General features: G+C 60.8%; 57 protein-coding genes (2 of these 57 cut by a window edge). 26 read left to right on the forward strand and 31 right to left on the reverse strand.

The window, feature by feature from the left end; genetic code table 11:
* The 6 genes from AB6803_RS23150 to AB6803_RS23175 form a co-directional block, all read right to left on the reverse strand.
* Window positions 1-585, reverse strand: partial view of a gamma-glutamyltransferase family protein gene (locus AB6803_RS23150; protein ID WP_371111091.1) — the start only. Its footprint begins 1203 nt before the window's first position; the window shows 585 of its 1788 coding nt (coding positions 1-585); it begins with the start codon at window positions 583-585; the stop codon falls past the left edge of the window.
* A gap of 22 nt (window positions 586-607) precedes the next feature.
* Complete coding sequence (locus AB6803_RS23155) at window positions 608-1486, reverse strand: ABC transporter permease (RefSeq protein ID WP_371111092.1); 879 nt, start codon at window positions 1484-1486, stop codon at window positions 608-610.
* Window positions 1483-2430 (reverse strand): ABC transporter permease, encoded by a 948-nt coding sequence (locus tag AB6803_RS23160; RefSeq protein WP_371111093.1) that lies wholly within the window; start codon window positions 2428-2430, stop codon window positions 1483-1485. Before AB6803_RS23160 ends, AB6803_RS23155 begins: the two co-directional genes overlap by 4 nt.
* 62 nt (window positions 2431-2492) lie before the next feature.
* Window positions 2493-4001 (reverse strand): ABC transporter substrate-binding protein, encoded by a 1509-nt coding sequence (locus tag AB6803_RS23165; RefSeq protein WP_371111094.1) that lies wholly within the window; start codon window positions 3999-4001, stop codon window positions 2493-2495.
* A gap of 89 nt (window positions 4002-4090) precedes the next feature.
* Window positions 4091-4828 (reverse strand): FadR/GntR family transcriptional regulator, encoded by a 738-nt coding sequence (locus tag AB6803_RS23170; RefSeq protein ID WP_371111095.1) that lies wholly within the window; start codon window positions 4826-4828, stop codon window positions 4091-4093.
* A 129-nt stretch (window positions 4829-4957) separates the two neighbouring features.
* A complete protein-coding gene (locus AB6803_RS23175; RefSeq protein ID WP_371111096.1) occupies window positions 4958-6400 on the reverse strand; it encodes a M81 family metallopeptidase in 1443 nt (480 codons plus the stop codon).
* A gap of 383 nt (window positions 6401-6783) precedes the next feature.
* On the opposite strand from AB6803_RS23175, the gene AB6803_RS23180 reads away from it, so the two are divergent.
* From AB6803_RS23180 to AB6803_RS23195, 4 genes are all read left to right on the forward strand, one after another.
* Window positions 6784-7119, forward strand: a complete 336-nt coding sequence (locus tag AB6803_RS23180; RefSeq protein WP_007694346.1) for a helix-turn-helix transcriptional regulator — start codon at window positions 6784-6786, stop codon at window positions 7117-7119.
* The gene (locus AB6803_RS23185) at window positions 7112-7537 is read left to right on the forward strand and encodes an SRPBCC domain-containing protein (protein WP_371111097.1); all 426 of its coding nucleotides are present in this window, start codon (window positions 7112-7114) and stop codon (window positions 7535-7537) included. The genes AB6803_RS23180 and AB6803_RS23185 overlap by 8 nt, the downstream gene beginning before the upstream one ends.
* Window positions 7538-7666: 129 nt before the next feature.
* The gene (locus AB6803_RS23190) at window positions 7667-8143 is read left to right on the forward strand and encodes a nucleoside deaminase (RefSeq protein ID WP_371111098.1); all 477 of its coding nucleotides are present in this window, start codon (window positions 7667-7669) and stop codon (window positions 8141-8143) included.
* Between the two features lie 192 nt (window positions 8144-8335).
* Window positions 8336-9832: an MDR family MFS transporter gene (locus tag AB6803_RS23195; protein ID WP_371111099.1), complete on the forward strand. Its 1497-nt coding sequence runs from the start codon at window positions 8336-8338 to the stop codon at window positions 9830-9832.
* A gap of 42 nt (window positions 9833-9874) precedes the next feature.
* Here AB6803_RS23195 and AB6803_RS23200 read toward each other — a convergent pair whose 3' ends face one another.
* Window positions 9875-10669 carry a FadR/GntR family transcriptional regulator gene (locus AB6803_RS23200; protein WP_371111100.1) on the reverse strand — a complete coding sequence of 265 codons (795 nt, stop codon included), beginning with the start codon at window positions 10667-10669 and terminating at the stop codon, window positions 9875-9877.
* Between the two features lie 384 nt (window positions 10670-11053).
* On the opposite strand from AB6803_RS23200, the gene AB6803_RS23205 reads away from it, so the two are divergent.
* Complete coding sequence (locus tag AB6803_RS23205) at window positions 11054-12517, forward strand: DHA2 family efflux MFS transporter permease subunit (RefSeq protein ID WP_371111101.1); 1464 nt, start codon at window positions 11054-11056, stop codon at window positions 12515-12517.
* A 40-nt stretch (window positions 12518-12557) separates the two neighbouring features.
* Here the strand turns inward: AB6803_RS23205 and AB6803_RS23210 are convergent, their stop codons facing one another.
* A complete protein-coding gene (locus AB6803_RS23210; RefSeq protein WP_371111102.1) occupies window positions 12558-12881 on the reverse strand; it encodes a hypothetical protein in 324 nt (107 codons plus the stop codon).
* Window positions 12882-12972: 91 nt separating this feature from the next.
* On the opposite strand from AB6803_RS23210, the gene AB6803_RS23215 reads away from it, so the two are divergent.
* A complete protein-coding gene (locus tag AB6803_RS23215) occupies window positions 12973-14019 on the forward strand; it encodes an NAD(P)-dependent alcohol dehydrogenase (protein WP_371111103.1) in 1047 nt (348 codons plus the stop codon).
* A gap of 151 nt (window positions 14020-14170) precedes the next feature.
* Window positions 14171-15916, forward strand: a complete 1746-nt coding sequence (locus AB6803_RS23220; RefSeq protein WP_371111104.1) for a cation:proton antiporter — start codon at window positions 14171-14173, stop codon at window positions 15914-15916.
* A gap of 22 nt (window positions 15917-15938) precedes the next feature.
* Here the strand turns inward: AB6803_RS23220 and AB6803_RS23225 are convergent, their stop codons facing one another.
* Complete coding sequence (locus AB6803_RS23225) at window positions 15939-16850, reverse strand: acetamidase/formamidase family protein (RefSeq protein ID WP_371111105.1); 912 nt, start codon at window positions 16848-16850, stop codon at window positions 15939-15941.
* An 83-nt stretch (window positions 16851-16933) separates the two neighbouring features.
* Complete coding sequence (locus AB6803_RS23230) at window positions 16934-18631, reverse strand: phospholipase D-like domain-containing protein (RefSeq protein ID WP_371111106.1); 1698 nt, start codon at window positions 18629-18631, stop codon at window positions 16934-16936.
* Between the two features lie 440 nt (window positions 18632-19071).
* On the opposite strand from AB6803_RS23230, the gene AB6803_RS23235 reads away from it, so the two are divergent.
* From AB6803_RS23235 to AB6803_RS23260, 6 genes are read left to right on the forward strand one after another with little or no spacing between them, the layout of a single operon-like run.
* Complete coding sequence (locus tag AB6803_RS23235; protein WP_371111107.1) at window positions 19072-19875, forward strand: MetQ/NlpA family ABC transporter substrate-binding protein; 804 nt, start codon at window positions 19072-19074, stop codon at window positions 19873-19875.
* A complete protein-coding gene (locus tag AB6803_RS23240; protein ID WP_371111108.1) occupies window positions 19863-21017 on the forward strand; it encodes a methionine ABC transporter ATP-binding protein in 1155 nt (384 codons plus the stop codon). The genes AB6803_RS23235 and AB6803_RS23240 overlap by 13 nt, the downstream gene beginning before the upstream one ends.
* The gene (locus AB6803_RS23245) at window positions 20998-21651 is read left to right on the forward strand and encodes a methionine ABC transporter permease (protein WP_371111109.1); all 654 of its coding nucleotides are present in this window, start codon (window positions 20998-21000) and stop codon (window positions 21649-21651) included. The genes AB6803_RS23240 and AB6803_RS23245 overlap by 20 nt, the downstream gene beginning before the upstream one ends.
* A 20-nt stretch (window positions 21652-21671) precedes the next feature.
* Complete coding sequence (locus tag AB6803_RS23250) at window positions 21672-22931, forward strand: SfnB family sulfur acquisition oxidoreductase (protein ID WP_371111110.1); 1260 nt, start codon at window positions 21672-21674, stop codon at window positions 22929-22931.
* 10 nt (window positions 22932-22941) lie between these two features.
* Window positions 22942-24180 (forward strand): SfnB family sulfur acquisition oxidoreductase, encoded by a 1239-nt coding sequence (locus AB6803_RS23255; RefSeq protein ID WP_371111111.1) that lies wholly within the window; start codon window positions 22942-22944, stop codon window positions 24178-24180.
* A gap of 12 nt (window positions 24181-24192) precedes the next feature.
* A complete protein-coding gene (locus AB6803_RS23260) occupies window positions 24193-25542 on the forward strand; it encodes an LLM class flavin-dependent oxidoreductase (protein WP_371111112.1) in 1350 nt (449 codons plus the stop codon).
* A 9-nt stretch (window positions 25543-25551) separates the two neighbouring features.
* Here the strand turns inward: AB6803_RS23260 and AB6803_RS23265 are convergent, their stop codons facing one another.
* The 3 genes from AB6803_RS23265 to AB6803_RS23275 form a co-directional block, all read right to left on the reverse strand.
* Window positions 25552-26484, reverse strand: coding sequence for a glycoside hydrolase family 6 protein (locus tag AB6803_RS23265; RefSeq protein WP_371111113.1), 933 nt, complete (start codon window positions 26482-26484; stop codon window positions 25552-25554).
* A gap of 9 nt (window positions 26485-26493) precedes the next feature.
* On the reverse strand, window positions 26494-27039 hold the full coding sequence (locus AB6803_RS23270; protein ID WP_371111114.1) for a GNAT family N-acetyltransferase: 546 nt from the start codon (window positions 27037-27039) through the stop codon (window positions 26494-26496).
* Window positions 27040-27107: 68 nt separating this feature from the next.
* On the reverse strand, window positions 27108-28058 hold the full coding sequence (locus tag AB6803_RS23275) for a GlxA family transcriptional regulator (protein WP_371111115.1): 951 nt from the start codon (window positions 28056-28058) through the stop codon (window positions 27108-27110).
* An 85-nt stretch (window positions 28059-28143) separates the two neighbouring features.
* Between AB6803_RS23275 and AB6803_RS23280 the strand changes: the two genes are divergently transcribed.
* The 4 genes from AB6803_RS23280 (at window position 28144) to AB6803_RS23295 (ending at window position 32594) form a co-directional block, all read left to right on the forward strand.
* On the forward strand, window positions 28144-28818 hold the full coding sequence (locus AB6803_RS23280; protein ID WP_371111116.1) for a DJ-1/PfpI family protein: 675 nt from the start codon (window positions 28144-28146) through the stop codon (window positions 28816-28818).
* Window positions 28819-29058: 240 nt separating this feature from the next.
* Window positions 29059-30069, forward strand: coding sequence for a cell division protein FtsZ (gene ftsZ / locus AB6803_RS23285; protein ID WP_042476311.1), 1011 nt, complete (start codon window positions 29059-29061; stop codon window positions 30067-30069).
* A gap of 307 nt (window positions 30070-30376) precedes the next feature.
* The gene (locus AB6803_RS23290; protein ID WP_371111117.1) at window positions 30377-31369 is read left to right on the forward strand and encodes an alpha/beta hydrolase; all 993 of its coding nucleotides are present in this window, start codon (window positions 30377-30379) and stop codon (window positions 31367-31369) included.
* A gap of 391 nt (window positions 31370-31760) precedes the next feature.
* Complete coding sequence (locus tag AB6803_RS23295) at window positions 31761-32594, forward strand: alpha/beta fold hydrolase (protein ID WP_113136651.1); 834 nt, start codon at window positions 31761-31763, stop codon at window positions 32592-32594.
* A 58-nt stretch (window positions 32595-32652) separates the two neighbouring features.
* On the opposite strand, the gene AB6803_RS23300 is transcribed toward AB6803_RS23295, so the two are convergent.
* The 10 genes from AB6803_RS23300 to AB6803_RS23345 form a co-directional block, all read right to left on the reverse strand.
* Window positions 32653-32916, reverse strand: a complete 264-nt coding sequence (locus AB6803_RS23300; RefSeq protein ID WP_371111118.1) for an Sf3a2-prov protein — start codon at window positions 32914-32916, stop codon at window positions 32653-32655.
* 93 nt (window positions 32917-33009) lie between these two features.
* Window positions 33010-33183 carry a hypothetical protein gene (locus AB6803_RS23305; RefSeq protein WP_007692823.1) on the reverse strand — a complete coding sequence of 58 codons (174 nt, stop codon included), beginning with the start codon at window positions 33181-33183 and terminating at the stop codon, window positions 33010-33012.
* Window positions 33184-33312: 129 nt separating this feature from the next.
* Window positions 33313-35970 carry a molybdopterin-dependent oxidoreductase gene (locus AB6803_RS23310; RefSeq protein WP_371111119.1) on the reverse strand — a complete coding sequence of 886 codons (2658 nt, stop codon included), beginning with the start codon at window positions 35968-35970 and terminating at the stop codon, window positions 33313-33315.
* An 11-nt stretch (window positions 35971-35981) separates the two neighbouring features.
* A complete protein-coding gene (gene nirD / locus AB6803_RS23315; protein ID WP_371111120.1) occupies window positions 35982-36317 on the reverse strand; it encodes a nitrite reductase small subunit NirD in 336 nt (111 codons plus the stop codon).
* A gap of 4 nt (window positions 36318-36321) precedes the next feature.
* A complete protein-coding gene (gene nirB, locus AB6803_RS23320; RefSeq protein WP_371111121.1) occupies window positions 36322-38772 on the reverse strand; it encodes a nitrite reductase large subunit NirB in 2451 nt (816 codons plus the stop codon).
* Between the two features lie 4 nt (window positions 38773-38776).
* Window positions 38777-39577, reverse strand: coding sequence for an ABC transporter ATP-binding protein (locus tag AB6803_RS23325; protein ID WP_371111146.1), 801 nt, complete (start codon window positions 39575-39577; stop codon window positions 38777-38779).
* A 10-nt stretch (window positions 39578-39587) separates the two neighbouring features.
* Entirely contained in the window at window positions 39588-40481 is an 894-nt protein-coding gene (gene ntrB, locus AB6803_RS23330) for a nitrate ABC transporter permease (RefSeq protein WP_371111122.1), read from the reverse strand.
* 65 nt (window positions 40482-40546) lie between these two features.
* Entirely contained in the window at window positions 40547-41845 is a 1299-nt protein-coding gene (locus tag AB6803_RS23335) for a CmpA/NrtA family ABC transporter substrate-binding protein (protein WP_371111123.1), read from the reverse strand.
* A gap of 365 nt (window positions 41846-42210) precedes the next feature.
* On the reverse strand, window positions 42211-43482 hold the full coding sequence (locus AB6803_RS23340; protein WP_371111147.1) for a CmpA/NrtA family ABC transporter substrate-binding protein: 1272 nt from the start codon (window positions 43480-43482) through the stop codon (window positions 42211-42213).
* 49 nt (window positions 43483-43531) lie between these two features.
* A complete protein-coding gene (locus tag AB6803_RS23345) occupies window positions 43532-44119 on the reverse strand; it encodes an ANTAR domain-containing response regulator (protein WP_007692813.1) in 588 nt (195 codons plus the stop codon).
* Window positions 44120-44386: 267 nt separating this feature from the next.
* Here AB6803_RS23345 and htpG point away from each other — a divergent pair, with 267 nt between their 5' ends.
* Window positions 44387-46276, forward strand: a complete 1890-nt coding sequence (gene htpG / locus AB6803_RS23350) for a molecular chaperone HtpG (protein ID WP_371111124.1) — start codon at window positions 44387-44389, stop codon at window positions 46274-46276.
* Between the two features lie 25 nt (window positions 46277-46301).
* On the opposite strand, the gene AB6803_RS23355 is transcribed toward htpG, so the two are convergent.
* Window positions 46302-46832 (reverse strand): tannase/feruloyl esterase family alpha/beta hydrolase, encoded by a 531-nt coding sequence (locus tag AB6803_RS23355; RefSeq protein ID WP_371111125.1) that lies wholly within the window; start codon window positions 46830-46832, stop codon window positions 46302-46304.
* 56 nt (window positions 46833-46888) lie between these two features.
* Window positions 46889-47848, reverse strand: coding sequence for a zinc-binding alcohol dehydrogenase family protein (locus AB6803_RS23360; protein WP_371111126.1), 960 nt, complete (start codon window positions 47846-47848; stop codon window positions 46889-46891).
* Between the two features lie 62 nt (window positions 47849-47910).
* On the opposite strand from AB6803_RS23360, the gene AB6803_RS23365 reads away from it, so the two are divergent.
* The 8 genes from AB6803_RS23365 to AB6803_RS23400 all read left to right on the forward strand — a co-directional run bounded on the left by AB6803_RS23365 (window position 47911) and on the right by AB6803_RS23400 (window position 53078).
* Window positions 47911-48402 (forward strand): MarR family winged helix-turn-helix transcriptional regulator, encoded by a 492-nt coding sequence (locus AB6803_RS23365; RefSeq protein ID WP_371111127.1) that lies wholly within the window; start codon window positions 47911-47913, stop codon window positions 48400-48402.
* A gap of 132 nt (window positions 48403-48534) precedes the next feature.
* Window positions 48535-48756, forward strand: coding sequence for a hypothetical protein (locus tag AB6803_RS23370; RefSeq protein ID WP_371111128.1), 222 nt, complete (start codon window positions 48535-48537; stop codon window positions 48754-48756).
* A gap of 193 nt (window positions 48757-48949) precedes the next feature.
* Entirely contained in the window at window positions 48950-49045 is a 96-nt protein-coding gene (pqqA, locus tag AB6803_RS23375; protein ID WP_007692844.1) for a pyrroloquinoline quinone precursor peptide PqqA, read from the forward strand.
* Window positions 49046-49070: 25 nt separating this feature from the next.
* Complete coding sequence (gene pqqB, locus AB6803_RS23380) at window positions 49071-49979, forward strand: pyrroloquinoline quinone biosynthesis protein PqqB (protein WP_371111129.1); 909 nt, start codon at window positions 49071-49073, stop codon at window positions 49977-49979.
* On the forward strand, window positions 49939-50703 hold the full coding sequence (gene pqqC / locus AB6803_RS23385) for a pyrroloquinoline-quinone synthase PqqC (RefSeq protein WP_371111130.1): 765 nt from the start codon (window positions 49939-49941) through the stop codon (window positions 50701-50703). Before pqqB ends, pqqC begins: the two co-directional genes overlap by 41 nt.
* A complete protein-coding gene (gene pqqD, locus AB6803_RS23390; RefSeq protein ID WP_371111131.1) occupies window positions 50700-50999 on the forward strand; it encodes a pyrroloquinoline quinone biosynthesis peptide chaperone PqqD in 300 nt (99 codons plus the stop codon). Before pqqC ends, pqqD begins: the two co-directional genes overlap by 4 nt.
* The gene (gene pqqE, locus AB6803_RS23395; protein ID WP_371111132.1) at window positions 50996-52120 is read left to right on the forward strand and encodes a pyrroloquinoline quinone biosynthesis protein PqqE; all 1125 of its coding nucleotides are present in this window, start codon (window positions 50996-50998) and stop codon (window positions 52118-52120) included. Before pqqD ends, pqqE begins: the two co-directional genes overlap by 4 nt.
* Before the next feature lie 301 nt (window positions 52121-52421).
* Window positions 52422-53078 (forward strand): hypothetical protein, encoded by a 657-nt coding sequence (locus AB6803_RS23400; protein WP_371111133.1) that lies wholly within the window; start codon window positions 52422-52424, stop codon window positions 53076-53078.
* A 7-nt stretch (window positions 53079-53085) separates the two neighbouring features.
* Here the strand turns inward: AB6803_RS23400 and rpsU are convergent, their stop codons facing one another.
* The 6 genes from rpsU to AB6803_RS23430 all read right to left on the reverse strand — a co-directional run.
* A complete protein-coding gene (gene rpsU / locus AB6803_RS23405; protein ID WP_007692858.1) occupies window positions 53086-53325 on the reverse strand; it encodes a 30S ribosomal protein S21 in 240 nt (79 codons plus the stop codon).
* A 41-nt stretch (window positions 53326-53366) separates the two neighbouring features.
* Entirely contained in the window at window positions 53367-53519 is a 153-nt protein-coding gene (locus AB6803_RS23410; protein WP_371111134.1) for a hypothetical protein, read from the reverse strand.
* A gap of 274 nt (window positions 53520-53793) precedes the next feature.
* Window positions 53794-54531: a molybdate ABC transporter substrate-binding protein gene (locus AB6803_RS23415; protein WP_371111135.1), complete on the reverse strand. Its 738-nt coding sequence runs from the start codon at window positions 54529-54531 to the stop codon at window positions 53794-53796.
* Window positions 54528-55316, reverse strand: coding sequence for an ABC transporter ATP-binding protein (locus AB6803_RS23420; RefSeq protein ID WP_371111136.1), 789 nt, complete (start codon window positions 55314-55316; stop codon window positions 54528-54530). The genes AB6803_RS23415 and AB6803_RS23420 overlap by 4 nt, the downstream gene beginning before the upstream one ends.
* The gene (locus tag AB6803_RS23425) at window positions 55306-56340 is read right to left on the reverse strand and encodes a FecCD family ABC transporter permease (RefSeq protein ID WP_371111137.1); all 1035 of its coding nucleotides are present in this window, start codon (window positions 56338-56340) and stop codon (window positions 55306-55308) included. Before AB6803_RS23425 ends, AB6803_RS23420 begins: the two co-directional genes overlap by 11 nt.
* Window positions 56337-56550, reverse strand: partial view of an ABC transporter substrate-binding protein gene (locus AB6803_RS23430; protein WP_371111138.1) — the final stretch only. The gene runs 884 nt beyond the window's last position; only the last 214 of its 1098 coding nucleotides appear in the window; its start codon lies beyond the right edge, outside the window; it ends in the stop codon at window positions 56337-56339. Before AB6803_RS23430 ends, AB6803_RS23425 begins: the two co-directional genes overlap by 4 nt.

Raw genomic sequence — 56550 nt, forward strand, 5'->3', positions numbered from 1 at the left:
CCATGTCTGAGCAAGAACCGGGTTTTTGAAGTTCGACCAGGGTTCTGGGGCGGAGCCGCCGGGCAACCAGGTCTCGTATGAGGTCGGCCATTCCTTGCGATAGAAGTCGGCAAGGCCGGCAATGGTCGCGGCGACGCGCGGCAGGACGGGATGGCCGTGCTCGGCATAATGGATCGCCGGTTCGAGAACGTCGCGGACTGTGAGCTTGCCGTAGTCGCGCAGCATCAGCATCCAGCCGTCGAAAGCGCCGGGAATGACGGTGGCGAGCAGGCCGTCGCCGGGGATTAGCGACAGGCCCTCCTTCGTATAGTGCTCGATCGTTGCGCCTGCCGGGGCGGGGGCTTGGGCGCAGATGACCTCGACCTTGTCCTTCTTCTTTGAATAGATGATCGCCGGCATGTCGCCGCCGGGGCCGCAAAGATGCGGTTCGACGATCTGCAGAACAAAGCCCGTCGCCACTGCCGCGTCGAAGGCGTTGCCGCCCTTTTCGAGAATGCTCATGCCGACCGCGGAAGCGATCCAGTGGGTGGAGGTGACGACGCCGAAGGTGCCGAGGATTTCCGGGCGTGTCGTGAATGCGGTCATTGCGGATGTCCTTTCAGATGATTCATGCTTCGCGCGGATCGAGCGCATCGCGCAGGCCGTCGCCGAGGAGATTGAAACCGATGACGACGAGGAAGATCGCAGCGCCCGGCCACATGGCCATCCAGGGTGCCTGCTCCAGATAATTCTTCGCGACATTGAGCATCGAGCCCCAGCTCGGTGCGGGTGGCTGCTGGCCGAGCCCGAGGAAAGAGAGGCTGGCCTCCGCGATGATTGCCGTGGCGATGGTGAGCGTTCCCTGCACCAGGATCGGGGCGAAGACGTTTGGCAGGATGTAGCGAATGATGATGCTGGAATGGCGAAGCCCGATCGAGCGGGCGCCTTCGACATAGTCTTCCGTCTTCACTGCCAGTACCTGTCCACGCGTCAGGCGTACGAAAACCGGCGTCGCCGAAAGCCCGATGGCGATCATCGCATTGGTGAGGCTCGGCCCGAGAAAGGCGGCAAGCGCAATGGCGGTGATCAGGAAGGGCATCGCGAGGAAGGCCTCGGTGACACGCGAGATGATCTGGTCGATCCAGCCTCCGTAGTAGCCGGAGATAAGCCCGAGAGGGACGCCGATAGCGACGGCGATGGCGACGGAAAAGATGCCGGCCATCAATGAAGCGCGTGCGCCCCAGATCATACGCGAGAGAACGTCGCGGCCAATATCGTCGGTGCCGAACCAATGGGCCGCCGAGGGGGCCTTGCGGATCGCCGACCAGCTGGTAGCGACCGGATCGGGTATCGGCAGGATTGGGGCGAGGATGGCAGCCAAGGTAAAGAACAGGATGATGGAGATGCCGACCAGCGCGCCCTTGTTGGCCTTGAATTTGCGCCAGGCGCGGTTCGGCGCGCGCTTGGCTGGGGCGGTGGTAACAGCCGTCTGCACGATCGCGTTCATAGGGCTGCCCTCAGACGTGGATTGAGGAGGACGTAGAGAATATCGGCGATGAGGTTCATCCCGATAAAACCGACGGCGGTGCAAAGCACGACGCCCTGGACGACGGCGTAATCGCGGTTGAAAACCGCATCGACGATGAGCTTGCCGAAGCCGGGAATGGTGAAGATCTGCTCGGTGAGCACGGCGCCGGCCAGCAGTTCGCCGAAGAGCAGGGCGCTGACGGTGACGATGGGCAGGATGGCATTGCGGAAGGTGTGCTGCAAGACGACGACGGCTTCCGACAGGCCCTTGGCGCGGGCCGTACGGATGTAATCGGCGCTGAGCACGCTCAGCATGGAAGAGCGGGTGTGACGCATCAATGTGGCGGCGAGTGCATTGCCCAACACGAAGGACGGCATCAGCATGGTCTGGATCGAGCGCCAGGGATCCTCGAAGAACGGCTGGTAGCCGGAGGCCGGCAGCCAGTGCAGCTTCACCGAGACCAGCAGGATCAGCATGATGCCGAGCCAGAAATTCGGCACCGACAAGCCGCACAGGGCAACGATATTGGCGAGATAGTCGATGATGGTGTTCTTCTTCACCGCCGCCAATATGCCCATGGGAATGCCGATGACAAAAGCGAAGATCATCGACATCACGGCGAGCTGGATCGTCACCGGCAGTTTCTCGGCGACCAGCGTCAACACCGGCTGGTTTGTGCGCAGCGATGTGCCGAGATCGCCCTTCACGACACCCTGCAGCCAATAGCCGTATTGATAGATGACAGGATCGTTGAGGCGATATTTCTCGCGCAGAAACTCGAGGACCTGCGGATCGCGCTCTTCGCCGGCCATGGCAAGGATCGGGTCGCCCGGCAAGAGCTTCTGCAGGGAAAAGACGAAGACGGAAATGATCAGCAGCGTCGGTATGGCGACCAGCAGTCTTTTTCCGATGTAGGTGTACATGAGCGCATCCTGATCTCGGTAAGGGCCTGCGGAAGATGTCTCTCCCGCAGGCCGCTGTCGAACTAGCTGCCCTTCTTCACGCCGGCGAGGCGGATCATGCCGTCCGGCGAGGCTACGAAGCCGGTGATCTTCTTGTTGTAGGCCCAGATCCAGGCCTGATGGCCGAGATAGATGATCGGCAGGTCGTCGTTGAGGATCGCCTCGGCGGCATCGTACTTCTGCTTGCGCACCGCATCGTCCTGCGACTGGCGAGCTTCCAGCAGGAGCTTGTCGACCTCAGGATTGCTGTATTTGGAATCGTTGAGGCCGGCGCCGGTCGTCACAAACTGCTGGATATTGCCATCCGGATCGGCGCGGCCGGACCAGTCGGAACGGCTGAGCTGATAGTTGCCGGCCGTCTGCGCGTCGAGCAGCGTGGCGAATTCGGTCGATTTCAACGACACGTCGAAGCCGGCTTCGGCCACCATCGACTGGATGATCTGCATCATCTGCATCGAGACGGGATTGTTGGCGACCGCAAGTTCCACCGGCACACGATCGTAGCCCGCTTCCTTAATCAGCGCCTTTGCCTTGTCGACGTCGCGGGTTGGAACTGGGATGTTCTTGTCGTACCACGGGCTGTTCGGGGCGAACGGCTGGTTGCCGGCAAGTCCGGTGCCGTCATAGACGATCTGCATGGCGGCATCACGGTCGATTGCCAGCGAAAAGGCCTGGCGCAGGCGTTTATCCTTGCCGAGCGGATTGTCGGCGCGCGCGCCGTTGCCGACATTGGCATAAACCCCCAGCCAGCCGGTGCCGATCGCATCCGCATAGACGAGATTGCTATCGCTCTTGACGGTGCCGGCGTCGGAGGCGGCGACGCGCTCGATCATGTCGAGATCGCCCGAGCGCAGGTTGGCGAGGCGCACCGTGGTGTCGGGGATCGGCAGGTAGGTCACCTTGTCGATGAAGATATTGTCCTTGTTCCAGTAGTCCTGGAACTTCTCCAGCACGATACGGTCCTGCTGCACGCGCTCGACGAACTTGAAGGGGCCGGAGCAGACGGGATGATCGCCAAACTTGGAGCCAGCGGCTTTTGCCGCCGTCGGCGAGACCATCATGCCGGAGCGGTCGGAAAGCTGGGCTAGCAGCGTGACATCGGGCGCCTTCAGCGTGAAGGTCACTTCATATTCACTGGATGCCTCAACCTTAGCGACGGAGGAGAGCTCGCTCTTGCGGCGCGATTCCGGCATGGTCTGGTAGCGTTGGATATTGTCGACCACGGCCTGCGCATTGAACGGCGTTTCGTCCTGGAACTTCACGCCCTGACGCAGCTCCATCGTCAGCTGCTTGCCGTCTGCGGACCATTTCCAGGAGGTCGCAAGCTGCGGTACGAATTTGAGATCCGGCGTCAGGTCGACGAGCTTGTCGCACAGTGCGGTATAGACGATGCGGCCGACGAAGGTGCGCGATTGTGCCGGATCCAGCACGTCGGCATCGTCCTGAAGGCCGATCTTGAGTTCGACGGCAAAGGCCGGCAGCGCGATCAACACGCCGGCGGCCAGTGATGTCAGAAATTTGGCGATCTTCATCCTGTTCTCCTATTTGTATTTTTGTTTTCAACGCAGTTCCGGCCGGTTTCCCCTCCGGCCGGGCAGTCTTGGCGCAATCGCGCTCATGGTCAGTCAAGCGCCTTGGCCAGCTCCCTTTGCAGCGGCTGGGCGTCGAGCGAGGTGACGCGGATCAGGCTTTCCTGCAGCATCAGCAGATGCTGACGCATGGCTTCGGCGGCCTTCATCGGATCGCGTGCTGCGATCGCGTCGATGATCGTCATGTGCTGGGCGTAGGAAGCCGGGCGCGTGTTGTTGGTACTGCGGGCCAATTCGCGAATGGTTTGCCATGCCTCGTCCTGACGGACGTGGTTGATGACGTCGAAGATCGTCAGGAAGAACTGGTTGCCGGCGCTCTGCGCGATCAGGCGATGCAGCGCGCCATCCCAAAGCTCGCGGCTATCGGCGTCGTCGCTGGCGACGATCTTCTTCGTCAGTTCATACATACGCTCGATATCGTCGGGCTTGGCGCGCATGGCGGCAAGCTGGGCGAGTTGCGGCTCGACGCGCAGGCGCACCTCCATGATCTCCATGAGATTGGTGCCGGCAATCATCGATCCGACGTGCTGGCTCCAGTCATCCGGGCGCTGGCCGGCATAGGTACCCGATCCCTGGCGCCGCCAGATGCGACCTTCGGTCTCCAGCACTTCCAGAGCTCTGCGGATGGCACGGCGGCTGACGCCGAACATCTCTGAAAGAGCCCGCTCGGTCGGCAATTTGCCATCCGGCAGCAGATTGTCCGAGCCCAAAAGCCCCCGGAGCTTCTCCAGGGCATGGGTCGAATTTTCAGGAAGGCCGGTGGCTGCCATGAGGTTAAATGGTCCGAACCAATTTTTGATTGGTCCGATACAAGTTCAACTCGAGCGCAGCGTCAAGCTCTTTTTTGTGCAAGTCTGCTCAATGCATAATGTTTGCGCAGCGGCCCCCAGCCGGGACTGCTACCGGCCGCTCGAACGTGCCGAGAGCGCCACCTCGGGCGTGAAGGCAAAATCCTTGTCGAAGGGATAGGTCGGTTTCTGCTTGCGCAGTCGCGGCAGGCGTTCGACGAACTGGTCGACCACGCCGGGCGAGAGCGCCATCAGGTTCGGATTGGCGATCGGGGCGAGTTCCGGCGAGAGATAGCCGGATTTCACGACGATAATCTTGGCTTGATGCGGATCGAGGTCGAGGCGGGTGAAATCGGCGATGTTGTGATAGGGGCGGCGTTTTGCCGACAGGACCAGATCGATACCGCCGACGGAGACGACGGCCTGCCGGTCGGCGGCATCGTCGGTTTGCAGCAGGAACTTGACGGTGAATTCGGCCCTTACCGGCTTGCTGCCCTTGGTGTCCAGCGAAGCGCCGACGGTGAGATCGAGCTTGGCGCCGGCGCCGGCGGCATAGCAGACCTCCGTCGCCGCCTTGTCGGCGATCCCAGCGAACACGACGCCGTCAGCATCCTTGGCGATCAGTTCCGCCAGCACATCGGCCCGGTCGCCAACGCCCCCGCCGGTCGGATTGTCGCCGGATTCGGCCAGCACCACCGGGGCGGTCTGGCTGGCGATCGCCTTGGCGACGCATTCCTCGATCGAGCCGGTCTCGCAGCCGAAGACGAAATCCCGGCGGACGTCCCAATAGGCCTGCGCCAGTCGTTTCGCCTCGCGCTCCAGGACGGCGTGGTCCGTGCCGGTCATGATGGCGGCGGCGGTGGCGCGCGGCTCGTCGGCCCAGACATAACCCACCATTAGAGAGGCATCCCAGACGCCGTCGATGGCATCGATGTCGGGCAGCAGATCGTAGAGGCTCTTGGCCGGTTCATCGACCGTGCTGGTGCGCTCGCCGGGCAGGACGACCGGGATCGGCGCCCAGAGCAGGATCGGCTTCACGCCGGTTTTGAGACTCTCGGTCAGCATTTTCACCGCGCGGCGCATGGTTTCCTCGACATCGATATGCGGCGCGGTGCGATAGGTGGAATACATGTCGAGCGCGTCGATGATGCGCTGGGTGACGTTGCCGTGCAGGTCGTAGCTGGCGGATAGCAGGCAATCGTCACCGACGATGGCGCGGGCAGCAGTAATCCAGTCGCCTTCGGCATCCTCCATGCCCTCGACATACATGGCTCCATGCATGGCGAGATAAAGCCCATCGAGCGGCAAGAGCGGCTTCAGCCGTTCGAGGAACTCCGCCTTGAAAGCCTCGTAGGTATGGCGGGCGACCGGGCCGCCGGCGATGGCGCGGGCGTGGATCGTCGGCAGGAACTCGGCGTCGTAGTCCCTAAGGAAGGCGAAATAGGGGGCTTCGCTCAGCGCCTCGCCGCGCACGATGCGGAAATCTTTTTCTTCGGCCAGGACGGGGTTGTACGTGCTGCATTCAGTATGAATGCCACCGACGGCGATACGCATGGGAAACCTCTATTTCGGGTTGGGACCAATCAGGAAATTGTGGGCGGCGATGTGGCGAGAACCGTCCGGCTGAGCGGGCCGGATTCACTGATGACGCGCAGTAGCTGCCGCTGCAAAGAGGTGAGCAATTCGATGTTCCGCCGGGGTATTTATCCTGACAGTAAGTTCAGGAAATGAACAAATCAATCGCAATAACGACACAGGAGTTTAAGCGCATTGGGTGGTCGACGGTTGGGGAGCCGTAAATCGGGTTTGATTTTCAACAAGAAATTCTCGGTCAAACTCATCACCATCAGTCTCGATTCCGGTGAGGATACAAAATATTCACCCATATGGTTGACTATCGCGCTCGATTTTGTATATTCAACCACATGGATGAATAAATGGACGAAGATGCTCTGTCACGAATTCTGAAGGCCGCCGGCGACACCACCCGGCGACAAATCTTGACGCTGCTTGTTCAGGAGGGGGCGTTGAGAGTGACAGCGCTCGCCGCGCATTTCGAGATGTCCCTGAACTCCGTCTCCAAGCATATCAAGGTGCTGGAAGAGGCCGGTCTCGTCACCCGCAGGACCTTGGGCCGCGAGCATTTCATTGCCGCGGAGCTCGAACCGCTGAAGCTGACGGAGGGCTGGTTCGTGCAACTGAAGTCGATTTGGGAACTGCGCCTTGCGGCGCTGGAGAATCTACTCGTTTCGAAGGATGAAAGAGATGACTGAGCTTGAATTGACAGTGAACCGCAAAATTGCGGCCTCGCGCGAGAAAGTGTTCAATGCCTGGCTTTCGCCTGAAATGCTGGCGAAATTCATGCGAACGCCGACAGGCGGCGAGGCGTCCAAGGTCAAAACCGATCCGGTCAAGGGCGGACGGTTTTCGATCGTCATGATAACCGCCGAGCGGGAGATCCCGCATGCCGGTACCTATCTTGAAATCGATCCCCATTCTCGTCTGTCCTTTACCTGGGAATCGCCATACTCGCTCGACGACAGCGTGGTGACCATCGATCTTGCCGAACTGGGTCCCGATACGACGGAAATCACCTTGAGGCAGGTGAAATTCCGCAGCGAGGAGGCAAGGCAGGGCCATACGAAGGGCTGGAACGCGATCCTGGACAATCTCGAACAAAGCATCGCCTGAGATCAATCCACGGCCGGGCAGTCGTTCTGCCCGGCCGTGGATTTCCGCGCGCTGCCCTGAATTAGCGGTTGTCAGCTGAATGAGCATCGCGCAAGTTGCGATATCGCGTTTCATCGCAGGGCAGGGACCATGACCGCATCTCTCAACGACGAAGTCTTTTTGCGCCGTTCCTTCGAGGTGGCGGCGCGGGCGCGGTTGAACGGCAATCATCCTTTCGGGGCCATTCTGGTCGGACCTGATGGTACCGTGTTGATGGAGCAGGAAAACGCCTATAATCCGACGCAGGACATGACCGGCCATGCCGAGCGCGTGCTGATGACCAGAGCGTCGCAGCAATACTCTCCGGGCTTTCTCGTGCAATGCGCGATGTACACCTCCGCCGAGCCCTGCGCCATGTGTGCCGGCGCCGCCTATTGGGCCGGTGTCGGCCGCGTCGTTTATGGTCTCAGCGAAAGCCAACTCAAGGCGATTACCGGCAACCATCCGGAAAATCCGACGCTCGATCTGCCCTGCCGGGTGGTTTTCGAGGCGGGCCAGCGCAAGGTCGAGGTGGTGGGGCCGATGCTGTGCGAAGAAGCGACGGCGCTGCATGACGGCGTGTGGTGATCTGCCAGCCTTGTTAAGAGGTTGACATCCGCCCCTGCTAGTATGCAATGCTTATCATAACGAACCAGCAGGCCAACGCCCCTGTAGTTGCTTAACCCTCCGACGTTGATCTCAGCAATTTATCGTTCGCCCATGGCCGTGTTGACGGCCTATACGCGTTTGCGGTCGGGTGGGCTGTCAGAAAGGAATGTCATGTCCAGCACGGCCGATCGATCAAGACGTCCGTTGGTCATTGTCTCGATCATGCTGGCGACCTTCATGGTCGCAATCGAGGCGACGATTGTCGCCACCGCCATGCCGCACATCGTCGGCCAACTCGGCGGCTTTACCTATTATAGCTGGGTCTTCTCCGCGTTTCTGCTGGCGCAGTCCACGACGACGGTGATCTATGGCAAGCTGTCTGATATTTTCGGCCGAAAACCGATGCTGATCGGTGGTGTTCTGATCTTTCTCGTCGGTTCGGCTTTGGCGGGCTTTGCCTGGTCGATGGCATCACTGATCGCCTTCCGGCTGCTTCAGGGGCTTGGCGCCGGCGCGATCCAGCCGGTAACGATGACTGTGGTCGGCGATCTCTACAAGCTGGAGGAGCGTGCCAAGGTGCAGGGCGCACTTGCCAGCGTCTGGGCGGTGTCGGCCGTCATCGGGCCGCTTGTCGGCGGTATCATCGTTGACAATGTTTCCTGGGCCTGGATTTTCTGGATCAACCTGCCGATCGGCGTGCTGACCATCATCGGCTTCACGCTCTTCCTGCATGAGCAGATCACGCCGCGCGAGGCGAAGATCGATTATCTCGGCACGATCCTGTTTTCGCTCGCGATTATCTCGCTGCTGGTGATTCTCACCGAGACCGACTCCGGTATCGGCGTCCTCGGCCCGCTGGCGATCGTTTTCGTCGTCGCCGGGGCGCTGTTCATCTGGCAGGAGCGGCGCGCGCCGGAGCCGATCATCTCGATCGAGCTTTGGAGCCGGCGATTGATAGCCACCAGCAATGCAGTCACGCTTCTGGCCGGCATGGCGTTGATCGGATTGACGACCATCCTGCCGATCTATGTGCAGGGCGTGCTCGGCCGATCACCACTGGTGGCGGGCTTCACGCTGACCATGCTGATTGTCGGCTGGCCGCTGGCCGTGATGTTGTCGAGCCGCTTCTTCCGCACCTTCGGCATTCGCAGGACGCTACGTGCCGGCAGCTTCATGTTCCCTTTCGGCGCGATCTTTCTTGTGTTTCTGACGCCGGAGAGCAGCCCGATCCTGGCTGGTGTCGGCTCCTTCCTGATGGGCTTCGGCATGGGTCTCATCAGCCTGACCAGTATCGTGCTAGTACAGGAAAGCGTCGAATGGTCGATGCGCGGCAGCGCTACGGCCTCGATCATCTTTTCGCGTAGCCTTGGCAACACGCTCGGCGCGACCGCCCTGGGTGCCGTGCTCAATATCGGCATCGTCCATTTCGGCAGCGGCGATCTGGCCGCCAGGCTGCATGAGGTGCTGAACCAGCCGACCGGTCTTTCCGATCTCGCAGCCGATCCGGCGATACGCGGCGTCTTCGACGCGGCGCTGCACTGGAGCTTCTGGGGCGTCGTCGCGCTTGCCATCCTCGCGTTTGCGACCACCTGGCTCATTCCGGTGGCGCGTGACGCCGGCCGCCGGCAGATACCGAAGGCGGACGCGCAGGAGGCGATGACGCATTAACGAGGTAAAGATGAATGCTGCGGCTCTTGCGGCGGTGGCGCCTCAGAAGTCGTAGTCGTTGATGCGCCAGGAATCGAGCAGATGGTGCGAGGCCTTGAGTGCGGCGTCAGGGTCGCGGGCGACGATCGCGTCGAGAATGGCCTTATGGTACGGCAAAGCGCGTTTTTGGCCCTCGGCGACTTCGTTGGGACTCGAAAGTGTGCGGTTGGCGTAGATCGCGACGGCGATCAGGTCGATAAGTTGCGCGTAGACCATGTTGTGCGTGGCGGCGAAGATCGCGGTATGGAAACGCAGATCGGCATCGGCATTGACGTTGATATCACCGAGCGTGGAAACCATGTCTTCATAGGCGGCGGTGATGGCGGCGAGATCTTCGTCAGTGCCACGTGTGGCTGCGCGCGCCGTTGCTTCCGGCTCCAGCACCCGTCGGAGATCCTTGATCGAGCGCATGATCTCGATCGACGGCCCGGTCTCATAGTACCAGACCATGACGTCGGTATCGAGATGATGCCAGTTGGCGCGTTCCTTGACGCGCGTGCCGACGCGGGTCTTGATTTCCACCAGTCCCTTGCCCGCCAGGCATTTCATCGCCTCACGGATGACGGTGCGACTGATACCGAACTGCTCTACCAGATCGGGCTCGTTCGGGAGCGTCGCGCCGACCGGGTAAGCGCCGCCGACGATGCGGCGGCCGAGTTCATGGACAAAATAACCGAAGACGCCGCGACGGGGGATGGTGCCGTATTTGCGGACATAGGCATCGAATGGCGATTGCGTGACGATCAGTTTCGAAATCGGGCTCGCCGGAGCAATCGTTGCATCAATGCCATGTTTCATTAGTGGGGGACTCTCATGTCTGATTGAAAAGTAATGCGAGTGAAATGGTCAGCTTCTAGTGACCCTAGCTGGCTTCACGCTGACGTCCAGACTCGCTGCGGTGGTTCCATAGTTGATCGGCGTTGGCTCGGCCGTTCTCGTTGCGCCATCTATTGGCCAAGACTCTACCATGTCTTGCGTCCACATGCCTACTGTGGCGCCATGTCGGCTGGACCGTTCGCCAGGGCTAACGGAAGGGGTCTAACGTCGTAATCAAATTCTGACCCGGCGATGGAGCGAAATGTGATCGATTCATGGAATGGTGGGACGATTTCAACCTTTCGGACGTGGGGCGAAACCGTTTAGATAATCGCGGATGCGAGGCGGATTCGGAGCAGTCTTGGAATGAATGATATGTCCACGCGCAAGCGCGAAGCGGCAATGCAGGCGTCCGGCTCCCGGCCGTTGCAGATTGCGTTGCTCGTGGCTGGTGCCTTCTTCATGGAAAACCTGGATGGCACGGTTATCGCCACCGCGTTGCCGCAGATGGCCGCATCCTTCGGCGCCCGGCCGGTCGATCTCAATATCGGCATGAGCGCCTATCTTCTGACACTCGGCGTCTTCATTCCGATCAGCGGCTGGATCAGTGATCGGTTCGGCGCGCGCCTGGTTTTCACTACGGCTGTCGTCATCTTCACGCTGGCGTCCGTTCTCTGCGGCTTTGCCAACGGTGTGGGCTCTTTTGTCGCCATGCGCATTCTCCAAGGCATTGGCGGCGCGATGATGGTGCCGGTTGGCCGCCTCGTGGTCCTCAACAATACGCCGAAGGATAAGCTCATTTCGGCGATTGCGACGATCACCTGGCCGGCGCTGGTTGCACCCGTTCTGGGGCCGCCGCTCGGGGGCTTCATCACCGATCATGCCAGCTGGCGCTGGATCTTCTTTCTCAACCTGCCGCTCGGCATCGTAGCATTCATCTTTGCCCTGATGCTGATCCCGAAAACCAAGAACCCAGCTAGACCGCCCTTTGACTGGATAGGCTTCGTCATCAGCGGCTTTGGCTTGGCGAGCCTGATGTACGGGCTGGAGCTTATCGGCCGTCCCGATCCGGTCTGGCTGGAAGCCTGGGCCTATGTCATCGCCGGCTTCATGTTGCTTGCCGCCGCCCTGTTCCACTTCCGCAGAAGCGAACATCCGCTGATCGACCTCTCGGGAATGAAGCTGCCGACCTTTGCCGTAACCATCTGGGGCGGCTCGCTGTTTCGCACTGCTATCGGCGCGGTGCCCTTCCTGCTGCCGCTGATGTTCCAGGTCGGCTTCGGGCTGAGCGCCTTTCATGCCGGCATGCTGACGCTTGCGGTCTTTGCCGGCAATCTAGCGATGAAGCCGGGTACGACGCCGATCCTGCGGCGCTTCGGTTTCAAGCCGGTGCTGATCGTCAACGGCATCCTCAACGCGATCTTCATTGCTGCCTGTGCGCTGTTTTCCCCGGATACGCCGATCTGGTTCATCATCCCCGTGCTGTTCATCGGCGGCATGCTTCGCTCGATGCATTTCACGGCGCTGAACACCATCGCCTTCGCCGACATCCCGCCGCAGCAGATGACGGGCGCGAATACGCTGTTCAGCACGGCCTTTCAGCTGACCATGGGAATGGGGATTGCCGTCGGTGCCATCGGCATCCGCATCGGCCAGGTCATCAGCGCGCCGCTTGGCTTGAGCGGGATCACCGCCATCGAATTCCGCCTGGCTTTCGTCATGCTCGGGGTCGTCGCGCTGCTTGCGGTTCTCGATTGCCTGCCACTCGATCCGAAAGCTGGGGATAATGTCTCACGCAAGCCGAAACCGGGCGCGAAAAAGGCAACTTGATCAACCAGCGGCCAGACGAAACCAATCGTCGTCTGGCGACTCAATAGGGATATTGGATAAAATTGTAATGCAGCAGTAAAACGGGAACTGCGATCAAAAAGAGAAGAAGTATCGCGATACTCGCCGCGCGCAGCACTTTCGTCCGGCGGGTGCGCTGGCCGGTCCAGTCATATACCATTTGAGCGTCCTCCTGTTCCGTACCTGCTAAAAGGGCAAGAAATGGAACGCTAGTCAATATTGCCAATATGAATAGTCGACGGGTATCTCTTGGAAAGAGTATTTTAATATTAATATACTGGTGGGCGGTCCCGGCTATTTCCTCTCGCATTGAGCCAAATTGATCTGGTTTTTGCGGAAAGGTCATTTTGTGATGCCAGTCGTGGCTATATAACGAACGAGGATGTCCTTGCGGCCGTGCGGGGGCGGAAGTTGACTTCTGAAAGAGGAAAGACGTGATGAGCAAGGTGCGTGCCCTGGTACTGGAGCGTCAGCATGAATTGGCGCTGCGCGATATCGATTTGCCACAGGAAGTCGGGCCAGGCGAGGTGAAGATCAAGATCCACACGGTCGGCGTCTGCGGATCGGATGTGCATTATTACACCCATGGCCGCATCGGCCCGTTCATCGTCAATGCGCCGATGGTGCTCGGCCATGAGGCGGCCGGCACGGTGGTCGAGGTCGGTGCCGGTGTTTCGCATCTGAAGGTCGGCGATCGCGTCTGCATGGAGCCGGGTATTCCCGACGCCAATTCCAAGGCCAGCCGTCTCGGCATGTACAATGTCGATCCCGCCGTCACCTTTTGGGCGACGCCGCCGATCCATGGTGTGCTGACGCCCTTCGTCGTGCACCCCGCCAATTATACCTTCAAGCTGCCCGATAATGTCAGCTTTGCCGAGGGCGCGATGGTCGAGCCTTTCGCGGTCGGCATGCAGGCGGCGGCCAAGGCGAAGATTACGCCCGGCGACACCGCCGTCGTGCTCGGCGCCGGCCCGATCGGCACTATGGTGGCCATCGCGGCCCTTGCCGGCGGCTGCGCCCGCGCCATCGTTGCCGACCTTGCGCAGCCGAAGCTCGATATCGCCGCGCAGTATCAGGGTGTGATTCCCGTCAATATTCGCGAGAAGAACCTGATCGAAGAGGTCAAGCGCCTGACCGACGGTTGGGGTGCGGACGTCGTCTTCGAATGCTCCGGTTCGCCGAAGGCATGGGAAACCGTCATGGAGCTGCCGCGTCCGGGTGGCGTCATCGTCGCCGTCGGCCTGCCGGTGGCCCCGGTCGGCTTCGATGTCTCAACGGCTTCGACGAAGGAGATCCGCATCGAGACCGTCTTCCGCTATGCGCACCAGTATGAGCGTTCGATCGCGTTGATAGCATCCGGCCGTGTCGACCTGAAGCCGCTGATCTCGGAGACATTCAAGTTCGAGCAATCGATCGAAGCCTTCGATCGCGCCGTGGAAGCACGCCCGAGCGACGTCAAGCTGCAGATCGTTCTCGATCAGTAAGAACCTGCTGTCGCCGCTGCCTCGTTTCTGCGAGGCGGCGGTTTGTCTTTTGTTTCGCATGATCCCATAGACGTCCCCGCGAAAGCGATGCTAGCGTGGCGCGAAACAAGCAGGGGTAGGGCGGTAACGCCGAAAAACGGGAAGGGCCGTGGTGCCGCACGACGTCGCATTGATAGCATTGATTGCCGCTGGTTTTGGTTTTGCCGCCATTTTCGGCTATCTCGCCGACCGGCTGCATTTGCCGCCGCTGGTTGGATACCTTGTCGCTGGTGTGATGATCGGTTCGGCGACGCCGGGCTTTGTCGCCGACATGGCGCTTGCCTCGCAATTGGCCGAGATCGGCGTCATCCTCCTGATGTTCGGGGTCGGCCTGCATTTTTCGGCGGCCGATCTGCTTGCCGTGCGCGGGGTCGCTATTCCCGGCGCCATCGCTCAGATCGCCATTGCCACACTGTTGGGTATCGGCCTTGCGTCGCTGTGGGGTTGGGGGATCGGCGCTGGCCTGGTTCTCGGTCTGAGCCTTGCCGTCGCCAGTACCGTCGTGCTTCTGAAGGCGCTGGAGGAGCGCAATCTGGTGAGTTCGACCAATGGTCGTGTCGCCGTCGGCTGGCTGATCGTTGAGGATCTGGCGATGGTGCTGGCGCTCGTGCTGCTGCCCGCCTTTGCCGGGGCGCTTGGGGGACATGCCGATGCAGGTGGCCATGCCGCCACAGGGTCGATCTGGCTGACCATCGGCATCACGCTCCTCAAGGTGGCCGCTTTTGCCGCCGTGGCGATCTTCATCGGTCCGAAGGTCGTTCCCTGGCTGCTGATCTCCGTGGCGCGCACCGGTTCGCGCGAGCTCTTCACCCTGTCCGTTCTTGCCATTGCCCTTGGCATTGCTTTCGGGGCAGCGGAGATATTCGGCGTTTCCTTCGCGCTCGGCGCGTTTTTCGCCGGCCTGATCATGAGCGAGTCTCATCTCAGTCACAGGGCGGCGGCAGATTCCCTGCCGTTGCAGAATGCCTTTTCGGTGCTGTTCTTCGTCTCCGTCGGCATGCTTTTCGATCCCTCGGTGCTGGTGCGCGAACCGCTGATGATCCTCGGCGTGCTCGCCCTCATCATTCTTGGAAAGGGATTGATCGCGTTCTTGATAGTGGTGCTGCTGCGCTTTCCCGCAAGCATGGGGTTTGCCGTCGCCGCGGGGCTTGCCCAGATCGGCGAATTTTCCTTCATCCTGGCGGGGCTTGGCGTTTCGCTAGGGCTGCTTCCCCGCGAGGGGCAGGATCTGATCCTTGCCGGCGCGATTTTGTCGATCACGCTCAATCAGCTGGTTTTTGCCGGCAGTGAGAGGCTGGAGGCATGGGTCTTTTCCCGATGGCCGGCCTTCGCGTCCAATTACGGCATGGCGAAGCATGATAGCCTTTATCGTGAACTGGCCGTTATCAGCGAGCAGCGCGAAGAGCGGGATCGGCAGCATCATCTCGAAATCGAGCAGCTGATCGAGACTTTTCCCATGTTTGCCGAGCTCGACGATGGTGCGCAGGAAGAGCTCCTGCTGCTCTTCCGGCCACGGTCAGCATTGCCGGGCGATCGCGTCATCCGCTCCGGCGACCGCGGCGACAGCATGTTCTTCGTTGCCTCTGGCGCGGTCGAAGTGCAGCTCGAGGACGAGGAGATTCCGCTTGCCGCCGGCTCCTTCTTCGGCGAAATGGCCGTATTGACGGGCGCGCGGCGCACAGCCGATGTGGTCGCCGTCGACTTCTGCCAGTTCCTTGTCCTGGAACGTCGCGATTTCAACCTGTTCATGTCCCGCCATCCGCAACTGCGCGCCGCCGTCAGCAACTTGGCGCAGGAACGGCAGGAGATGAACGTTTCCCGCAACCAGAGGCGGGACCAATCGCGCGACGCTGGCTAATCCTCAATCGAATTGAGAAGGCCTATCGCCGGGTCAGCCAGCTCTTGGAAACGCGGCAGGTCATCGTGTAGGCGGGATCGAAGACATTGCCGACATCGTAGCGCACGACCTGGCCGAGCAGGTGGCTGGCTGCGGTGTTGTCGAGGCCGTAGTCGGAGCCAAGCCAGCGTAGCATTTCGCTGGTCGCATGCTGTAGCGCCTGGTCAAGCGGCCGGGCATTGCCGATGGTGAAAATATCGTCCGCAGTCTCGCCGCGCGGCCAGACGATCGTCTTCTTCTTTTCGACGCTAAGGCGCACCGTCACCTCGAAGGTGGTCTCGATGCCGGTGCCGACGATTTCGCCATCGCCTTGTACCGCATGGCAATCCCCAAGGAAGAAAAGCGCGCCGGGCGCGGAAACCGGAAACCAGATCGTCGTGCCAGGGCCGAGCAGGCGATAATCCATGTTGCCGCCGTACTCGCCACTGGTGGCGGTCGAAATGGCCTGGCCGAGGGATGGAGCAACGCCGAAACAGCCGATCATCGGCGACAGTGGCAGCACGAAAGCCTCCAGACCGGCAACCGACTCGGAAAGCCGGACCGTCAGAGCTTCGCGATCGATCTGCCAGATTGCCTTGTTGCCTGCCGGCAATGTCCTGATATCCGAGGGGTCGACAACGTTGCCGGCGACGACGCTGCGGGTAAAACCGGTATCGCGCGTCGGAACCATGCCAAGAATTTCGACCTTGAGAGAATCGCCCGGCTCCGCACCTTCGACGAAGATTGGGCCGTTCATCGGATTGGGGCCCGGGGCCTGCCGAACCTCGTCTTTGTCATAGCCGGCGGCATCGATCGTCTCAGTGATGACGGTGTCACCATCGGCAATGCGCAATGCCGGGGAAAGGGAGCCGATGACATTGTGATAGGCGGTCGGAACGAAGCGATGCGTTGTCATGGGCGTCAGCCTTGTCTGGAGTACGGTCTCCCTAACCTAGGCTGGGTTTGGCCTTTGTGAAAAGAGCACAATGGTCGCAGTTTTCACGGTCCGACGAAATATCTCCGGCGCTTGGCTTTGTAGCTCCGTTCGTCGAACTGACCGCGCAGCCAGTCCTCCGGGTTCGCCTTCAGATATCCGGCATCCGGATCCTGCTTGTTGGCATCGGTGAGCTTCTTGACGACGTAGCGCGCGTAGTGATGGTCGAAAATACGCATGAACTCGCCGAAATATATATCGGCGACACGCGTATCACCCCGAATGACGATCATGTTCTCGTCATTGATGCGCTGCGAGGGCTGGCTGAAATTCGCCGACCCGCTGACGATCAGCGGGTCGGCGCTCAACGGATCGACCAGCATGAATTTGTCATGGATGTAGTCGTTGGTGTTGAGCGGGTTGTCGCGCTCGGCCAGAAAATTTGCCAGAGCACCGGCCTCCAGCCGTCCGCCGGCGGCGAACAGGACGTCGCGGTCGCGGCCGATGATCTCGCCGTCGCCGAGATCGTCGTCCTTGACGATATAGCGCAGCACGTCATTGTCCTGGGCGATCACCTTGCTGAAGACCTTGTCCAGGTTGAAGGCGAGCGTGATGCAGGAAATCTCCTGCGCCTCGCCCATGCGGTCGGCATACCATTGCAGCGATTCGCTGTTGTCCTTCGCGTCGCGGGCACTGAAGACCGGTGTGACGCTGTTTGGCTGGGTACGGCCAGGGGGCAGGGGCGTCAGCGCGCGATTTTTCGGCCGCAACTTGGTCGGCGTCAGGTTCTGCGACAGCAGCGTCCAGTATTCGAGATAGGTCTCCGCGATTGCCGAGCTCCAGACGATGTGGCCGACATTCGAGTGGCCGAAGATGCCGCCGTCGGAAATATTCGTTGACCCCGTCCAGACCGCGATCGGCTTTTCATCCTCAAGCAGGATGATGAACTTGTTGTGGCGGATGCCCTCGGTCACGGTGCGCGGGATGACTACCTTCATCTCGTCGAGCCGGGCATTGTGGATGACCGCTTCGTTTGCGGCCTTGTAGGTCTTTTCGTCGTCGAAGACGATCTTCACGTCGGCGCCGGCTTCCACTGCCTTGGCAAAGGTATTCGCGACCGGCTGATAGTGGAACTCATAGAGTGCGGCGCGAAGCCCGAAGCGATGATCCTCGGCAAGGCCGATGAACTTGATGAGCGCCTCGAAGAGCCCGCGCGACAGCCAGACCATCTCCTCGGCCATGGGATTATCGGCATTGGGCATACGGTTGCCGAAACGGCGGGCATAGGCCTGTGAGCCGATCACGCCGCGATTGAAATAGACGTCGTGGCGCGCCTGGTCGTTTCTCTTGTCGGGATGGAGCAGATATTCCAGCTCGGTCGCGATTTCGAGAGTGACGGCCGAGGCGGTGTCGAGCTGCAGCATCTTCACCGTGCCGTAGACCGGGACGATCTGGTAGCGGTAGGTGTGATCGGTTTCCGCCGTATAGTCGGCCCATTGGAAGCTCTGCACCGGATGCTCCGCCGTGCTGACGGGCGTCCCCGGCGGCAGGCCTTTATCCTTGTCCTTGAAACGCTTGATGCCGGTCATCCAGTAGCGCTCGACAACCGCGCCGTCCTTCAGCTCCTCGCGTTGAATGGCGAAACCCATCAGCCCGGTTTTCTTGGCGTCCTGCCCGGCGACGAAGTCCCAGGCCAGGATGACCACATAGGTTCCTGCAATTGCCCGGGCGCGCAGAACCGCACTTGCCGCTGTAACCCGCATGTCTCATCCCCCCAAATAGTCCGTTTGCCGGAGGGTTGATGCGCCTTTGAGGATCGAGCGTCCCTTAAGGACGCCGAGGCTGCGGGGCGGAAGCCGGACGCAAACCGGGTTCGGACTGCACATCAACTCTCATGCGAAGCACGACGAAAGAGCAGTACATCTTTTCAGCGAAGATAGTCTTATACCATAACAACCGGATGAATGCGTGCATCGAAATAGCGGGATCTGTTTTGCCCGCATCTCGCCTTCGCCACGCCGCTGCGGAGGCACCGTTCAAACCATGCGCGGCAAACTTTTCGCCGATATGCCGCAGCGCGGAATAAATTTGCCTACTGCTTCCGGATTCTGGCACGGCACGTTTTGTGCATAAAAACTATCGTCTTTATGATCATCCCCATCGAGGGAGCGCTGACTCGCCTATTTCGACTGAGGGGACATAAATGAAACTTACCATCGCAAATCTGTTTGCGGCCGCTGCTCTGCTGCTTTCCACTCAGGCCTTCGCCGAGACACTGAAGGTTGGCGTTGTGCCCGGCGTTTACGCCGATTCCATCGAGGCGCTGGTTCCGGAGGCCAAGGCAAAAGGGCTGGATATCGAGATCGTCGAGTTCAGCGACTGGACGACGCCGAATGTCGCGCTGCAGTCGGGCGACATCGACGTCAATTATTTCCAGCACAAGCCTTTCCTCGATAATGCGATCAAGGAGCGCGGCTATGATTTTACCAGCGTCGGCCAGGGCGTGCTTGCCAATATCGGCCTCTACTCGCTGAAGCATAAGGACTTTGCCAGCATTCCCGAGGGCGGCACGGTTGCCATTGCCAATGATCCGGTCAACCAGGGCCGCGGTCTGCTGCTGTTGCAGAAGGCGGGCCTTATCAAGCTTCGCGACGGTGTCGGCTTCAAGGGTACGCTGGATGATATCACCGACAACCCGAAGAAGCTGACCTTCAAGGAAATCGAAGGTCCGCAGCTCGCGCGCGTCACCGGCGACGTCGATCTGGCGCAGGGCTATCCGCATTTCATCGTTGCCGCCAAGACCTTCGATCCATCCTCCGGCCTGCTCTATTCCGGCGTGGATGACAAGCAGTTCGCGATCGTCTTCGCCGTCCGCAAGGACAAGGCGGACAATCCGGCGCTGAAGGAACTGGTTGCCCTCTACCAGAATTCCACGGCGGTTCGTGACGCGATCCACAAGGCTTTCGGTTCCGACAACAAGCTCTATACGCTGCCATGGCTGCCGTGATCGACAGCGATATCGCTCCGACCACTGTCTGGCCCGTTCCGCGCGCGGAGCGAAGCCAGACAGTGATCGAGGAGCAGGGCGCTCAGCCCGGGCAACGCCCGGGTTCCGTCGTCTTCGAGAAGGTCGGCAAGACCTATACGTCTTCGGCGGGATCGGTGCAGGCCCTGCAGGACATCAGTCTTGATATTCCGGCGGGCGCGATCTGCGGCATTATCGGGCGCAGTGGTGCAGGCAAGTCGAGCCTGCTTCGAACGATCAACCGGCTGGAGAAGCCGACCGACGGCCGCGTTCTCGTCGATGGCGAGGATATCGGCGGATATGACGAGGATACGCTGGTGGCGCTTCGCCGCCGGGTCGGCATGATCTTCCAGCACTTCAACCTGTTATCGGCCAAGACGGTGTGGGGTAATGTCGCGCTGCCGCTGATCGTGGCCGGCGTGCCGCGCCGCCAGATCGAGGAGCGCGTTGCCGAGGTTCTCGCGCTCGTCGGGCTCGAGGACAAGTGCGACACCTATCCCTCACGCCTGTCCGGTGGGCAGAAGCAGCGCGTCGGCATTGCCCGCGCTTTGGTTCATCATCCGGAAATCCTGCTGTGCGACGAGGCGACATCGGCGCTCGATCCGGAGACGACGCTGTCGATCCTGCAACTGCTGAAGGATATCAATCGCCGCCTCAACCTGACCATCGTTCTCATCACCCACGAGATGAGCGTCATCCGCGAGATCTGCGATCATGTCGTCGTCCTCGAACAGGGCAGCATGGTCGAATCCGGTCCGGTCTGGCGCGTTTTCGGCAATCCGCAACACGCCGCCACCCGCGCGCTGCTGCAGCCGCTGCATCGCGATATCCCGGAGGACCTGGCAAAGCGTCTACGGCCGGAGGCCGATCCTGCTCGCCGCGAAGATGCAATCATCGCGCTGTCCTATACGGGCGAGGGCGGCTTGGAGCCGGATATCGCCGCCATTGCCGCCGCCATTGGCGCGCCGGTGCGGCTGCTGCAAAGCTCGCTCGACCGGATCGACGGCCATGTTCACGGCCGGTTGTTGATCGCCACGCGCCGACCGGAGAGCCGGGGGCTGCCGGATCTCGACGGTTTGGCGCATGAAACAAGGATATTGGGCTATGTCGACGTTGATGTATGAACGCCTGTGGCAGGCTTTGCTCGACACCATCGTCATGGTCGGCATCTCAGCCGTGTTTGCCCTCGCGATCGGTATTCCGCTGGCAGTGTTCCTGGTGTTGTCGGGGCCTGATGGTCTTATCCATGCGCCGCGCCTCAACCGGGTGCTGGCGGCACTCATCAATGGCTTTCGCGCCACGCCCTTCATCGTGCTTCTGGTCGCCCTCTTGCCGCTGACGCGGTTGCTGACCGGCACCACGATCGGCGTCTGGGCTGCGATCGTGCCACTGTCCATCAGCGCCACACCGTTTTTCGCCCGCATTGCCGAGGTCAGCCTGCGTGAGGTCGATGGCGGGCTGATCGAGGCGGCGCAAGCGATCGGTTGCCGCCGTTGGCACATCGTTCGCCATGTGCTCTTGCCGGAAGCACTGCCCGGCATCGTCGGCGGCTTTACCATCACCATCGTCAGCATGATCGGCGCCTCCGCCATGGCGGGCGCCATCGGTGCCGGCGGCCTCGGCGACATGGCGATCCGCTACGGCTATCAACGCTACGACACGACCGTGATGGCCATGGTCATCGTCGTCCTCATCGCGCTCGTCTGCCTCGTGCAGTTCACTGGCGACTATGCCGTTAGCCGCCTGCGGGCACGCTGACGTTTTCTCAGGAGTTTTCCATGACCGATGCCTACCCCACGGGCTCGAACACTATATCCACCGAAACGACGGAACCACGCCGGCCGGCACCACCCTGGCCGCCCCGGCTGATCGAAACTGACGATCAGGCGATCAAGGCTGCCGAGGTGCTGGCCGAGAAATTCCGGGCGGGGGCGTCCGAGCGTGACCGCGAACGGCGGCTCCCCTGGGAGGAGATCGATCTCTATACCGAAAGCGGCCTCGGCGGCATCACCGTCCCGAATGCCTATGGCGGCGCCGAAGTGTCCCATGTCACGCTCGCCAAGGTCTTTGAGATCCTCTGTGCCGCCGATCCGGCGCTCGGCCAGATCCCGCAGAACCAGTTCGGCGTGCTGTCGCTGTTGCGCGAGATCGGTACCGAAGAGCAGAAGCGCCGCTTCTATGGCGATATTCTCCGGGGCTATCGCATCGGCAATGCCGGGCCGGAACGCGGCCGGAATGCCGTCAATGTCAGCACCACGCGTCTGCGCCAGACGCCTGATGGACTACGGCTGACGGGTCGGCGTTTCTATTCGACAGGAGCACTGTTCGCGCACTGGATCCCGACACGCGCTGTCGATGACGAGGGCTGCGCGGTTCAGGTCTGGGCGCCCTATGACGCCAGCGGCGTCAACGTCATCGACGACTGGTCTTCCTTTGGCCAGCGGACGACGGCGAGCGGCACGGTAGAATTCACCGATGTTGCCATTGGCAGCGAACAGGTTTTCCCCGTCTGGCAGCTTGCCGACCGTCCGGGCATCACCGGCCCGGTCTCGCAGCTCATCCAGGTGGCGATCGATGCCGGCATCGCCAGGGCCGCGATCGAGGATACGGTCGCTTTCGTCAGGGACTATGCTCGCCCGTGGATGGATTCCGGTCTGCAATCGGCAAGCGACGATCCGACCATCATCCACGAGATCGGCCATCTCTACACCGAACTGCATGCCGCGCAGGCATTGCTCTACGCCGCCGGCGAGGTGCTGGACGAGGTAGCGCGTGCGCCGATCACCGAGGCGTCCAGTGCGCGGGCGTCGGCAGCGGTTGCGGAAGCGAAGATCCTGACGACGGAGATTGCGCTCGAAGCGACCGAGAAGCTGTTCGATCTGGCGGGCTCGGCGGCAACCCGCGCCGGGCACAATCTCGACCGGCACTGGCGCAATGCGCGGGTGCATACGCTGCATGATCCGGTGCGCTGGAAATATCACCTGCTTGGCAATTACCAGCTCAACGGTGTCTTTCCAGCCCGCCATCAGTGGAATTAGGAGCGTCGACATGACTGAGATCAACTCCCCCAAGCCGGTTTCACCCGCGCCGCCGCCAAGCCGGCCGGCCGATATTATCCGTGACGATGCTCAGGCGCGTGAGGTCGCGGAACGTCTTGCCACCGATTTTGCGGCAAGCGCCTCATCGCGGGATAGCGAGCGGCTTCTGCCCTGGACAGAACTCGATCTGTACAGCACCAGCGGCCTCTGGGGGATCACCGTTCCCCGTGAGTATGGCGGGGCGGGCGTCTCGGCGAAGACCGTCGCGCAGACGATCGTCGCCATCGGTGCCGCGGACGGATCGCTGTCGCAGATTCCGCAGAACCATTACTACGCGCTGGAGGTGCTTCGCGTCGGCGGGAGCGCGGAACAGAAGGCTTTTTTCTACGAGCGCGTGCTGGCCGGCGAGCGGCTGGGCAATGCGCTCGCCGAAATCGGTCAGCGCGATTTCAAGCGCCGCACGCGGCTCGTGCGCGATCCGGGTGGCTGGTATGTCGATGGAAAGAAGTTCTATTGCACCGGCGCGATCTACGCTCATTGGATTCCGACCCTCGTCGTTGCCGAGGAAGACGGCGCACCTGTCACCTATCTCGCCTTCGTGCCCCGGGATGCGCCGGGCGTCACCATCCATGACGACTGGGATGGTTTCGGGCAGCGTGTGACCGGCAGCGGCACGGTGTTGTTCGAGCGGGTCAGTATAGAACCGGAATGGGTCCTCCCGTTCCAGGCTTCCTTCGAACGGCCGACGACCATTGGGCCGTTTGCGCAGATCATGCATGCGGCCATCGATCTCGGCATCGGCTTCGGTGCCTATCAGGAGATGCTGCGCTTCATCCGTGAGCGCGCCCGTCCCTGGCTGGATGCCAAGGTGGAGCGCGCCACCGAGGATCCCCTGACGCTGCATCAGGTCGGCAATGTCTGGCTGCGGCTGCGGGCGGCGCAGGCGCTGCTTGATCGTGCCGCGGCGGAGGTCGATGCAGCGCGGGCCGATATGACGGAAGAGAGCGTCGCGCGTGCCTCGATCGCCGTGGCGGAAGCAAAAATCCTGGCGACGAAGGCCGGGTTGCTGGCCGCTAACAAGCTGTTCGAACTGTCCGGCACGTCTTCGACGCTGGTGGAGGACAATCTCGATCGTTACTGGCGCAATGTGCGCACGCACACGCTGCACGATCCCGTTCGTTGGAAATATCAGGCGGTCGGCAACTACTACCTGAACGGCAAGCTGCCGCCGCGCCACGGCGCGATCTAGGTCATCGATGCCATGAAAAAGCAGATCCTCCTGAATGCCTTCAACATGAACTCCGTCGGCCATATCAATCATGGCCTCTGGACACACCCGCGCGACCGATCGGATCAGTACAAGACACTCGACTACTGGACCTCGCTTGCCAAGACGCTGGAACGTGGCCTGTTCGACGGCATATTCCTCGCCGATATCGTCGGCGTCTATGACGTCTATCAGAACTCCGTCGACCTGACGCTGCGCGAATCCATCCAGCTTCCGGTCAACGATCCACTACTCTTGGTGTCCGGCATGGCGGCGGTGACGCGCCATCTCGGCTTCGGCATTACCGTCAACCTCAATTCCGAAGCGCCTTATCTCTTCGCCCGCCGTATGTCGACACTCGATCACCTGACGGGTGGCCGCGTCGGCTGGAACATCGTTACTGGTTATCTCGATAGCGCCGCACGCGCCCTCGGCCAGGATGGGCAGGCGGATCACGACTCGCGCTATGATCGCGCCGACGACTATCTGGAGGTGCTCTACAAGCTCTGGGAAGGAAGCTGGGATGATGACGCGGTGCGCGCCGACCGGCAGGCGCGTATTTTCGCCGATCCGGCCAAGGTCCGGCCGATCCATCATCGCGGCCCCTTCTATCAGGTCGACGGCTATCATCTCTCCGAGCCGTCCATCCAACGGACGCCGGTGCTCTATCAGGCGGGCACGTCGGGGCGCGGCCGCCAGTTCGCCGCGAGGCATGCCGAATGCGTGTTCATCACCGCGACCGACAAGACCGCGGCACGGAATACATCGCGCATTCTAAGGCAGGCGGTTGTCGATGCGGGACGACGGCCGGAGGACGTGAAGATATTTGTCGGGATTACCGTGATCCCGGACCACTCGCGGCGGGCGGCGCGAGAAAAATACGAAGACTATCTGCGCCACGCGAGCCCGGAAGCAGGACTGGCGCATTTCGCGGCCAGCACCGGCATCGATTTTTCCCGCTACGAGCTGGACGACCCGATTTCCTACGGCACGTCGAATGCCATCCAGTCGGCAACGCAACTCGCGCAGCAGCGTGGCTGGACGAAGCGGCAATTGCTTAAGGAACTGGCCGTCGGCGGCCGTTATCCCGTCATAGTCGGCGATGCTACTGAGATTGCCGATGAGCTCGAAAGCTGGATCATCGAAGGCGAGATCGACGGGTTCAATCTGACGCGAACGGTGACGCCGGAGAGCTACGAGGACTTCATCGACATCGTCGTGCCTGCCCTGCAGGATCGCGGTCTCTACAAGACGGCTTACGCCGAGGGATCACTGCGTAACCGGATCTTCCGCGAGGGCGATCGATTGCCGGCGCGGCATACGGCTGCGAGTTTTCGCCCGTAGGCGGTTCAGTTAGTTGCCATCAATCAACCGGACAGCCAGCTCCGGGCTGAAAAATCCGGCGCGCCAGGACGACCCTATCCCGCATTTACCGTCGGAATTGCCCGGCACCTTGACCCAGGCAAGCAATATCTGGTCGCTGAGGAAATGGGTTCTCTCGCCAAGCCTGGCGCCTGGGGGATTGCACCATTGACCGTGGGATCCATCGCCGTTTCGGCTGGTGTCGATGACGACCGCTTCGGGGTGGCCGAGTTGATCGGCCAAGGCGGCGTTGACGGTCTTTGCATAGGCTACGGATTCCTCGGTCGTGTAGAAATTCGACACGTTTAACGCAAAGCCTTTCGCATCACCTATGCCGGCTTCAACCAGACGGGCGGCCATCGTCGCGGCGGGAATCCAGTGCGCATTGCCGGCATCGAGATAAATATCGGCCGCCGGCGCATTGAGATGAAGGCGTGAAACCGCATAGCGTAGTAACGCGAGGCGCGTCTGGCGCAGGTCAACGGTTTTCAGGCAATCAATCTGGGCGACCGAGTCCGGCTCGACGATGACGATTGCCGTCCGCTTGCCGATGCCTTGCGAGAAGCTGTCGATCCAGCGGCGATAGGCAGAGGTGTCGCCAGCCCCGCCGGCCGACTCTCCGGCACAGTCCCGGTTGGGAATATCGTAGGCAACGAGAATTGGCGTCTGACCTGCCGTTGCGGCCTTATCGACAAACGCCGCTACCGCCAAACGGATATCGCCACTCCAGTCGCCGAACCAACGCGCTGTGGGCACGGTCGCAATCGACGTGGCGATCTTGGCGGCACGGGGATCATCCGGATGTTGGCGAACCCAGATGGCAGGGGTCGAGCCTGCATCGACATAAAAGCTATCGGCGGCGCGCGTTTCCTGGGTCGCGAAGAGAAATGCTACAGCAATGAAAATCAAGTGCTTGAGCCGCATTCCTAACACCTAACTGGAGGGGCGCTCGATCCGATAGAGCACGTGCGGGCGCAGGATATGGCCCGGCGGAACTGTCGTATCCTCAAAATCGGCGCCTTCCACATGCACCATGCCGATCTTCTCCATAGCGCGGCGTGACGGAAGGTTGATGGTCGATGTGTAGCCGATCACCTCTTTTGCCTGCAATTCCTCCCACGCGAAGTCGAGGCAACAATGGCTAGCTTCTGTCGCATAGCCCTGACGCCAATAGGCGCGCCCGAGAATCCAGCCGATCTCAATCGGGAAGTTGCCGGGAACTTCGGGGCCGGGACGCGATAACCCCGCTCCACCAATCAATGCGCCGTCCGCCTTGCGCTCGACGGCAAGAAAGCCGAACCCTTCGCTCGCCAACAGTTCATTGGCTTCATCGATCATCGCGTCCGTTTCCGCAGGCGTGAGCAGGCTTGGATAATAATATTGTCGCGTTTCGGGATCGGCGTTGATGGCGGCGAATGGTGCGCGATCCCGGTCTTGCCAGGGCCGGAAGATCAGCCGTGAGGTTTCCAAGGTAAGCATGGCATCCTTCGATCGGGAAGTCTTTGTCAGGCAAATGCCTCAATGCAAAATCTTGTCGCACAGCTAAACTACCCGAAATGGTCACGAAAGGCTTGCGGCGTTGTGCCAAAGCTTCTCAGAAAGCTTCGCCGCAGGGTTTCCTCCGAACCGAAGCCGCAGCGCATGCGCGCCTGACGGACGGAAACGCCCTGTTCCAGAAGACGGCGCACTGCCTCCACGCGAATATCCTCGACCGCCCTGGCCGGTGTACGTCCCGTCGCCTGGCGATAATGTCGTGAGAAGCTGCGTGCGCTCATGTTGGCCTGATCGGCAAGGGCCGGCAACGAGAGGTCCGCTCGCAGATTGTCCATGATCCATCCGTGCAGGCGATCGAAGCGCTCGCCGCCCTCCTGCAGCGTCAGCATGGTGCTGAACTGCGCCTGGCCGCCCGGCCGCTTCAGGAAGACGACGAGCTCGCGCGCAACGGCGAGGGCCAGTTTTCGGCCGAGATCAGCCTCGACAAGCGCCAATGTCAGATCGATGCCGGCGGTTACGCCCGCCGACGTCCATATCTCTCCATCCTGAATGAAGATCGGATCCGGCTCCAGCTTCACATTGGGAAAGCGTTTGGAAAATTCCTCGCAGCGATGCCAATGCGTCACCGCGCGTTTGCACTCCAGCAGGCCCGCTTCGGCGAGAAGAAAGGCACCGCTGCAAACCGACGCCGTTCGCCGCGCCCTTGCCGAGCGCCGGCGGATCCAGTCGATGAGAGTTGCGTCCTCGCACGCCTTGTTCACGCCCCGCCCGCCCGCGACGATCAAAGTATCGATCTCGATATCATTGTTGGGCAGCGCCGCGGTCGCAAGCGTGAGGCCCGAGGTCGTTCCGGTCTGTGCGCTCGCCGCGACCGTGATCGCGTCATAGGGTCTTGGCAGACTTGCTGCGAGGGCCGCCTCATTGGCACTGGTAAACACCTGCAGTGGCCCGGTTATGTCGAGCAGCTGGGCGTTTTCGAAGGCGAGAATTTCGATGCGGCGCATGGTTTGGCTCAAAATGAGGGTAGTTTGGCAAATGCGCCAGATTGTGATCGCGTAAGCTTGTCGAAGTCAACCTTTGGAGATGAATATGACCATCCGCTTCGGCCTGCTCACCTTTCCCGGCGTTCAGCAACTTGATTTGACAGGGCCTTACGAGGTCTTCGCCTCGACGGAAGGCGCGGAGGTCCATCTGATCTGGAAGGATGTCGCGCCGATCATTTCGGCGACGAAACTGGTGCTGCAGCCGACGACGACGTTCGAGGATTGCCCCCAGTTCGACGTCATCTGCATACCAGGCGGTAGCGGCGTCAACGCGCTGCTCGAAGATGCGACCGTTTTGTCCTTTATCCGCGCACAAGCAGCGCAAGCACGTTTCGTGACCTCGGTCTGCACGGGCTCCCTCGTTCTCGGCGCGGCCGGCCTGCTCAAGGGCAGGAAGGCAACGACGCATTGGAATGCCCATGATTTTCTCGCCCATTTCGGGGCTATCCCGACCGCGGGCCGCATCGTTCGGGACGGAAATCTGATCACGGCCGGCGGGGTGACGGCCGGTATCGACTTCGGGCTGGCTGTCGTCGCAGCCCTGCGCGGCCAGGAGGAAGCCGAGATGATTCAGCTCTCGCTGGAATACGCGCCGGCGCCGCCATTCCATTCGGGGACGCCGGAAGAGGCGACAGCCGAGGTGCTTGCCGAGGTAAGGCAACGTCTGGCTGGCTCGCGGTCTGCGCGAGAGGCCATCCTCGCCCGCCTGGCCTCGATCTAACCTCAGCCGGCTGAGAATTGCGTTGGTCGCTGCGGGCTCCCGGTGTTTGATCCGGGGGCTCGCGCTTTAACATGCCGACCGTCGCCATGCATTAAATTCATTATCTTGTGGACGTCGCCCAGCATATGCCGCAATGCTCACGCGTTCCTCATCAGGATCGTTATGCTCTCGCGAATCGCTTTATGCCAGTTCCCGCGAATGGCAGGTGATCGCGATTGAAATTGATTGAAGGGGACTCCCATGGCCGACATCCGCACATCCTTATCCGAAGTGATACCGAAGATTTCCATCGTCGGTGTCGGCGGCGGCGGCGGCAACGCGATCAACAATATGATCGCGGAAGAGCTTCAGGGCGTTGAATTCATTGCGGCAAACACGGATGCGCAAGCGCTCGCGATGTCGAGCGCAGCGCGGCGCATTCAGCTCGGGACTCAGGTGACCGAAGGTCTCGGCGCCGGCTCCCTGCCGGAAATCGGACGCGCTGCTGCCGAGGAATCCATCGATGAAATCATGGACCACCTCCGCGGCACGCATATGTGCTTCATCACGGCCGGGATGGGTGGCGGCACCGGTACGGGTGCAGCCCCGATCATCGCGCAAGCGGCGCGCGAGGCGGGGATCCTCACGGTAGGCGTCGTCACCAAGCCCTTTACGTTCGAAGGCAACCGGCGCATGCGGACCGCCAACGAGGGTATCGAGCGGCTGCGCGAAAGCGCGGACACCGTCATTGTCATTCCAAACCAGAACCTGTTTCGCATTGCGGATGCCACGACCACCTTCGCGAATGCCTTCGTGACTGCGGACCGCGTCCTGTTTGCTGGTGTCAGCTGCATCACGGATCTGATCGTCAAGGAAGGCCTCATCAACCTCGACTTCGCCGACGTCAAATCCGTCATGCGCGGAATGGGCCGAGCCATGATGGGGACGGGTGAGGCGAGCGGAGAGGGCCGTGCGCTGAGGGCGGCAGAGGCTGCCGTCGCCAACCCGCTTCTTGACGATATGAGCATGAAGGGCGCGCGGGGCGTGCTGATCTCCATTTCCGGCGGCACGGACATGACGCTGTTTGAGGTGGATGAGGCCGCAAGCCGCATACGCGACGAAGTCCTCGATGATGCCGATATCGTTGTCGGCGCGATCTTCGACAGAACCCTTGATGGCGTGTTCCGGGTGTCGGTCGTTGCAACGGGTCTCGATGGGTTCGCAGCCTCGGGCAATCTCTCCGAGGCTATGAGAAGCCAAAGCGCTCAGTAAAGATTACTTCGGACCGTTCGAGGCGAGAGATAGGAAGAGGAGAAACCTCGGGTGGCGTATCCGGGGATGGAGAGCTGTGCCTTCAGCCATTTGCGATCATCGAGCTATTCGCTCTGGCTGAGACGGCGCGCTCCCGCCTGTCATGCTGCTTTGAAAAATAGACGGTATCCAGAGCTGAAGACAGACGAAGCTGTTGGCAGTTGCAACCGAACAGAGCAATATTGCCTTCAGGCTGGGTAGCGGAAAGGTCAATCGTGTGAATGGGCGTCGGTCATTTCTCTTTATGCTCCCTTTCTTGACAAGGTTGATGGCAGCGCTGGCGGTGACCGTCCCCTTGGGGCTGCTTGGTTCACCCGCCCAGGCTCTCGAGTCAGTACCACCGACGCAGGTCTCGAACGATCAGATCGATAAGCTGATCGCGACACTGCATCAAACTTACGACGGCATACAGGACCTCCGCCAGCGGCGCGGCGCCTTCGAGAGGTTGATGGCATCCACGCCGGATCCGACGCGCGTCCAGATCCGTCATGCGGATGTCAACGGAGTTGAGGCCGATCTGATCTGGCCAGCGCGGCTGCATCATCCGCTCGGCCGGCGGGCGATCCTCTATCTCCATGGCGGTGGCTTCTATAGCGGTTCGTTGAGAACGCATCGCAATATTGCCGGCTCTCTTGCGAAGGCCGCATCCGCCGATGTCCTGCTCATAGACTATCGTCTCACGCCGGAACATGGTTTCCCTGCCCAGGTCGATGACGCGCTGGCGGCCTATCGCTGGCTTCTCGCCTCGGGGTATCGAGCGGAAAATATCGTGGTTGCCGGCGAATCCGTCGGCGGAACCCTGGCGATCGAGGTCACCCTCAGGCAGCTCCGGCTCAAGGGGCCTTTGCCGGCGGCGGTGGTGGCGATGAGCCCGGTGACCGATTTTGCCCTGACGGGCGCCTCGATGACCGCGAATGCCGGGAGCGATCCTTTCATGGGCAAGGGCGAGCTGGAGTTGATACGCAAGGCCTATATCGGCGATCGATCCCCGGTGAATTGGGAGAGGTCACCGCTTTATGCCAATATGACCGGCTTTCCGCCGCTGCTGCTGCAAGTCGGTTCGCGTGAGGCGCTGCTGGACGATACGCTGCGCCTGGAGGACAAGGCGCGTCGGGCAGGGGTCGATGTCACCGTCGAAGTCTGGCCCGGCATGATCCACCAGTGGCAGGTCTTTCCATTCTGGATTGACGATGCGAGGAAATCGAACGGAAGAGTGGCCGAATTCGCCATCGCGCATTTCGCGGACAAGCCCGCACAGTAGTCATCGTTACCTGACACAATCAGCCGGAAGCATCCTCCAGACCAAGTGCATCGCGTAGGGGCTGGGCCCGATGATTCCATGCGTTCAGTCGTTCAGGCATCATGCCGGAGTGCTGATTGCTGCTCAATTTATTATTGCACGATATGATATTGCGATAAATTTCTTATGGACAACAATTCGAATTGGCTCTACATAGATAAATATCGCAATAACAAATCGTGCGATATATAAATGATTGGAGATTGAAATGAGCAACTCGATCAATCAAGCTACCCGCCGGGGCGTTATGACGGCCGGACTAGGTCTGGCCGCCACGGCGGCTGTCATGCCCTTCGCTCAACCCGCACAAGCCTCTGCAACAAAGCAGTCTTCGAAAGGGAAGGATACCACTATGAGCAGCAACACCATTACGACCAAGGACGGAACCCAGATCTTCTACAAGGATTGGGGAACAGGCCAGCCCATCGTATTTCACCACGGCTGGCCGCTGAGCGCCGACGACTGGGATGCTCAGATGCTGTTTTTCCTCGACAAGGGTTTCCGCGTCATCGCCCATGATCGCCGCGGCCACGGCCGCTCGAGCCAGACGGCAACCGGCAACGAGATGGATACCTATGCCGCCGATGTCGCGGCATTGGCCGAGCACCTCGACCTGAAGGGCGCCATTCATGTGGGACATTCGACCGGCGGCGGCGAAGTTGCCCGCTACGTCGCGCAATATGGCGGCCATGGCCGCGTCTCCAAAGCAGTGCTGATCGGTGCCGTGCCGCCGATCATGGTGAAGTCGGAGAAGAATCCGGGCGGCCTGCCGCTCGAGGTCTTCGACGGTTTCCGTTCGGCACTGGTTGCCAACCGCGCCCAGTTCTTCCGTGATATTCCGGCTGGCCCGTTCTACGGCTTCAATCGTCCGGGTGCTAATGTCTCGCAGGGCGTTGTCGACAATTGGTGGCGCCAGGGCATGATGGGCGGCGCCAAGGCCCATTATGATTGCATCAAGGCCTTCTCGGAAACCGATTTCACCGAGGACCTGAAGAAGATCGATGTGCCGGTCCTGGTGATGCATGGTGACGACGACCAGATCGTGCCGATCGCGGATTCCGCTCTTCTGTCCGCCAAGCTGCTCAAGAAGGGCACGCTGAAGGTCTATAAGGGCTTCCCGCACGGCATGGCCACCACCCATGCGGATGTCATCAACGCCGATCTGCTCGAGTTCTTCAAGGCGTAACAATCTCTAGAAAAAACAGAGCGCTCGCTTTCGAGCGGGCGCTCTGCCGTCGGCCGTTTTAACCGGGCGGCTTATCGTTGCTTCTGACCTTCTGTGCATCCAGATAGCCGTGGTCGAATGCTTTGGCGCTGCTACTATCTTCGGGATAAGGATTCTTGTCGGTGGCAGCTTTCCGTTTTCCGGCTTCGAAGCCGCGGGCATAGGCAGTCGAGTCATCATCCCTGGCGATCTTCGGCGGTTCCACCGAAGGCGGCTGAAGGGGATTTGGAAGGCCAGTTTCCGGGGCCGGGATCGGCGGCGATGTCGGATCATACTTTGCCATGTGTTTCTCCTCTTGTGAGAAAACGTCATGGCGGGATCCTGGTTCCCTTGGGAACACCCATCTCTACCCATTAAGCCCAGATCGCGTGCGGTATTATCGATCCAGCTTGAGCGAAAGCTGCACGGCGCGCGGCAAGGGCGGTAGCGGCCGGCTGATGTCGACGCGGCGTTTCCACGCGGCGAGTCGTTCCTGCTCGCGTTGCCGCAAGGCTTTCGAAACTGCGACGAATGTCATGGCACGCTCTATGACTTGCTGTGTGTCAGTCATGGATATCTCCATATGTTCACTGTATGTTCTCATATTGAGCGTAGATAGTCAAGTCGGTAGGCGCCGGCCGATCCGTGGGCACTTTGTCGCGCCTCGGGCGAGGCGTTTGCGGGGCTAAGGAGGCGGCTCTTATTCGGCCGCGGCTGCCGGGCATCCGTCGATGATTCCACGGATCTCCGCGCGGCAGGAGCCGCAATTGGTACCGGCATTTAGTGCTTTGCCGACCGCCTCGACGCTGTGGCAACCGTTACGGACTGCACCGACGATCTGATTGACACCGACGCCAAAACACGAGCAGACGGTTGCTCCGGGATCGGGCGTGTCGGCACCCGGCCGTCCGGCAACGAGCGCGAAGCGTTTGCGCAGATCGCTATGGGACGCGGCGAGCTGGGCGATAGCCCAATTGCGCGCGACAGCGACAGGCTGGCGGGCGAGAAACAGCGCCGCGAGCAATCGTTCGCCGTCGAAGAAGGCGAGCCGCAAATCGCCGGAGGTTTGATCGGCATAGCCGAGCGGTTCGATATGCGCGGGGATATCGAAGGTGGCGCGACACCAGCTTGCCCAATCCTCCTCCGTATCATCGAAAGCAAGTTCCACCCGCCAACCACCATCGGCTTTGGCGAGCACCCAATAAGCGCTATCCAGCCGCTGTGGCCTTGCCATGGAAACAGCGAAGCCATAACGCGCCGCCTTGAAGGAGCGGGCAGCGACTGCGATATTCTTCGACGCAGGCTGGCCGGAAATGGGGTCGGTCAAGGGCGTGACGACAGCGTCGATACGCGCCTTTGCGGCAAACCGGTCGTTCCAATGCATCGGCACGAACAGGCTGCCGCGCGCCTGGCGTTCGGTTACCAAGGCGCGTACGATCACCTTGCCATGCGGGCTTTCGATCTCGACCAGACCGGCGTCGCCGATGCCCATCTCGATCGCATCGCGGGGATGGATCTCCGCAAAAGGCTCGGCGATATGTGACGACAGGCGGGCGCTTTTGCCGGTGCGGGTCATCGTATGCCAGTGGTCGCGAATGCGGCCGGTGTTGAGCGTGAACGGAAAGTCTGCGTTGGTGCGGTCTGATTCTGGAGCCTTGACCGGCACGAAGCGAGCTTTGCCGTCAGCATGAAAGAATCCGCCGTCAGCGAAGAAACGTGTCGCCTGCCGCGCTGATCCCGAGGGCTGAGGCCATTGGAATGGCGAAAGCGCGTCGTAGTCGTCAATTGCGATTTGCCCATAAGCGCCGATATCGAAATCCCGGCTACCGTCATTTTCGAAACTGGAAAGAGCGGCGTGTTCGGCAAAGATGTCGGCGGCAGAACCAAAGGCGAAGGCGTCGCCAAATCCCATGCGATGGCCGACTTCGGCCATCTGCCACCAGTCTGGTTTCGCATCGCCCGGAGCGGGGAGATACGCTCGCTGGCGGGAGATCCGGCGTTCGGAATTGGTGACTGTACCGCTCTTCTCGCCCCAGCCGAGGGATGGCAGCAGGACATGGGCGTGCCGCGTCGTATCTGTTTCTTTCAGGACATCGGAAACGACAACGAAGGGACAGGCCTTGATGGCTGCCTCGACGGCATCTGCATCCGGCATCGAAACCACCGGATTGGTCGCCATGATCCACAATGCCTTGATGCGGCCATCGGCAACGGCGCGGAACATGTCGACCGCCTTCAACCCCGGACGCTCGGCAATCGTCGGTGCGTTCCAGAAGCGCTGTACCCGATCGCGGTCATCGACATTTTCGATTGCCATATGGGCGGCGAGCATGTTGGCGAGCCCGCCGACCTCCCGCCCGCCCATGGCATTCGGCTGGCCGGTGAGCGAAAACGGCCCCATGCCGGGCCGGCCGATACGCCCGGTCGCCAGATGGCAATTGATGATGGCGTTGACCTTGTCGGTGCCGGAGGAGGATTGATTGACGCCCTGGCTATAGCAGGTCACCACCTTTTCCGCTGTTACGAACAGGCGGAAGAACTCGCGCAGCTGCATCGCCGGCAGACCGGTCTTGTCGAGCAGATCGCTGAAGCTCAGCGCAGAGGCCTCGGCAAACGCATCCGGAAAGCCCTCCGTATGGAGCGCGATGAAATTCTGGTTGATGGCGGCGCTCTGGGCAAGCTGGGCGAGGAGGCCCATGAACAAAGCGACGTCGCCGTCCGGGCGGATCGCCAGATGCAGGTCGGCAATGTCCGAGGTCATCGTCCGGCGCGGGTCAATGACGATGACCTTCATTCCCGGCCGCGCGGCCTTGGCGGCGGCAAGGCGCTGGTAGATGACCGGATGGCACCAGGCGAGGTTGGAGCCGGTCAGGATCACCAGATCGGCAAGCTCGATATCCTCGTAAGTTCCCGGCACGGTATCCGAGCCGAAGGCGCGGCGATGGCCGGCGACGGAGGATGACATGCAGAGCCGCGAATTGGTGTCGATATTGGCCGAGCCGATGAAGCCTTTCATCAGCTTGTTGGCGACGTAATAGTCTTCGGTCAGAAGCTGGCCGGAGACATAGAAGGCGACGGAATCGGGACCGTGTTCCGCGATGGTTTCGGAAAAGCGAGCGGCGACGAGATCGAGCGCTTCGTCCCAATTCGCCCGTTGGCCCTGAATCTCTGGATAGACGACGCGGCCGTCGAGATCGATGGTTTCGGCAAGCGCCGACCCCTTGGAACAGAGCCGGCCATAATTGGCCGGATGCTCCGGGTCGCCTTTAACGGAGACCTTGCCGTGGTCGTCGACATTGGCGATGACGCCGCAGCCGACGCCGCAGTAAGGGCAGGTGGTTTTGGTCTCAGCGGACATGACTGCTCCGGTCACTCCGCCGCCATCATCAAACTATCGAGAGCAATCGACAGGGCTCCGTTCTCGTTGCGCACCGGAATGGTCCTGACCGAACCCTTGTCTGCCCCCAAAGCTTCGCCGGTTTCGAGCGAGATCACCCAGTTGTGCAGCGGGCAGGTGACGGCAGCGCCATGGACGATGCCTTGCGAAAGTGGACCGCCCTTGTGCGGGCAATGGTCCTCGATGGCGAAGACTTGGTTTTCGGCGGTGCGGAAGACGGCGATCTTGCCCTGCGGGGTCTTCACGCAGCGTGCGCCGCGCAGCGGGATATCCGAGATATCGCCGATGTCTACCCAGTTCATATCCATGGTCTCACTCCGCCGCCTGATGGAAGCCAACCGTCGCCATCGGCCGGAATTCATGCTTGTCCTTGCCGGAGACCCGCTCCGACCAGGGATCGACCTGTGCGAATTTCTGGCTAAAGACGAAGCGGTCGTAATAAGCCTTGCGCTTGTCGGCATCTCCCATGATCTGCCGGCGGATCTCGTCGAGGCCGATGCGCTTTGCCCATTTGTAGATGCGTTCGAGATAGCGGCCCTGTTCGCGGTACATCTGCGTCAGCGCCACGATATGCTCCAGCGCCTCATCCTCAGTCTTGACGAGGCCGAGCACTTCCGTGCCCTTGATGTCGAGGCCGGCGGCCCCGGCGAAATGGATCTCGAAGCCCGAATCCACGCAGATGACGCCGATGTCCTTACAGGTCGCTTCGGCGCAGTTTCTCGGACAGCCGGACACGGCCATCTTGAGCTTTGCCGGCGTCCACGAGCCCCACATGAACCTCTCGATACGGATGCCGAGGCCGGTCGAATCCTGCGTGCCGAAGCGGCACCAGTCGGAGCCGACGCAGGTCTTCACGGTGCGCAGACCCTTGGCATAGGCCTGGCCGGAGATGAAGCCGGCCTTGCCGAGGTCGGCCCAGACGGCGGGTAGATCCTCCTTCTGGATGCCGAGCAGGTCGATGCGCTGGCCGCCGGTCACCTTCACCATCGGGATTTCGAACTTGTCGACGACATCGGCGATGGCGCGCAGCTCGCCGGAATTGGTTACGCCGCCCCACATACGCGGGACGACCGAATAAGTGCCGTCCTTCTGGATATTGGCGTGGACGCGCTCATTGATGAAACGCGACTGATAGTCGTCGGCATATTCGTCCGGCCAGTCGCAGACGAGGTAATAGTTCAGTGCCGGTCGGCATTTAGCGCAGCCGCAGGAGGTTTTCCACTCCAGTTCTTGCATAACCGCAGGAATTGTTTTCAACCCCTTGGCTTTTATGAGTCTTCTGACGTCGTCATGTCCAAGTTCGGTGCAGGTGCACATCGGCTGCACGGCAGCCGGGTTATAGCTGTCACCAAGCGTGATCGACATCAGCTGTTCGACAAGGCCGGTGCAGGAGCCGCAGGAGGCCGATGCCTTGGTATGGGCGCGCACATCGTCGAGCGATGTCAGCCCCTTGGCGGTGATTGTTGATGTGATCTTGCCCTTGCAGACGCCGTTGCAGCCGCAGATTTCCGCATCATCCGGCAAGGCTGCAACGGCCGCCATAGGGTCCAGCGGCGACCCTCCCTGGTAGGCCTGTCCGAAGATCAGCGTCTCGCGCATCTCCGAGATATCGGTGGCCTTCTTTTTCAAATCGTTGAACCAGGCGCCATCGGCGGTTTCGCCGTAGAGCACGGTACCGATGATGCGGTTGTCTTTCAGCACCAGCCGCTTGTAGACGCCGGCCGAGGCATCGCGCAGCACGATCTCCTCGCGATCGTCGCCATCAGCGAAGTCTCCAAGCGAAAACAGATCGATGCCGGTGACCTTGAGCTTGGTTGGCGTGTCCGAATGCACGAATCCGGCTGAGGTCTCGCCGGCAAGCTGCGCCGCCGCGACGCGCGCCATTTCGTAGAGCGGCGCCACCAGGCCGTAGACCTGCCCGCCGACTTCGGCGCATTCGCCGATTGCGTAAATATCGCCGTCAGATGTGCTCATGCCGGCATCGACGACAATGCCTCTATTGACGGCAAGTCCGGCATCCTTGGCAAGCCCGGCGCTCGGGCGGATGCCGACCGCCATCACTACCAGCGTTGCCGGAACGACGGTGCCGTCGGAGAGCTCGACGCCCTCGACCTTGCCGTTGCCGACGATCGCCTTGGTGTTGGCCTTGGTGATGACCTTGATGCCGCGCTCCTCGATCGCTTTTTCCAGGAGGTAGCCTGCGGCAGGGTCGAGCTGGCGCTCCATCAGCGTCGAATTGACGTGCAATACGGTGATATCCATGCCGCGCAGATTGAGGCCAGCTGCGGCTTCGAGACCCAGCAGGCCGCCGCCGATGACGACCGCTTTGGCACGGGACTGCGCAGCAAGCAGCATGGCATTGACGTCGTCCAGATCGCGATAGCTCAGGACGCCCGGCAGGTTTGCTCCGGGAACGGGAATGATGAAGGGCACGGAGCCGGTTGCAATCACCAGCTTGTCGTAGCTCTCCGTGACGCCATGATCCGAGGTGACGGTCTTGTTGGCGCGATCGATGGCGACGATCTTGTGGCCCTTGTAGAGGGTGATGTTGTTCTTGATGTACCAGCCATCGCCATGGATGATGATCTGCTCGTAGTCCTTTTCGCCTGAAAGGACCGGGGAAAGCATGATGCGGTCGTAGTTGACGCGCGGTTCGGCGTTGAAGATGGTGACCTGATAGAGGTCCGGCGCCTTTTCGAGGAGATGTTCCAGCATGCGCCCGGGCGCCATGCCATTGCCGATGATGACAAGTTTCTGGGTCATGGGCTTACTCCGCCGCTTCGACAAAGCGGTGGCGTTCGTAGAGGAACTTCAACACAGCTTCGCGGCATTTGAGATAGGTTCGGTCAGCGGCAAGCTCGAGGCGGTTGCGCGGCCGGGCGATCGGCACGTCGAGCACATCGCCGATATAGGCGGCCGGTCCGTTGGTCATCATCACGATGCGGTCGGAGAGCAGCACGGCCTCGTCGACATCATGGGTGATCATCACCATGGTGCTGCCGAGGCGGGCATGGATATCCATCACCGCATCCTGCAGATGCGCGCGCGTCAGCGCGTCGAGCGCGCCGAAGGGCTCGTCCAGCAACAGGATCTTCGGTTCCATGGCGAGCGCCCGGGCAATGCCCACGCGCTGTTTCATGCCGCCGGAGATTTCCGAAGGGCGCTTGTCCTTGGCATGCGCCATCTGCACCAGGTCGAGATTGCGCATCACCCAATCATGGCGCTCGGCCTTGGTTTTCGTGCCGCGAAACAGTTTCGAAACAGCAAGATTGACGTTTTCATAGACGGTCAGCCAGGGCAGGAGGCTATGGTTCTGGAAGACGACGGCGCGCTCGGGGCCGGGCGCATTGACCTCCCGGTTTTCCAGCAGCACCGCGCCGGCCGAGACCGGGGTCAGACCGGCGATCAGGTTAAGCAGGGTCGACTTGCCGCAACCGGAATGGCCGATGATCGAGACGAACTCACCCTTGCCGATGACGAGATTGATGCCCTTCAGCACCTCCGCCCGTTGGCCGCCGCGGTCGAAATATTTGTCGATGTGATCAAGCTTGAGATAGGAGCTGGTCATCATGCTTTCCTTAATTGGCCGTGGCGCCGCGCGTGACAAAGGCGCCGATGGCGGCGACCAGCTTGTCGAGGATGAAACCGGTGATGCCGATATAGGTGAGGGCGACGATGATGTCGGGCAGGCGCGAGGAGTTCCAGGCGTCCCAGATGAAGAAGCCGATGCCAACGCCGCCCGTCAGCATTTCGGCTGCGACGATGGCAAGCCAGGACAGGCCGATGCCGATGCGCAGGCCCGTGAAGATATAGGGGGCGGCAGCGGGCACCATGATGCGGAAGAAGAATTCGATCTGGTTCAGCCGCAGTACCCTGGCGACGTTGCGATAATCCTGCGGGATGTTGCGCACGCCGACAGCGGTATTGATGATCACTGGCCAGATCGAGGTGATGAAAATCACGAAGATCGCCGAAGGGCTGGAATTTTGAAACGCGGCGAGCGACAGCGGCAGCCAGGCGAGCGGTGGCACGGTGCGCAGGATCTGGAAGATCGGATCGAGGCCCCGCATCGCCCAGATCGACTGTCCGATTAGCGCGCCGATCAAGACGCCGGCAATGGCGGCAAGACCGAAGCCATAGGCAACGCGCTGCAGGGAAATGAGCACGCGCCAGGCCAGGCCGATATCCTGGGGACCGTTATAGAAGAAGGGGTAGGCTATGAGATCGTAGCTCTCCTGCCAGACCTGGGACGGTGGTGGCAGGCTGGCGCCGGGCTGCTCACAGAGGAGCTGCCAGACGCCGAGCAGGATGATGAGCACGACCAGCGGCGGCACGACGGCACGCAGGGTTGCCAGTGCGATGAGCTTGACATCAATGCGGCGAACGGGGCGGGCGGAGAGTTTCACGACGCGGCTTTCGTCTTGCGGTGCGGCCGTCGCGATGACTTCCTGTTTGCGGGCTGTTGCAGACATGAATCAGGTCCTTGAATCTTGCGCGACGCGGAGAGTGCGGAGCTCTTGAGGCATGACACCGATCATCACGACGCCACCTTGATGGAGAGGCTTTCGAGATAGGCGGAAAGGTTCTCCGGATCGAAGACCTTGCCGTCGAAGAAAGTTTCCTTGCCGCGTGAGGTCGAGGCCGGAATGTCGGCAGCGGCCACGCCAAGATCCTTGGCGGCTTCGCGCCAGATATCCTGGCGGTTCACCTCGCCGACCAGTTTCTTGACGTCGGTATTTGGCGCGAACTTGCCCCAGCGCATGTTCTCGGTGATGAACCAGGCGTCATGGCTCTGGAAGGGATAGGAAACACCGCCCTTCCAGAACTTCATGTAAAGGTCGGTTCCGTTGGCGACGCGCCCATTGCCATAGTTGATGTCGCCCTTGAGGCGGCCAAGAATATCCTTGGGCGGCACGTTGAACCACTGTCGCTTGCCGAGGATGGTTGCCATCTCGTCCTTGTTGTCCATGCTGTCGCACCATTGCTGGGCCTCCATGACGGCCATCAGCAGTGCCTTGGCGGCATTGGGATTCTTCTCGATCCATTCGGCACGCATGCCGAGCGCCTTTTCCGGATGGCCCTTCCAGATTTCGCCGGTGGTACAGGCCGTGAAGCCGATGCCCTGATTGACGAGCTGTTCGTTCCAGGGTTCTCCGACACAGAAGACGTCCATGTTGCCCACCTTCATGTTCGCCACCATCTGCGGCGGTGGCACGACGATGGTCGAGACGTCCTTGTCGGGGTCGATGCCGCCTGCGGCGAGCCAATAGCGGATCCAGAGATCATGGGTGCCGCCGGGGAAGGTCATGGCGGCCTTGATTTCCTTGCCGGCCGCGCGCTTGGCGTCGAAGGCGGCCTTCAGCTTGGAAGCATCCAGTTGAACGCCGGTATCGGAATATTCCTTGGCGACGGAGATGGCCTGGCTGTCGTAGTTGAGGCGCGCCAGGAGGGCCATCGGCACCGGCTGGTTGTTCTGCGTGACCTTGCCCGTGTGCATGAGATAGGGAAGCGGCGAGAGGATGTGTGCGCCGTCGATGCCGTTGGCAGCGCCTCCGAGCACGAGATTGTCGCGGGTCGCGCCCCAGGATGCCTGCTTTTCAACGTCGACATCCGGCAGGCCGTGTTTTGCGAAGAGACCTTTCTCCTTGGCGATGACCAGCGGCGCTGAATCGGTGAGCGCGATGAAGCCGAGCTTGGCGCCGGAGACTTCCGGTCCGCTCGTGGCCGCGAAGGCGCCGGAGGGGAAGGCAGTCTTCACCGCACAGATAAGGGCTGCGGTACCGGAGGTCTTCAATAGGTTACGGCGCGTAAAGCTGCCGGACAGGATCGTCTTCATATGCGGGCCCCTCTGCTGGTGTCTGACGGATTTTTGGGAATAAAAAAACGCCGCTCGGTTGATGCAGCCCGGGACTTGGGAGAGTCCCTCGGGGCAAAAACCTTGCGACGTCAATGTCACTGCGAGCGCATTTCTCGCGCTCGGCTTACTTCGATCGCCGTTGATCGAAGCAATGTTTACCAAGCAAGCGGCGTGCCAACTGCCTTCAATTGGTGTATTGTACTGAAAATATTGATGTTATTCCCATTCGCCTAGCCTTGCCTATTTTGGGAGCGAAGGAGAGGTCTGCAAATATTTTGGGCGCATGCTGTCGTGGCGGCACGTTGGCCTGCGTCGATTTTATGCAATGCAGCGTCTGCCGGTTGTCAGATCTCTTCGCCCGAAGATGCTATCTGCGTCTTTGCCTTGACTGCAAATCCCGCGACATAGGAGGTCATGTCCGAGGGATCGAAGACGAACCCATCCATGAAGCGATCGCCGTCGCTGTCCCCTTCCACGCGGATATCGGCATCGGCGGGAGCGGCGTCATTGCCGAGCGCCAGCCGGTAGAGGTCGGGCCGATAGGCGGAAGCGGCCATGCGTATATTGTGTTCGGAGAGGGCACTCTGGCCCCAGCGCACCATCTGGCTGAGAATCCACAGTGCCTGGCTGGGGCGTGGATAATTGGCGAAGCCGGCATGGAAGCTGAAGTATCTGTCGATCACCCTGCGATTGCCCTTGGCATCGAGTCCGAACTCGCCGGCAAGCACGTTGCGGATAATGCCGACGGGGGCAGCGATATAGCGCTGATCGGCGAGCGCTTCGGCAAGTGCATCGTGATTTTCCGCCCGGTCGCACCAGCGTGCTGCCGCATCGAGTGCCACGAGCAGGCGGGAGACGGTTTCGGGATGGCTTTCGGCCCAGTCCGGCCGCATGCCGATGACCTTCTCCGGGGCGGAGGGCCAGATATCCTGCTTGGCGGCGACGATGCGGCCGACGCCTCGCTCGGAGGCCACCATGTTCCAGGGCGCGCCGACGCAGAAACCGTCGATGGCGCCGGCCGCGAGCGCGTCGGATGTCAACGGCGGCGGGACGACGACAAGCTTCACATCCTGATCGGGATCGATACCGCCGGCGGCAAGCCAGTAACGGAATTCGTAGTTGTGCGAGGAGAAGGGGTAGGTCATGCCAAGCGTCGGAGGTTGCTCGCCGCGCGCCTTCATCTGCTTGGTCACGGCCGCCAGCGCCCGGGCATTCTCCAAGGCACTCGCCAGGTCTGACAAGCCCGTTTCCTCTCGCATACGATCGAACAGCCGCGTCGACAGCGTGATGGCATTGCCGCCGCTGCCAAGAGAGAAGGGCGTGATGGTCGGAGAGGGGTTGGAGCCAAGCCCCAGCATCGAGGCAACCGGCATCGGCGACAGCATGTGGGCGATGTCGAACTGACGAAAGGCAAGGCGATCCCGGACATTAGCCCAGGAGACATCCTTGACGAGGTCGAGCGTGATGCCTTCCTTCCGTGCAAAGCCGAATTCCGCTGCCGCGATCAGGACCGATGCGTCGACAAGCGGGATGAATCCCGCGCGCAGAACCTTCGGTCCTTCGCCTGTCAGGCGGAACGGCGATGCGAGATTGCTGCCGGAACTGCTGCTGTTCATCATATCCACTCCGGTTTCCTCCGGAAACTTGCTTCACCGCAGGCCGGCGTCACATCAACAGGCCCGCGGCCGTGACGACGCTTTGCGCGATATCGGAAATCTTCTTCTTCTCGTTCATCGCCGTCTGCCGAAGGAGCGTGAAGGCTTCCTCTTCCGACAGGCCGCGCATCTTCATGAGGATGCCTTTGGCACGCTCGACGATCTTGCGCTCTTCCAGCGCCGATTTTGCATCGGCAAGCTCGCGTTGCAACCGGCTGAAGGCATTGAAGCGACTGACGGCCATGTCGAGTATTGGCTTCACCCGCTCCTTCTTCAGCCCGTCGACGATATAGGCCGAAACGCCGGCATCGACGGCCGCCTCGATCGAAGCCGTATCGGAGCGGTCGACGAACATGGCGATCGGGCGTCCGACCGTCCGTGTCAGCTGGAACAGATGCTCCATCATGTCGCGGTTCGGGTTCTCGATATCGATGATGATCACGTCGGGCTTGAGGGTCTCGATCGTGCGTGCCACGCCATGGACCTCGTGGATGACTGTCACGCGCGCATGACCGGCCTCCCGCAACCCCTCTTCGATGATCGAAGCGCGGATGGTATTTTCGTCGATCACAAGAATGGTCAGATCCAGGCGGCTCATGCCGCCTTTATGGCGCAACGCAACAAAGCGGGCAAGCCATGCGCCAAAATATTAGGCGATGTCATGCGTGCCTAAAAAATATTCAATCCCGTCGTTCTGTGGCGAAGCCTAGGTCGCGGTCCTCGACACCAAAGCCGCGCAGAGATTTCCCGAGGCAATAAAAGCACATCGTCTTATGCGTAATTAAGCGACATCAACTTGAAATTTCTCCCTTCTTCCGCCACCTCTTCGGCGCGACTTTTAATATTCCCAGGAGACGAGACGCACATGACGACAACCACCGCAGAAAATCCCGCCGAAAGCCATGTTTTTGAGGCCGACGTTGCCCGTCTTCTGCATATGATGGTTCACTCGGTTTATTCCGATAAGGATGTATTTCTACGCGAGCTGATTTCGAACGCGGCCGACGCCTGTGAGAAGCTGCGATACGAGGCGATCGCCACGCCTTCGCTGCTGGCAAGCGATCCTGACAGCCGTATCCTGCTGACGCTGGATGACGAGGGCAGCCGGCTTGTTGTCGAGGATAACGGCATCGGCATGAGCCGCGATGAGATGATCGAGGCGCTCGGAACAATCGCCCGCTCCGGTACGCGCGCCTTCATGGAGCGCATCGAAGCCAACAAGCAGGGCGAGGGCGCTCAGCTCATTGGGCAGTTCGGCGTTGGCTTCTATTCCTGCTTCATGGTCGCCGATCGCGTCGATGTCGTCTCGCGCCGCGCCGGCACGGATGATGCCTGGCTCTGGTCCTCCGACGGCAAGGGCGGCTACAGCGTCAGCCCGATCGATGTCAGCGAAGCGCCGGACCGCGGCACGCGCATCACCTTGCATCTGATGGAGGATGCCAAGAGCTACGCATCCCGCTGGACCGTCGAGCGCATCGTCAAGGCGCAATCGGGTCATGTGCCCGTGCCGATCACGATTGCCGAAAAGCCCGGTGCCGAGGCGACGCAGCTGACCGACGGCACGGCGCTGTGGACGAAATCGAAAAACGATATCACCAGCGAGGAATATACCGACTTCTATCGCGGCATTTCGGGCCAGTATGACGAGCCGGCATTGACGGTGCATTTTCGCGCCGAGGGCCGCCACGAATATTCCGCGCTTGCCTTCATTCCCGGTTCCCAGCCTTTCGACCTCTTCGATCCGGATCGCAAGGGCCGCATGAAGCTCTACGTGAAGCGTGTCTTCATCACCGATGAGGCGGAATTGCTGCCTCGCTATCTCCGCTTCGTGCGCGGTCTTGTCGACACCGCCGACCTGCCGCTGAACGTCTCGCGCGAAATGATCCAGGAAAGCGCCATCCTCTCGGCGATCCGCAAGGGCGTCACCAACAGGATCATTACCGCCATCGAGAAGCTTGCGGAAGGCGACAATGATGCTTTCCTCAAACTCTGGGAATCGTTCGGAAGCTTGATCAAGGAAGGCATCTACGAGGACTACGAGCGGCGCAGCCAACTGGTGGCGCTGTCGCGCTTCCGCACGACGGCGTCCGGAGAAGGCTATCGCTCTCTTGCCGACTACGTCAAAGATGCCAAGGAAGGCCAGCAGGCGATCTACTATCTCGCCGGCAATAGCCTCGAACAGCTGAAGGCATCGCCGCAGCTCGAAGGATTTCGAGCCCGCGGCATCGAGGTGCTGCTGCTCTCGGATTCCGTCGACAGCTTCTGGGTGACGAACGCGCCGGAATTCGAAGGCAAGGCGTTCAAGTCGATCACGCAAGGGTCGGCCGATCTCGCCCAGTTCAGCAAGGTCGCGCAGGACGCGACCAAGGACGAGGCAGCGCCGGCGGAGGTTCAGGCCTTCATCGATTTCGCCAAGGAGAAGCTTTCGGATCAGGTTTCCGATGTTCGCGCATCGGATCGCCTCATCGAAAGCGCCGTCTGCCTGGTGGCTTCCGAACAGGGCTATGACCGCCAGCTCGAAAAAATCCTGCAGGGCGCCGGCCAACTGCAATCCGCTGCAAAGCCGATCCTGGAAATCAATGGCGATCATCCGCTCGTCAAGGCCATCGCCGCCAAGGGTGACCAGTCGTCCCTGCGCGACGACGCGGCATTCCTGCTGCTCGACCAGGCGCGTGTCCTCGATGGCGACAAGCCGGCCGACCCGCGTGCCTTTGCCGAGCGGCTGGTGCGCGTGATGGAAAAGGCTTTGCAGTAGAGTTCTGATTGCTCGCGGCATAGTCTCAAGCAGACGAACACGACGGCGAAGCTTCGCCGTCGTGAGGTCGCATAAGCCTATTCCGAGTGGGGTTTGTAGGGCTGATAGAAATCCGCGCCAGCCCAAGGCTCGATGACGGCTTCCTGACGGTCACCGCGCGTGTAGCGGGCTGTGAGGTTCGGATCGCCCTTGCCGCCGTATTTTGCGGTGAAAGGATAGGGGCAGACCGTGCGTGACCGGACAACCTTGTCGGCGCGCCGCTCGGCTGTCCAAAGCCGCTGGCGTCATCATCCGCCGTCTGCCGGGCGACGATCTCCTGTGGAGCGGTACCCTTCTCGACCCAGTTCAGCATCGATGTCAGCAGGTCGATCTTGTTCGGACCTTCGCCGCCATCGCAATGATATATGCCTGGAAAGAGGTAAAGCCGCGTGAACTGATCGTGTTCGGGAACAGCGCGTTGCCGTGAATGGCGCGCTGTGGAGTTCGACCCGATGAATGACCCTGCCTTTCTCGCCGTGCTGGTTGCTTCCGGCCACGCAACCAGCACGACCCTCATCCGAATATTTCGAAAGCCCAGGTCGATGGCAAACCGGTTATCCGTAGCAATCGCGCCTAGTGTTCGATCGTAAAGACCGTGCGCCGATTGCTGTTGTCGAGTGGCCAGGCTTCCTCGACCTCGGAGAGCGGGGCAATTTTCATGGCGATTTCGAAGCCTCCGGGCACTGTCGCCTGAAACAGTTCGGCAATCGCGTTGACCAGGCGGTCAAGAGGAATGCTTCCTATGCCGCTGCCCATCAGGGTAATGGCGGATGAGCGCAGCACGGCGCCTGGAAGGTTGATATCTGAGCCGCTGATTGCGCCAATCTGGACGAAGCGGATCGGCACAGCGCCCCTGCCTGCCTTTGCAGCGGAGGTGAGGAGGCTTTCCGCGCTTTCACCCCACAGATAGTCGAGAACAACGTCTACTCCGCCGGCGAATTGCTCCTTGAATGCCTCTTCCAGGATGGGTTTGTCCTGGGTGAGGGGAATGGTCACATCGGCGCCTAGTCTCTCGAGAGCCCTGAGGCTGTCCGTGTTCCGGCCGGTCGCGATGACTTTGCTTGCGCCGAGATATTTGGCGATCTGGACTGCGAGCCGGCCCGACGTTCCAGTTGCGCCATTGACCAGAACGGTCTCGCCCGGCTGGAGCTTCGCCCGCTCTCTAAACGCCGCCCAGGACGACATTCCCGGGTTGGCGATGGCCGCCGCTGTCACATCGTCCAGTTCATCGGGCAGCATGATGCAGCGATCGGATGGCACGGGTGCCGCGTCCGCCATGCTGCCATAGGGCTCACGCGGCAGCACGAAGTAAACGCGCCGTCCGTCCTCCAGTCGCCCCACGCCGTCGATTCCGACCACGAAGGGGAATTGATTGGCTGAACTGTAGTGCGCGCCCGATGCTCGGCTCTTCACAACTTGGCTGATGGCGGCGGCGCTTACATGCACCAGACTTTCGCCAGCGGCTGGAATGGGCGTCTGGAAATCTTCATAAACGGGCTGTCCGCCCACTTCTCGTACGATCGCTGCTTTCATTATTCACTTCCTTTTCAGTGGGCCAATTTGCGTGTATTATGCACACATAAAGGAGATCGTCGGTGACATCAAGAAATAATGTGCAAAATACACATATTAAGTCTCAATTCCGGAAACTGCATGCCGCGGTGCTGGATATCGTCGCTGTCATAAACCGGCCCCAGGGTGACGAAGTGCTTATCAGGGAGGCCGGAATTCCACTCGATCGCGCACTTTTCCCACTGCTGGTCGGGATCGAGCGTTTTGGCCCGATCGGCGTTGTCGAGCTCGCGGACCGCGTCGGCCGCGACTACACGACCGTTAGCCGGCAGGTGGCAAAGCTGGAAAGCCTCGATCTCGTCGCGCGTCAGGCCTCAGCCGCGGATCGCCGCGTGCGTGAGGCCGTCATCGCTCCGAAGGGGAAGATCATGACGGATGCGGTGGACGCTGCACGCGACAGGATCGGCGGTGCGATTCTTGAAGCCTGGGATGTCAATGATATCGATGAGCTTGTCCGGCTAATGCGGAAGTTTGCCGATGCCTTAAATGGCGATTTGCCAGTAACAGCGCAGTAGGCAGTCAGGAAAAAATAGCGCCAATCATATTTCCGATGTACCTAATAATATGCAGCCCTTGCGGTGGCCTGTCCGGCACCAAATATCTTATCGTCAAGCACATCTATCGCCCCGAGAAAGGAGAAAAATGCGATGATCCGAAGATATCTCAGCAAGCATGATTACCCGCTGGATTCACTGGATTTGAACCTTTGTCAGCGCGCTTTTGATGCTCTTCTGGTGGAATTGAAGCTTGCGAAAGAGAGTGAGGAGGCCGAGCGGGTTGCGGCTACGATCATCGAGTTGTACCGCGAAGGGATTCACGACGAGCGCCAACTCATCATCATGGTGGGCGGTACCGGTAGAGAAACATGAAACGGTGGCGCGCGGATCACGGGCGATCGGCTCCCTCAAGTGGCCGCGCGGCGATTTTTCAGAGCAACTTATTGTGATCGCGATGGCCAGGAACGCCATGGCGTAAACGACATTAAGAGACGACCATCTGAAATTGCCCCAGCGGGCAATTGAGGCTAATCTTGCACTGCAAATCCGACGAAAGGAACGACTTATGAAGTGGCACGCTCCGAAATTCGTAGAGGTAAGCTGCGGCATGGAAATCAACCGGTATGCACCGGCCGATGGTTCCGAGCCGATCCTGTTTTGATCGCTGATCATCTGAAAGCAACGGATTGACTGTTCGATTTCTTGTGCTCGGCGCCGCCGCCGGAGGGGGCTTGCCGCAGTGGAATTGCGGCTGCCCGAACTGTGCGGCGGCACGTCAGGGCATTCTTGCTCCGCAGACGCAATCGTCGCTGGCAATCAGTGTCGATGGCCGGAGCTGGCTGATTGTGAACGCTTCTCCGGATATCCGCCAGCAATTGCTTGATCGACCGGCTCTTTGGCCCAAGGCATTGCGTGATAGCCCGATCAAGAGTGTCGTGCTGACGAATGGCGATGTCGATCACGTCGCGGGGCTTCTGACGTTGCGGGAAAAGCAGCCCTTTCAACTCCATGCAACAAGGGCGTTGCTGCAGACGCTGGAAGAGAATCCGATTTTCAAGGTTCTCGATCCCGCTCACGTTAAGCAAAAACCGATCGAACTCGAGACGTCGTTCTTTCCGTTGGATGGCCTTGAAACGAGGCTCTTTGCCGTTGCCGGCAAGGTTCCGCTTTATCTTGAGAAGGGCGAGCCGGAGCTTGGGCTTGAGACCGAGCAGACCGTTGGCATGGAATTCCGTGTCGGCGCCCGGCGTATCTTCTACATTCCGGGCTGTGGGGCGATAAGCGCTGCTCTGGCGGATCGAATTGCCCGCGCGGATCTGCTGTTCTTCGACGGCACCGTCTTCACCGATGACGAGATGATCAGGACGGGCACCGGCCAGAAGACCGGCCGGCGGATGGGGCACATGCCGATCAGCGGCCCCGATGGCAGTCTCGAGGCGTTGTCTCACCTGTCGATCGGGCGGAGCATCTATATTCATATCAACAATACCAACCCGATCTGGCGGGCTGGACCGGAGCGCGCCGAGCTCGAGCGACACGGCTTCGCGGTCGGCTATGACGGAATGGAGATCACGCTTGCGACAGGCAGCCAATAGAGAAGCGTTCGAAGCGCGCCTGCGCGCGGTCGGCGAGGTGCGCTATCACGATAAACACCCGTTTCATCAGCAGTTGCATGGTGGTCAGTGCAGCATGATCCAGGTGCAGGCCTGGGTCATCAACCGCTATTACTATCAAAGCCGTATCCCGATGAAGGATGCTGCCTTCCTGTCCCGTTGCGAGGATCCGCAGCTGCGACGGGCATGGCGCAATCGCATCGAGGATCACGACGGCGGTGTTGATGAAGGCGGCGGGATACGCCGCTGGCTGAAGCTCGCCGAGGCGGTGGGGCTTGATCCGGACTACGTCGCCTCGACACGCGGCGTGCTTGCCGGCACGCGGTTTGCGGTCGAGGCCTATGTTCATTTTGTCCGCGAAAAGCCGATGCTGGAAGCGGTCGCCTCTTCCCTGACGGAGATGTTTGCTCCGGCCATTCACGCCAATCGTATCGCCGGGCTGATCGAGCATTACGCCTTTGCCAATGACAGTGCGCTCGCCTACTTCCGCCAGCGCCTCAACGAGGCGCCGAAAGAGGTGGCGTTCGGCCTGAACTACGTTCTCGACCATGCCGATACGCTGGAGAAACAGGATGCTTCCGTCGCTGCCCTGACCTTCAAGACCGACGTCCTATGGTCGCAGCTGGATGCGCTTTCCCACGCCTATGTTAGCCCCGGGCTTGTCCCGCCTGGCGGCTGGGATGGGCGCGAAGGGGTGCTATTATGAGTGAGGACGACGCCCTCAAGATCGACGGCCAGACCACTGCCAAGCTCGCACGCGGCGTCAGGCTGCGTGAGGATGCGGCTCGCGGGCAGACGATCCTGCTTGCACCGGAGCGCGCGCTCGCATTGGACGAAATTGCGGTGGCGATCGTCGGTGCCCTCGACGGAGTGAGAACGCTGGACGAAATCGCCGCCGGATTCGCGCAGCAGTTCGAGGCGCCGAAGGAGGAGATTCTGAACGACGTGATCGCCTTCATCCGAGATTTTGCCAGCCGGCGGATGTTGGAGCTGAGCCGGTGAGCGATCATCTTGAAACCAGCAATGGCAGGGAGCGCAGCATCGCCGCGCCGCCGCCGATTGCCATGCTGGCGGAATTGACGCATCGCTGCCCGCTTGCCTGTCCCTATTGTTCCAATCCGCTGGCGCTGACCCAAAGCCGCGACGAATTGACGACCGAGGAATGGTTGTCCGCCTTCCGGCAGGCCGCAGAGCTGGGTGTCCTGCATTTGCATCTGTCGGGCGGCGAACCGGTCGCGCGCCGTGATCTGACAGCCCTGACCAAGGGCGCCGCTTCCTATGGCCTCTACACCAATCTCATCACCTCCGGCATCGGGCTGACGCAACCTCGTCTCACGGAACTGGCCGATGCCGGGTTGGATCACATCCAGCTTTCGATTCAGGGTGCGACACCCGAAATGGCCGATCGTGTCGGCAATTATAAAGGCGGCTATGCCCGCAAACTGGCGGTTGCCGGCTGGATCCGCGAGAGCGGCATTCCGTTGACTGTCAACGCCGTCTGTCACAAACAGAACATGGATCAGATCAGCGACATGATCGCAACCGCGGTCGAACTCGGTGCGCGCCGGATCGAGATCGCAACCGTGCAGTTCCACGGGTGGGCCGAGAAGAATCGCGCGGCCTTGATGCCGACGCGGGTGCAGGTCGAGAAGACGACGGCGCTGGTCGAGGAGGCGCGCAAGAGGCTGGATGGCATTCTGGTCATCGACTACGTGCCCGCCGATCACCATTCCCGCTATCCGAAAGCCTGCATGGGAGGCTGGGGCCGCACCGGGCTCAACATCACGCCATCGGGGCGCGTGTTGCCGTGCCACGCCGCGGAGACGATTCCATCGCTTGCCTTTGACAATGTGCGGGACAAGCCGCTCGCGGACATCTGGTATCACGGCAGCGCCTTCAACGCCTATCGCGGTGACGACTGGATGCAGGAGCCCTGTCGCAGTTGCGCGCGAAAACACATTGACCATGGCGGCTGTCGTTGCCAGGCCATGGCGCTTGCGGGCAGTGCGGATGCGACCGATCCCGTCTGCATCCATTCGCCGTTCCATCAGGATATCGCGACTCGCGCCGAAGACGACGGCCTCAGCGAACCGCCCGCATTTGTCTATCGGGGTCGCCCCTGATGGGTTTGGCGGTCATTTTGCGAGTGCGGCAAATGTGCACCGCAGCAAAAAACTTGAGCCCAAAGGGTTTACAAGCCGTCCGCTGGATGGGATTCTTTCGAAGATAGTTGCCTGATGCGAGTGGAATGTCTTTCTCGCATGGGCGGTGCAGGTGCCTGATGGGTGCCGATATGCATCGCTGGATTGGCGCTCAACAACCAAATCAAGCCGAGGCGGAATGCGGTTTTTCGCATCGCGTTCGGCTGTCGGTGCAGCATTTCGGCGCGCTTGCGTTGATACAAACGCTAATTGGGCTTTTGTGATGAGACTTGTTTTAACGCGCATTTTTCTTGGCGCGCTTGTCAGCGCGGTGTCGCTGTCTCGGACGGCTGATGCCGGTGATCTGTTGATCTGGACGCCGGTCAAGGTTGCTCCGCGGACCTATCAGACAACGATCGGCTTTCGGTTGCCGATGGCATGGGAAATGAGTGCCGGCGCCGATATCGGACTTGGAAGCGCCCCAGGCGGAAAGATCCTAAGTGGTACCGAACTTGCCACCTTCTGGGGAAAGGCAGTGGACGATAGCCGCAACTTTGCCAGCAAATCGCGCCGTGAAGTGGCGATCCGGCTGGACACGCTACGAGGCAGCGGAACGCTCTATCTCGGCCGTTCGCGAAACTGGATCGTCTCGAAAGATCTCGATCTGCAGACGACACGCGCGTTGAATGTAAACTATGTGGCGACTCAGAGCCAGCCTACATCCGTCACGGCCTCGCAGGGCGTGACGTTGATCTTTCCCTGGACCGGCACGTCGATTTCGGCGAACGGTGCGGTGACGGACCTCAAAGGTGCCGTCTCAAGCACGCTGGCCTTCAATCAGCCGATCGCGCCCAATCTCAATTTCACGGCTTCCGTCGTCGATCCGCTGGCTTTGACGCCAGCGGGCAACGTGAATGTGAACTATCGCATCAAATGGTAGGATTCTGTCAGCGCGCCGGCGGCGCCTTCCGCTTGGGGCCGGGGATCAGGCCTTCGCGCTGCATCTGCTTACGCATCGCTTTGCGATGCCGGCTGATGGCCTGCGCTTTTTCCCGCACGCGGCGTTCGGACGGCTTTTCATAAGACTGCCGTGCCTTCATTTCCCGGAACAAACCTTCGCGCTGCATCTTCTTTTTCAGTACCCTGAGCGCCTGTTCGATATTGTTGTCTCTGACCAGAATGTGCATTTGTTCTCCTTGTTGTTGATGTTGATAAAATCTTTGCCCCGTCAGCCGAGTTGTTCGGCGATCAGCTTCTCAAGCTCTTTACGCGTGAGAAGGCAGGGGTAGGGTTTCCAGTTATTGTCGGGCCGGTTGACGGCCTCATTGCGTTCATGCGGCTTCACCGCCGCAAGCGCGGCAGCGATATTTGTGTTGTTCAATAAATTTCCTCAGCTGGTCATTCGACCAGCGTCAATGACAATGGATAGTGGGAGCGCCGTCACGCGAGAGTGCGGAGGGCACGGGAGCTACGGTTCAAAAAATTGCAGCGGCTAATATCAAGCTACGGCTTCGAGGCGCTACGGATGGTAACGCAGGATCGCAGTCCTCGTTGCGCTATATAAGGATCGCGCGACGGTGTTGCAAGCGAGAACATCAAAGCGTGTCAGTGCTGGACGTTCCGGCCTAACCGATTCGCATGATGGGCTATCATGTTCATACGGGCTCAAACCCATTCCGTTCCAAGATCCGCTGGCCATCGCCGGACAACAGAAAATCCCGGAGTTGCCCAGCTTCTGCGCAAACGCCTTTGCGAATCGTCACGCCATACTCAATGATCGGCGAGAACTCTTCCGGAAGCGCGACGACACTGAAAGCCGGATCACTCTTCAAAAGGCGGGCATTCGAATAATAGCTCAGGGAGAGGTCGGCTTCACCATCGGTGATCAGCCAGCCGGCGCCCTTGCTAGGCGGCGTCGGCGGTGAGTTGCGCCCGCCGACCAATTGCCGGGCGCGGGACTTGAGCGGCTTGCCAAGACCAGAATGTTTGGCTTCGATCAGGTCGAAGACCTCGAAGGCATAGTCGCCGGCGGGGTCATCCCCTGGCGTCGACGTACCGATCTTGATCCTCGGATCGGTGATGACGTCGAGAAGGTTCGTGGTCGTCAGGCCAAGGTCGCTACGCGCGAGCACGCAAAGCTTGTTGCGGGCGAAACAGACCGCATCGTCGCTGATCCCCTGTACCGCCAGATGGCGGGGATGCGCCATGTTGGCGGAGGCAAAGAGGTCAAAATGCTCACCCGCCTCGATGCGCTCCCGCAGCAGACCGGCGGGTCCGAGGGTCAAGGATATCGGGACATCGTTCAGCTCGCGGAATGCCGCGATGATCGCCGGGAAAGCGTGCCGCATACTGCCTGCGGATAGAACGCTCAGCGGCTGAGCAAGCTCGGTCATGGATGTCTTCCTTTCCGATCCCTTTGCCGGAACAGCGGTACGAAGGAGGCGATCTCCTGGCCGCCGTCGCCCAGGCGCGCGGAGCGCACCGGAATGCCGTAGAGGTCCTCGAGATTGGCCTCATTGACGACCTCATCCGTTTCACCGACGATGATGCGCGCCCGTTCGAGCATCAGCAGTGAGCGGTCGGCGACCGCCAGTGCGTGGTTCGGCTGGTGCGTGGTGAAGGCGATGGCGAGATTGTCGCGATCCGCCAATTCGCCGAGCAGTGACAGCACGACATCCTGGTTCTTCAGGTCGAGCGCCGAAGCCGGTTCATCGAGAAGCAAGACGACGTTTTCGCCGGCGAGCGCGCGGGCAATCAGGACGAGTTGCCGTTCGCCGCCGGAAAGCGTGTTGATATTGCGTGACGCGTAATCCGCCATCCCGGTGGTGCACAATGCTTCCATGGCCTTTTCGATATCGATCTTGCGCGGCGTCTGGAACAGCGCGATGTGCCGGGCGCGGCCCATCAGCACCACGTCCAGCACCGAATAGGCAAAGGAGCCGGAGAACTCCTGGGGCACGAAACCGGTGCGTGCATTCAGCCGCAGCTTGCCGGAGGTCGGCTTCAGAAGGCCGGCAAGAACCCGCAGCAGCGTCGATTTTCCCCGGCCGTTGGGACCGAGAATGGCGACAATCTCTCCCGCCTTCAGGCCGAGGTCGAGGTCGCGGAATTGCCAGTGCATGCTGTCATAGGATTGGCTGGCGGCTTCGATCCACAGCATTGCCTGATCAGACGCCATGGATGCCTCTCTGGGTTTGCCACAGAACGAGTACGAAGATCGGCGTGCCGATCAGCGCTGTGAGAATCCCAAGCGGGATTTCCGTGCCGGTCGCCGTGCGCGCGACATCGTCGACGACGAGGAGGTATAGCGCGCCGATGATCAGTGACGCGGGCATCATCATCCGATGGTCGGAGCCAACCAGCATTCGCGCCATATGCGGCACGATGAGGCCGACCCAGCCGATGATGCCGCTGACAGCCACCTGCGCTGCAACGATCGCCGAGACGAGGATGAGAATCAACCAGCGCAGCGGCTCGACGCGGACGCCGAGGGCGCGCGCCTCCTCGTCGCCGATCGACAGAAGGTTGATGCGCCAGCGCAAGCCCAAAAGCAGGATGCTGCCAATGAGGACCGGGCCGGCGATGAGGATTAGCTTTTCCCAATTGGCCGTTGCGAAACTGCCGAGCAGCCAGAAGACCATGGCCGGCAGCTTGTCTTCTGTATCGGCTGTATACTGAACGAGGCTGACGAGCGCGCCGAAGAAGCCGCTGATCACCACGCCGGCCAGCACCAGCGCCAGGATATTGCGCCGCGCCACGATGCGGTTCAGCGCATAGACAAGGATAAGAGCCGATAGCCCGAAGGCGAACGACGTGGCGAGCAGGCCCGCCCGCGAGAGGCTGAGGAGGATGGCGAGCGTGCCGCCAAAGGCTGCGCCGGAGGAGACGCCCATGACTTGCGGACCGACGAGCGGATTGCGGAAGACGCCCTGCAGCGTGGCACCGGAGAGTGCGAGACCCGCGCCAGATAGCAATGCGAGTATGATACGCGGCAGGCGCACGGTGAAGATGACATTCGCCTCGGTCGGGGTTACCGGTGTCTCCGGCGGAAAGACCTGCGCCAGCAGGATCTGCACCACTCGGGCGAAGGAGATGTCATAGCGACCGACGCCGAGAGAGCCGATCGCCACGATGACGAGCATGGCGGTCAGGATAGCGATGGCCACCCGAGGCGAGCGGGGCGAAAACACGTCCGGGCTCATTGGCCCGGGCGATAGTCTGTGCGGTAGAATTCTTTGTAATAGGCGTCCGCTTGTGCCTGCATGTCGATATCCGCAAAGCGGTCGGGATAGAGCGTCTTCGCCATCCAGAGTTCACCGAGCGCCATGGCTTCCGGCATCGGATAACCCCAGGCCTTGGCATATTCGGGCATCAGATAGATTTTCCTATTCTTGACGGCATCGATCGTCTGC

Origin of the sequence: Rhizobium sp. RCC_161_2, assembly GCF_041355235.1 — a bacterium.
Lineage (GTDB): Bacteria > Pseudomonadota > Alphaproteobacteria > Rhizobiales > Rhizobiaceae > Rhizobium.

Excerpts from the sequence above, each read along its gene's own strand:
- AB6803_RS23155 (WP_371111092.1), bottom strand. The coding sequence starts at position 1,486 with ATGAACGCGATCGTGCAGACGGCTGTTACCACCGCCCCAGCCAAGCGC.
- AB6803_RS23160 (WP_371111093.1), bottom strand. The coding sequence starts at position 2,430 with ATGTACACCTACATCGGAAAAAGACTGCTGGTCGCCATACCGACGCTG.
- AB6803_RS23165 (WP_371111094.1), bottom strand. The coding sequence starts at position 4,001 with ATGAAGATCGCCAAATTTCTGACATCACTGGCCGCCGGCGTGTTGATC.
- AB6803_RS23170 (WP_371111095.1), bottom strand. The coding sequence starts at position 4,828 with ATGGCAGCCACCGGCCTTCCTGAAAATTCGACCCATGCCCTGGAGAAG.
- AB6803_RS23175 (WP_371111096.1), bottom strand. The coding sequence starts at position 6,400 with ATGCGTATCGCCGTCGGTGGCATTCATACTGAATGCAGCACGTACAAC.
- AB6803_RS23180 (WP_007694346.1), top strand. The coding sequence starts at position 6,784 with ATGGACGAAGATGCTCTGTCACGAATTCTGAAGGCCGCCGGCGACACC.
- AB6803_RS23185 (WP_371111097.1), top strand. The coding sequence starts at position 7,112 with ATGACTGAGCTTGAATTGACAGTGAACCGCAAAATTGCGGCCTCGCGC.
- AB6803_RS23190 (WP_371111098.1), top strand. The coding sequence starts at position 7,667 with ATGACCGCATCTCTCAACGACGAAGTCTTTTTGCGCCGTTCCTTCGAG.
- AB6803_RS23195 (WP_371111099.1), top strand. The coding sequence starts at position 8,336 with ATGTCCAGCACGGCCGATCGATCAAGACGTCCGTTGGTCATTGTCTCG.
- AB6803_RS23200 (WP_371111100.1), bottom strand. The coding sequence starts at position 10,669 with ATGAAACATGGCATTGATGCAACGATTGCTCCGGCGAGCCCGATTTCG.
- AB6803_RS23205 (WP_371111101.1), top strand. The coding sequence starts at position 11,054 with ATGAATGATATGTCCACGCGCAAGCGCGAAGCGGCAATGCAGGCGTCC.
- AB6803_RS23210 (WP_371111102.1), bottom strand. The coding sequence starts at position 12,881 with ATGACCTTTCCGCAAAAACCAGATCAATTTGGCTCAATGCGAGAGGAA.
- AB6803_RS23215 (WP_371111103.1), top strand. The coding sequence starts at position 12,973 with ATGAGCAAGGTGCGTGCCCTGGTACTGGAGCGTCAGCATGAATTGGCG.
- AB6803_RS23225 (WP_371111105.1), bottom strand. The coding sequence starts at position 16,850 with ATGACAACGCATCGCTTCGTTCCGACCGCCTATCACAATGTCATCGGC.
- AB6803_RS23230 (WP_371111106.1), bottom strand. The coding sequence starts at position 18,631 with ATGCGGGTTACAGCGGCAAGTGCGGTTCTGCGCGCCCGGGCAATTGCA.
- AB6803_RS23235 (WP_371111107.1), top strand. The coding sequence starts at position 19,072 with ATGAAACTTACCATCGCAAATCTGTTTGCGGCCGCTGCTCTGCTGCTT.
- AB6803_RS23240 (WP_371111108.1), top strand. The coding sequence starts at position 19,863 with ATGGCTGCCGTGATCGACAGCGATATCGCTCCGACCACTGTCTGGCCC.
- AB6803_RS23245 (WP_371111109.1), top strand. The coding sequence starts at position 20,998 with ATGTCGACGTTGATGTATGAACGCCTGTGGCAGGCTTTGCTCGACACC.
- AB6803_RS23250 (WP_371111110.1), top strand. The coding sequence starts at position 21,672 with ATGACCGATGCCTACCCCACGGGCTCGAACACTATATCCACCGAAACG.
- AB6803_RS23255 (WP_371111111.1), top strand. The coding sequence starts at position 22,942 with ATGACTGAGATCAACTCCCCCAAGCCGGTTTCACCCGCGCCGCCGCCA.
- AB6803_RS23260 (WP_371111112.1), top strand. The coding sequence starts at position 24,193 with ATGAAAAAGCAGATCCTCCTGAATGCCTTCAACATGAACTCCGTCGGC.
- AB6803_RS23265 (WP_371111113.1), bottom strand. The coding sequence starts at position 26,484 with ATGCGGCTCAAGCACTTGATTTTCATTGCTGTAGCATTTCTCTTCGCG.
- AB6803_RS23270 (WP_371111114.1), bottom strand. The coding sequence starts at position 27,039 with ATGCTTACCTTGGAAACCTCACGGCTGATCTTCCGGCCCTGGCAAGAC.
- AB6803_RS23275 (WP_371111115.1), bottom strand. The coding sequence starts at position 28,058 with ATGCGCCGCATCGAAATTCTCGCCTTCGAAAACGCCCAGCTGCTCGAC.
- AB6803_RS23280 (WP_371111116.1), top strand. The coding sequence starts at position 28,144 with ATGACCATCCGCTTCGGCCTGCTCACCTTTCCCGGCGTTCAGCAACTT.
- ftsZ (WP_042476311.1), top strand. The coding sequence starts at position 29,059 with ATGGCCGACATCCGCACATCCTTATCCGAAGTGATACCGAAGATTTCC.
- AB6803_RS23290 (WP_371111117.1), top strand. The coding sequence starts at position 30,377 with ATGGCAGCGCTGGCGGTGACCGTCCCCTTGGGGCTGCTTGGTTCACCC.
- AB6803_RS23295 (WP_113136651.1), top strand. The coding sequence starts at position 31,761 with ATGAGCAGCAACACCATTACGACCAAGGACGGAACCCAGATCTTCTAC.
- AB6803_RS23300 (WP_371111118.1), bottom strand. The coding sequence starts at position 32,916 with ATGGCAAAGTATGATCCGACATCGCCGCCGATCCCGGCCCCGGAAACT.
- AB6803_RS23305 (WP_007692823.1), bottom strand. The coding sequence starts at position 33,183 with ATGACTGACACACAGCAAGTCATAGAGCGTGCCATGACATTCGTCGCA.
- AB6803_RS23310 (WP_371111119.1), bottom strand. The coding sequence starts at position 35,970 with ATGTCCGCTGAGACCAAAACCACCTGCCCTTACTGCGGCGTCGGCTGC.
- nirD (WP_371111120.1), bottom strand. The coding sequence starts at position 36,317 with ATGGATATGAACTGGGTAGACATCGGCGATATCTCGGATATCCCGCTG.
- nirB (WP_371111121.1), bottom strand. The coding sequence starts at position 38,772 with ATGACCCAGAAACTTGTCATCATCGGCAATGGCATGGCGCCCGGGCGC.
- AB6803_RS23325 (WP_371111146.1), bottom strand. The coding sequence starts at position 39,577 with ATGACCAGCTCCTATCTCAAGCTTGATCACATCGACAAATATTTCGAC.
- ntrB (WP_371111122.1), bottom strand. The coding sequence starts at position 40,481 with ATGTCTGCAACAGCCCGCAAACAGGAAGTCATCGCGACGGCCGCACCG.
- AB6803_RS23335 (WP_371111123.1), bottom strand. The coding sequence starts at position 41,845 with ATGAAGACGATCCTGTCCGGCAGCTTTACGCGCCGTAACCTATTGAAG.
- AB6803_RS23340 (WP_371111147.1), bottom strand. The coding sequence starts at position 43,482 with ATGAACAGCAGCAGTTCCGGCAGCAATCTCGCATCGCCGTTCCGCCTG.
- AB6803_RS23345 (WP_007692813.1), bottom strand. The coding sequence starts at position 44,119 with ATGAGCCGCCTGGATCTGACCATTCTTGTGATCGACGAAAATACCATC.
- htpG (WP_371111124.1), top strand. The coding sequence starts at position 44,387 with ATGACGACAACCACCGCAGAAAATCCCGCCGAAAGCCATGTTTTTGAG.
- AB6803_RS23355 (WP_371111125.1), bottom strand. The coding sequence starts at position 46,832 with ATGAGGGTCGTGCTGGTTGCGTGGCCGGAAGCAACCAGCACGGCGAGA.
- AB6803_RS23360 (WP_371111126.1), bottom strand. The coding sequence starts at position 47,848 with ATGAAAGCAGCGATCGTACGAGAAGTGGGCGGACAGCCCGTTTATGAA.
- AB6803_RS23370 (WP_371111128.1), top strand. The coding sequence starts at position 48,535 with ATGATCCGAAGATATCTCAGCAAGCATGATTACCCGCTGGATTCACTG.
- pqqA (WP_007692844.1), top strand. The coding sequence starts at position 48,950 with ATGAAGTGGCACGCTCCGAAATTCGTAGAGGTAAGCTGCGGCATGGAA.
- pqqC (WP_371111130.1), top strand. The coding sequence starts at position 49,939 with ATGACGGAATGGAGATCACGCTTGCGACAGGCAGCCAATAGAGAAGCG.
- pqqD (WP_371111131.1), top strand. The coding sequence starts at position 50,700 with ATGAGTGAGGACGACGCCCTCAAGATCGACGGCCAGACCACTGCCAAG.
- AB6803_RS23400 (WP_371111133.1), top strand. The coding sequence starts at position 52,422 with ATGAGACTTGTTTTAACGCGCATTTTTCTTGGCGCGCTTGTCAGCGCG.
- rpsU (WP_007692858.1), bottom strand. The coding sequence starts at position 53,325 with ATGCACATTCTGGTCAGAGACAACAATATCGAACAGGCGCTCAGGGTA.
- AB6803_RS23415 (WP_371111135.1), bottom strand. The coding sequence starts at position 54,531 with ATGACCGAGCTTGCTCAGCCGCTGAGCGTTCTATCCGCAGGCAGTATG.
- AB6803_RS23420 (WP_371111136.1), bottom strand. The coding sequence starts at position 55,316 with ATGGCGTCTGATCAGGCAATGCTGTGGATCGAAGCCGCCAGCCAATCC.
- AB6803_RS23425 (WP_371111137.1), bottom strand. The coding sequence starts at position 56,340 with ATGAGCCCGGACGTGTTTTCGCCCCGCTCGCCTCGGGTGGCCATCGCT.